49 protein-coding genes and 5 tRNA genes (1 of these 54 running past the window's edge) are annotated in these 57,671 nt (G+C 38.1%); 25 read left to right on the top strand and 29 right to left on the bottom strand.

Features of this window, described 5'->3' with window-relative positions; genetic code table 11:
• Window positions 1-30 precede the first annotated feature (30 nt).
• The 3 genes from QZU45_RS01290 to QZU45_RS01300 form a co-directional block, all read right to left on the bottom strand.
• Window positions 31-120: transfer RNA gene (locus QZU45_RS01290), tRNA-Leu, on the bottom strand.
• A 6-nt stretch (window positions 121-126) separates the two neighbouring features.
• Window positions 127-200, bottom strand: a tRNA-Cys gene (locus QZU45_RS01295).
• 8 nt (window positions 201-208) lie between these two features.
• Window positions 209-284, bottom strand: a tRNA-Gly gene (locus QZU45_RS01300).
• Window positions 285-560: 276 nt separating this feature from the next.
• Here QZU45_RS01300 and xseA point away from each other — a divergent pair.
• Both xseA and QZU45_RS01310 read left to right on the top strand, forming a co-directional pair.
• Window positions 561-2,141 (top strand): exodeoxyribonuclease VII large subunit, encoded by a 1,581-nt coding sequence (gene xseA, locus QZU45_RS01305; RefSeq protein ID WP_295350648.1) that lies wholly within the window; start codon window positions 561-563, stop codon window positions 2,139-2,141.
• Complete coding sequence (locus QZU45_RS01310) at window positions 2,142-2,948, top strand: hypothetical protein (protein WP_295350651.1); 807 nt, start codon at window positions 2,142-2,144, stop codon at window positions 2,946-2,948. It begins immediately after the preceding gene.
• A 198-nt stretch (window positions 2,949-3,146) separates the two neighbouring features.
• Here the strand turns inward: QZU45_RS01310 and QZU45_RS01315 are convergent, their stop codons facing one another.
• Entirely contained in the window at window positions 3,147-4,430 is a 1,284-nt protein-coding gene (locus QZU45_RS01315; protein ID WP_295350654.1) for a dicarboxylate/amino acid:cation symporter, read from the bottom strand.
• A gap of 3 nt (window positions 4,431-4,433) precedes the next feature.
• Complete coding sequence (cysK, locus tag QZU45_RS01320) at window positions 4,434-5,393, bottom strand: cysteine synthase A (protein WP_295350657.1); 960 nt, start codon at window positions 5,391-5,393, stop codon at window positions 4,434-4,436.
• A 293-nt stretch (window positions 5,394-5,686) separates the two neighbouring features.
• Here cysK and QZU45_RS01325 point away from each other — a divergent pair, with 293 nt between their 5' ends.
• From QZU45_RS01325 to nudC, 5 genes are all read left to right on the top strand, one after another.
• On the top strand, window positions 5,687-6,607 hold the full coding sequence (locus QZU45_RS01325) for a 3'-5' exonuclease (protein ID WP_295350659.1): 921 nt from the start codon (window positions 5,687-5,689) through the stop codon (window positions 6,605-6,607).
• 20 nt (window positions 6,608-6,627) lie between these two features.
• Window positions 6,628-7,068 (top strand): large-conductance mechanosensitive channel protein MscL, encoded by a 441-nt coding sequence (gene mscL / locus QZU45_RS01330; RefSeq protein WP_295350661.1) that lies wholly within the window; start codon window positions 6,628-6,630, stop codon window positions 7,066-7,068.
• A gap of 151 nt (window positions 7,069-7,219) precedes the next feature.
• The gene (locus QZU45_RS01335; RefSeq protein ID WP_295350665.1) at window positions 7,220-7,903 is read left to right on the top strand and encodes a M15 family metallopeptidase; all 684 of its coding nucleotides are present in this window, start codon (window positions 7,220-7,222) and stop codon (window positions 7,901-7,903) included.
• Window positions 7,900-8,832, top strand: a complete 933-nt coding sequence (trxB, locus tag QZU45_RS01340; RefSeq protein ID WP_295350668.1) for a thioredoxin-disulfide reductase — start codon at window positions 7,900-7,902, stop codon at window positions 8,830-8,832. The genes QZU45_RS01335 and trxB overlap by 4 nt, the downstream gene beginning before the upstream one ends.
• A 3-nt stretch (window positions 8,833-8,835) precedes the next feature.
• Window positions 8,836-9,678: an NAD(+) diphosphatase gene (gene nudC, locus QZU45_RS01345; RefSeq protein WP_295350671.1), complete on the top strand. Its 843-nt coding sequence runs from the start codon at window positions 8,836-8,838 to the stop codon at window positions 9,676-9,678.
• An 89-nt stretch (window positions 9,679-9,767) separates the two neighbouring features.
• On the opposite strand, the gene QZU45_RS01350 is transcribed toward nudC, so the two are convergent.
• A complete protein-coding gene (locus tag QZU45_RS01350) occupies window positions 9,768-10,415 on the bottom strand; it encodes a hypothetical protein (RefSeq protein ID WP_295350674.1) in 648 nt (215 codons plus the stop codon).
• 255 nt (window positions 10,416-10,670) lie between these two features.
• Between QZU45_RS01350 and proQ the strand changes: the two genes are divergently transcribed.
• The 6 genes from proQ to QZU45_RS01380 all read left to right on the top strand — a co-directional run bounded on the left by proQ (window position 10,671) and on the right by QZU45_RS01380 (window position 18,558).
• Window positions 10,671-11,354, top strand: coding sequence for an RNA chaperone ProQ (gene proQ, locus QZU45_RS01355; protein ID WP_295350677.1), 684 nt, complete (start codon window positions 10,671-10,673; stop codon window positions 11,352-11,354).
• Between the two features lie 14 nt (window positions 11,355-11,368).
• On the top strand, window positions 11,369-13,420 hold the full coding sequence (locus tag QZU45_RS01360) for a carboxy terminal-processing peptidase (RefSeq protein ID WP_295350680.1): 2,052 nt from the start codon (window positions 11,369-11,371) through the stop codon (window positions 13,418-13,420).
• A 56-nt stretch (window positions 13,421-13,476) separates the two neighbouring features.
• Entirely contained in the window at window positions 13,477-16,113 is a 2,637-nt protein-coding gene (gene pepN, locus QZU45_RS01365) for an aminopeptidase N (protein ID WP_295350683.1), read from the top strand.
• A gap of 4 nt (window positions 16,114-16,117) precedes the next feature.
• The gene (locus tag QZU45_RS01370; RefSeq protein WP_074841757.1) at window positions 16,118-16,348 is read left to right on the top strand and encodes a DUF2835 family protein; all 231 of its coding nucleotides are present in this window, start codon (window positions 16,118-16,120) and stop codon (window positions 16,346-16,348) included.
• A 13-nt stretch (window positions 16,349-16,361) separates the two neighbouring features.
• Window positions 16,362-17,393 carry a quinone-dependent dihydroorotate dehydrogenase gene (gene pyrD / locus QZU45_RS01375; RefSeq protein ID WP_295350688.1) on the top strand — a complete coding sequence of 344 codons (1,032 nt, stop codon included), beginning with the start codon at window positions 16,362-16,364 and terminating at the stop codon, window positions 17,391-17,393.
• Window positions 17,394-17,994: 601 nt separating this feature from the next.
• The gene (locus QZU45_RS01380) at window positions 17,995-18,558 is read left to right on the top strand and encodes a cell division protein ZapC domain-containing protein (protein ID WP_294999166.1); all 564 of its coding nucleotides are present in this window, start codon (window positions 17,995-17,997) and stop codon (window positions 18,556-18,558) included.
• 1,777 nt (window positions 18,559-20,335) lie between these two features.
• On the opposite strand, the gene QZU45_RS01385 is transcribed toward QZU45_RS01380, so the two are convergent.
• Window positions 20,336-20,412: transfer RNA gene (locus QZU45_RS01385), tRNA-Pro, on the bottom strand.
• Between the two features lie 484 nt (window positions 20,413-20,896).
• Window positions 20,897-20,973 (bottom strand) — tRNA-Pro (locus tag QZU45_RS01390).
• 611 nt (window positions 20,974-21,584) lie between these two features.
• Between QZU45_RS01390 and QZU45_RS01395 the strand changes: the two genes are divergently transcribed.
• The 8 genes from QZU45_RS01395 to QZU45_RS01430 all read left to right on the top strand — a co-directional run bounded on the left by QZU45_RS01395 (window position 21,585) and on the right by QZU45_RS01430 (window position 29,425).
• Window positions 21,585-22,412 (top strand): BON domain-containing protein, encoded by an 828-nt coding sequence (locus QZU45_RS01395; RefSeq protein WP_295350693.1) that lies wholly within the window; start codon window positions 21,585-21,587, stop codon window positions 22,410-22,412.
• A 19-nt stretch (window positions 22,413-22,431) separates the two neighbouring features.
• Window positions 22,432-24,069, top strand: coding sequence for a hypothetical protein (locus QZU45_RS01400; RefSeq protein ID WP_295350696.1), 1,638 nt, complete (start codon window positions 22,432-22,434; stop codon window positions 24,067-24,069).
• 58 nt (window positions 24,070-24,127) lie between these two features.
• Window positions 24,128-24,880, top strand: a complete 753-nt coding sequence (locus QZU45_RS01405) for a penicillin-insensitive murein endopeptidase (protein WP_295350699.1) — start codon at window positions 24,128-24,130, stop codon at window positions 24,878-24,880.
• Window positions 24,881-25,182: 302 nt separating this feature from the next.
• The gene (argC, locus tag QZU45_RS01410; protein ID WP_074840956.1) at window positions 25,183-26,187 is read left to right on the top strand and encodes an N-acetyl-gamma-glutamyl-phosphate reductase; all 1,005 of its coding nucleotides are present in this window, start codon (window positions 25,183-25,185) and stop codon (window positions 26,185-26,187) included.
• Between the two features lie 63 nt (window positions 26,188-26,250).
• Window positions 26,251-27,012, top strand: a complete 762-nt coding sequence (argB, locus tag QZU45_RS01415; protein WP_295350702.1) for an acetylglutamate kinase — start codon at window positions 26,251-26,253, stop codon at window positions 27,010-27,012.
• A gap of 49 nt (window positions 27,013-27,061) precedes the next feature.
• Window positions 27,062-27,718 carry a GNAT family N-acetyltransferase gene (locus QZU45_RS01420; protein WP_074840957.1) on the top strand — a complete coding sequence of 219 codons (657 nt, stop codon included), beginning with the start codon at window positions 27,062-27,064 and terminating at the stop codon, window positions 27,716-27,718.
• Window positions 27,718-28,923 carry an acetylornithine/succinyldiaminopimelate transaminase gene (locus QZU45_RS01425; protein ID WP_295350705.1) on the top strand — a complete coding sequence of 402 codons (1,206 nt, stop codon included), beginning with the start codon at window positions 27,718-27,720 and terminating at the stop codon, window positions 28,921-28,923. The genes QZU45_RS01420 and QZU45_RS01425 overlap by 1 nt, the downstream gene beginning before the upstream one ends.
• 97 nt (window positions 28,924-29,020) lie before the next feature.
• Entirely contained in the window at window positions 29,021-29,425 is a 405-nt protein-coding gene (locus QZU45_RS01430) for a GNAT family N-acetyltransferase (protein WP_295350708.1), read from the top strand.
• A 79-nt stretch (window positions 29,426-29,504) separates the two neighbouring features.
• Here the strand turns inward: QZU45_RS01430 and QZU45_RS01435 are convergent, their stop codons facing one another.
• From QZU45_RS01435 to QZU45_RS01450, 4 genes are all read right to left on the bottom strand, one after another.
• Window positions 29,505-30,935, bottom strand: coding sequence for an ATP-binding protein (locus tag QZU45_RS01435; RefSeq protein ID WP_295350711.1), 1,431 nt, complete (start codon window positions 30,933-30,935; stop codon window positions 29,505-29,507).
• Window positions 30,936-31,211: 276 nt separating this feature from the next.
• Window positions 31,212-31,982: an alpha/beta fold hydrolase gene (locus tag QZU45_RS01440; RefSeq protein WP_295350714.1), complete on the bottom strand. Its 771-nt coding sequence runs from the start codon at window positions 31,980-31,982 to the stop codon at window positions 31,212-31,214.
• 160 nt (window positions 31,983-32,142) lie between these two features.
• Window positions 32,143-33,309, bottom strand: a complete 1,167-nt coding sequence (dapE, locus tag QZU45_RS01445) for a succinyl-diaminopimelate desuccinylase (RefSeq protein ID WP_295350717.1) — start codon at window positions 33,307-33,309, stop codon at window positions 32,143-32,145.
• Window positions 33,310-33,318: 9 nt separating this feature from the next.
• Window positions 33,319-34,305 carry a bile acid:sodium symporter family protein gene (locus QZU45_RS01450; protein WP_295350720.1) on the bottom strand — a complete coding sequence of 329 codons (987 nt, stop codon included), beginning with the start codon at window positions 34,303-34,305 and terminating at the stop codon, window positions 33,319-33,321.
• A 328-nt stretch (window positions 34,306-34,633) separates the two neighbouring features.
• Here QZU45_RS01450 and QZU45_RS01455 point away from each other — a divergent pair, with 328 nt between their 5' ends.
• Both QZU45_RS01455 and QZU45_RS01460 read left to right on the top strand, forming a co-directional pair.
• Complete coding sequence (locus QZU45_RS01455) at window positions 34,634-35,719, top strand: DUF1189 family protein (RefSeq protein ID WP_295350723.1); 1,086 nt, start codon at window positions 34,634-34,636, stop codon at window positions 35,717-35,719.
• A gap of 9 nt (window positions 35,720-35,728) precedes the next feature.
• Complete coding sequence (locus QZU45_RS01460; protein ID WP_295350726.1) at window positions 35,729-36,124, top strand: DUF1036 domain-containing protein; 396 nt, start codon at window positions 35,729-35,731, stop codon at window positions 36,122-36,124.
• 57 nt (window positions 36,125-36,181) lie between these two features.
• On the opposite strand, the gene QZU45_RS01465 is transcribed toward QZU45_RS01460, so the two are convergent.
• On the bottom strand, window positions 36,182-37,162 hold the full coding sequence (locus QZU45_RS01465; RefSeq protein WP_295350728.1) for an MYG1 family protein: 981 nt from the start codon (window positions 37,160-37,162) through the stop codon (window positions 36,182-36,184).
• 122 nt (window positions 37,163-37,284) lie between these two features.
• Between QZU45_RS01465 and QZU45_RS01470 the strand changes: the two genes are divergently transcribed.
• Window positions 37,285-38,238 carry a tRNA-dihydrouridine synthase family protein gene (locus QZU45_RS01470; RefSeq protein ID WP_295350731.1) on the top strand — a complete coding sequence of 318 codons (954 nt, stop codon included), beginning with the start codon at window positions 37,285-37,287 and terminating at the stop codon, window positions 38,236-38,238.
• Window positions 38,228-38,713, top strand: coding sequence for a hypothetical protein (locus tag QZU45_RS01475; RefSeq protein ID WP_295350733.1), 486 nt, complete (start codon window positions 38,228-38,230; stop codon window positions 38,711-38,713). Before QZU45_RS01470 ends, QZU45_RS01475 begins: the two co-directional genes overlap by 11 nt.
• A 64-nt stretch (window positions 38,714-38,777) precedes the next feature.
• Here the strand turns inward: QZU45_RS01475 and QZU45_RS01480 are convergent, their stop codons facing one another.
• The 16 genes from QZU45_RS01480 to QZU45_RS01555 form a co-directional block, all read right to left on the bottom strand.
• Window positions 38,778-39,812: a TerC/Alx family metal homeostasis membrane protein gene (locus tag QZU45_RS01480; protein WP_295350736.1), complete on the bottom strand. Its 1,035-nt coding sequence runs from the start codon at window positions 39,810-39,812 to the stop codon at window positions 38,778-38,780.
• Between the two features lie 78 nt (window positions 39,813-39,890).
• A complete protein-coding gene (gene hisI, locus QZU45_RS01485) occupies window positions 39,891-40,295 on the bottom strand; it encodes a phosphoribosyl-AMP cyclohydrolase (RefSeq protein ID WP_295350739.1) in 405 nt (134 codons plus the stop codon).
• Window positions 40,288-41,061 carry an imidazole glycerol phosphate synthase subunit HisF gene (hisF, locus tag QZU45_RS01490; RefSeq protein WP_074840970.1) on the bottom strand — a complete coding sequence of 258 codons (774 nt, stop codon included), beginning with the start codon at window positions 41,059-41,061 and terminating at the stop codon, window positions 40,288-40,290. Before hisF ends, hisI begins: the two co-directional genes overlap by 8 nt.
• The gene (locus QZU45_RS01495; protein ID WP_295350745.1) at window positions 41,043-41,777 is read right to left on the bottom strand and encodes a 1-(5-phosphoribosyl)-5-[(5-phosphoribosylamino)methylideneamino] imidazole-4-carboxamide isomerase; all 735 of its coding nucleotides are present in this window, start codon (window positions 41,775-41,777) and stop codon (window positions 41,043-41,045) included. The genes hisF and QZU45_RS01495 overlap by 19 nt, the downstream gene beginning before the upstream one ends.
• Window positions 41,778-41,787: 10 nt before the next feature.
• Window positions 41,788-42,393, bottom strand: coding sequence for an imidazole glycerol phosphate synthase subunit HisH (gene hisH / locus QZU45_RS01500; protein ID WP_295350747.1), 606 nt, complete (start codon window positions 42,391-42,393; stop codon window positions 41,788-41,790).
• 2 nt (window positions 42,394-42,395) lie between these two features.
• Complete coding sequence (gene hisB / locus QZU45_RS01505; RefSeq protein ID WP_295350750.1) at window positions 42,396-43,499, bottom strand: bifunctional histidinol-phosphatase/imidazoleglycerol-phosphate dehydratase HisB; 1,104 nt, start codon at window positions 43,497-43,499, stop codon at window positions 42,396-42,398.
• Window position 43,500: 1 nt separating this feature from the next.
• Window positions 43,501-44,574, bottom strand: a complete 1,074-nt coding sequence (gene hisC / locus QZU45_RS01510) for a histidinol-phosphate transaminase (protein ID WP_295350753.1) — start codon at window positions 44,572-44,574, stop codon at window positions 43,501-43,503.
• A gap of 14 nt (window positions 44,575-44,588) precedes the next feature.
• Window positions 44,589-45,872 (bottom strand): histidinol dehydrogenase, encoded by a 1,284-nt coding sequence (hisD, locus tag QZU45_RS01515; protein ID WP_295350756.1) that lies wholly within the window; start codon window positions 45,870-45,872, stop codon window positions 44,589-44,591.
• A 12-nt stretch (window positions 45,873-45,884) separates the two neighbouring features.
• On the bottom strand, window positions 45,885-46,817 hold the full coding sequence (gene hisG, locus QZU45_RS01520; protein ID WP_295350759.1) for an ATP phosphoribosyltransferase: 933 nt from the start codon (window positions 46,815-46,817) through the stop codon (window positions 45,885-45,887).
• A 180-nt stretch (window positions 46,818-46,997) separates the two neighbouring features.
• Window positions 46,998-47,828 carry a transporter substrate-binding domain-containing protein gene (locus QZU45_RS01525; protein ID WP_295350762.1) on the bottom strand — a complete coding sequence of 277 codons (831 nt, stop codon included), beginning with the start codon at window positions 47,826-47,828 and terminating at the stop codon, window positions 46,998-47,000.
• A 268-nt stretch (window positions 47,829-48,096) separates the two neighbouring features.
• Window positions 48,097-48,642 carry a disulfide bond formation protein B gene (locus QZU45_RS01530; RefSeq protein WP_074840978.1) on the bottom strand — a complete coding sequence of 182 codons (546 nt, stop codon included), beginning with the start codon at window positions 48,640-48,642 and terminating at the stop codon, window positions 48,097-48,099.
• A 214-nt stretch (window positions 48,643-48,856) separates the two neighbouring features.
• Window positions 48,857-50,431 carry a sodium/proton antiporter NhaB gene (gene nhaB / locus QZU45_RS01535; protein ID WP_295350765.1) on the bottom strand — a complete coding sequence of 525 codons (1,575 nt, stop codon included), beginning with the start codon at window positions 50,429-50,431 and terminating at the stop codon, window positions 48,857-48,859.
• A 312-nt stretch (window positions 50,432-50,743) separates the two neighbouring features.
• On the bottom strand, window positions 50,744-51,517 hold the full coding sequence (locus tag QZU45_RS01540) for a hypothetical protein (RefSeq protein ID WP_295350768.1): 774 nt from the start codon (window positions 51,515-51,517) through the stop codon (window positions 50,744-50,746).
• A 5-nt stretch (window positions 51,518-51,522) separates the two neighbouring features.
• Window positions 51,523-53,262, bottom strand: a complete 1,740-nt coding sequence (locus tag QZU45_RS01545; protein WP_295350771.1) for a putative transporter — start codon at window positions 53,260-53,262, stop codon at window positions 51,523-51,525.
• A gap of 342 nt (window positions 53,263-53,604) precedes the next feature.
• Window positions 53,605-56,829, bottom strand: a complete 3,225-nt coding sequence (locus QZU45_RS01550; protein ID WP_295350773.1) for a tellurite resistance TerB C-terminal domain-containing protein — start codon at window positions 56,827-56,829, stop codon at window positions 53,605-53,607.
• 65 nt (window positions 56,830-56,894) lie between these two features.
• Window positions 56,895-57,671 carry the 3' portion of a beta-N-acetylglucosaminidase domain-containing protein gene (locus QZU45_RS01555; protein WP_295350775.1) on the bottom strand. The gene runs 288 nt beyond the window's last position, so the window shows 777 of its 1,065 coding nt (coding positions 289-1,065); its start codon lies beyond the right edge, outside the window; it ends in the stop codon at window positions 56,895-56,897.

A 57,671-nucleotide genomic window follows, 5' to 3' on the forward strand; every position in this document is an offset into this window, starting at 1 on the left:
TTGATTTACTAAAAGACATCACTTGGGAAGTGGTGCCCGGGGTCGGAGTCGAACCGACACGGAAGTATAAGTTCCGAGGGATTTTAAGTCCCTTGTGTCTACCAATTTCACCACCTGGGCATTTAGTGGAGGCGCGTTCCAGAGTCGAACTGGACTTCGCGGATTTGCAATCCGATGTATAACCGCTTTACTAACGCGCCATCAACATTGGAGCGGGAAACGAGGTTCGAACTCGCGACCCTAACCATGGCAAGGTTATGCTCTACCAACTGAGCTATTCCCGCATCCGATGTGTGCCATTATAAGGGATTATTTTTTTATGTCAACAAAATATTTCAATTTTTTTTGTCTTTTTTTATTTTTAACGTATTGTTATTAAACATTATTTGTATTTTTTAGCTTTATAAACGGCATAAAAATCAGCTGTGTATAATATGCTATTCTTTTACATGCAGATTAAAATATGTTTATTCTATTAGTCGACATACATAAACGTTTTTCCCTCTTTTTCTAGTCCCTGTTTTTTTCTTTTGGTACAATTCTTCTGTAAGGAGAATTCTATGCCACATTTCAATGATGAGTCTTTACTTGACAGTTATGATCAAAGACCATCTACATCAAACGTTTCTTTAAGCGATTCCTACTCAGAAGACAGACCTTCTGATGGTTCCTGGAGTGTTTCTGAGTTTCTAAAACAGACCGATTCCTTTTTTAAAACCTTAGGTCCCTTTGTTATATACGGAGAGATTTCTGAGATAAAAAACTACAATCACATTTACTTTAAGCTCAAGGATTCCACTGACGGGGCTACTCTAGACTGTGTTATGTGGCAAAGCTACAGTCATAGACTTAATTTTGAGCCTAAATCAGGAGATAAGGTCGAACTAAGCGGAAATATCAGTCTTTTTACCAAAAACGGTCAGTTTAAATTTATAGCTCATTCCATGAGAAAACTTGGAATTGGTTCGATTATGGAGAAATTAAATGAGCTTAAAAGAAAACTGGATTCTCAGGGGTATTTTTCAAGACAGAAAAAGACTATTCCTCAGTTTGTGAATACAGTCGGAATAGTTACATCTGCGGACGGAAGAGCAGTTGGAGATATTATCAAGACCATTGAACATAGAAATCCTCTGATTAACATTATTATCTATCCATCTCTGGTTCAGGGGGCAAATGCACCTCAGTCTCTGATAAGTGCTCTAAATCTTGCTATTGAACATAATAAATGCGATGTAATCATTATCGGCCGAGGAGGAGGCTCATTTGAAGATCTTCTGGCTTTTTTTGATGAGGAGCTGGTAAAGGCTGTTGCAGACTGTCCAATTCCTATTATCTCTGCAGTTGGCCATGAGGCGGATTATGCCTTTACCGATTTTGCCGCTGATATGAGAGCGGCAACTCCTACCAGAGCTGCTGAATTTGTTTCATCTGTTCTGAAATCTGATCTTTATTATGCGGTTGAACAGTATGTAAAAAGACTTACAGACGCAATCTACAGAATATATGATTATGAGAGTATGAATCTTGATCATCTGTGCAGCAGACTTAAGAACTCTTCTCCTGAACTATATGTTGAGAATATCTCAAAACAGGTTGATCTTCTTGTTAACAGAATGGAAGGATCTTGTTTAGACAGATTAACGGACTATGAACGTCGCTTAAATACTCTAAAAAACCGTATTTCAGTTTTTGAGCCTTTATTTTATATCGAGCAGGAAGTATCAAAGGTAAAAAACTGTATGTTCAGACTTAATTCTGCGCTTGATCGGGATTTAACTCTAGTTAGTGATCGTCTGAATTATGAGAACAGACTGTTTTCTTTGAACAATTTGATTGATAAGAGACTAGGAGCTTTAAATGATCGACTAAAGTCTCTTGTTAACAGGGCAAATCAGTCAAATACTGATGACAACCTTAACAATCTGAATCAGAACTTTATAAGAACGATTACAAAGCTGTCTTCTTTAAATCCTCTGTACATTCTAAACAGGGGATACTCAATAACTTTTGATGAAAATGAGCATGTGGTTAACACTGCGTCTTTAAAAAAAGGCGATGTTATTACTACAATGCTTTGTGACGGCAGAGTAAAATCAGAGGTAATTGATATTCAGAAAAAAGAAAAGGACTCTCAATAAATGAGTTTATTTGTTAAATTTTTCCTGCTGTTGAGCCTCTGTATTTCAGGAGTTCAGGCCAGTACACTTCCTCCAAAGCAGGATAGGCCTGATTCAAAGGATATCATTTTTGATACCTCTACTTATGAAGATGTAATTGATATGTCTTATACCACATCAACATTCCATCTTCCTGCTCTTTGCAAGGATGCTGCATATGCTAAAAGCTGCAGTTTCTTTGAAAATTATTATGTAAGTAAATTTGAGCACGATTATATTGGCTACATCACTGATAACCTGAATTTTGATGATGAAAGCGACGATTTGTTTATCCAGAGAGACATTGCCTATCAGGACGTAACCTTTGATTTTCGTGTGATAAAAGAACTAGGTTTTATGTGTGCAATTGTGCTTGTAAAACAGGAGTTTTTAGATCAGAAAGCAACTCTGACTGATGTATATAACTTTAATCTTGAGACTAAGAAGTTTGTTCATTTTGAGGATCTGTTTGAAGATCCTTCTCTTGCAGCTATGACCTGCTCCAATCTTGTATTCGATAAATTCAAGGAATACGGTTATAAGAACCTTTATCTGATTAAAGCTCAAATAGAAGTCGATCCAAGAAATTTTGTCCTGCTGCCAGACGGTATTGAATTTATCTTTACGAAGGGAACAGTTGCTCCTAACGAAGTAAACTCAAGACTGTTTATCTCTGTAGATGACCTAATTACAGCTAGACCAAAGAAAGAATGGTTCCCATCTATGAAAGGTGAGGTTTTAGGCAGAAAACACGTATCTCACGGTATCAAATCCAAGCTTTTGAATTAATTCCCTCATTGCATATTAGCCTTTTGTTTTTATACAAAAAATAATCCTAATCGAAAAAAAACAAAGTTTTTTGATTTTTTCGATTATCTAATGAAAACTGAGCTTCTATTGTAGGATTTTGTATATAGAAAACGGAGTACAAAAAAATGGCTAGAGCATTTAGCTTTAGCCATCTTTTTTTAGTTTAAACTCTGCTTTCTATGCTTCTTCAGGAAGCTTACCCTGCATTGTCTTGTTTACAATGTTTGCAACACATGAGTCAGACCATACATTCAGTGAGGTCTCAATCATATCAATTACAGCGTAAACCGGCAGAATGATTCCCATCAGAGTTACAGGAATGTTCATTGAAGAGACCAGTGACAGGGTTAGGAAATAGCATCCCATTGGTACACCTGCATTGCCAACTGCGGCAAAGGTAGCGATGAATACCCAGGCAAGCATGGTATCAAATCCAATTTCAATACCGGCATTCTGCATCAGATAAACAGAGGTTATCAGAATGAAGGCAGCACAGCCGTTCATATTAATGGTTGTGCAGATTGGCAGAACAAATCTTGAAACTCTTCTGTCTACATGCAGATTATCTTCAGCTGATGCCATGGTAACAGGCAGTGTACCTGCAGATGATTTGGAGAATAGCGCAACTGCAAGTGCAGGCAGCATTCCACGGGCAATCTTGATAGGATTAAGTCCTTTGATCAGAAGTATCAATGGCAGAATTACAAACATCTGAATCAGGTTTGAGCTGATAACAACTCCAAAGTAGGTTGCAAGACCGCCTAAGATTATTCCTGCCTCAAGCTGAGTAACCAGCTGAGCAGTGAAAGCCATGATGCCTAATGGCAGAATATTGATCAGCCAGTGGATCAGGATGAATAACAGTTCCTGAAATCCAGAGATTACAGAAATCAGAGCCTCCTTGTTTTTGCTCTCCTTCATTGTGGCAATTCCAAGACCAAAAGCCGCTGCAACCAGCAGAATTGAAAGTACATTACCGGCAACAAATGGCTGCAGAAGATTATTTGGAATAATGTTCTGGATGTGCTCTAGATATGACAGTGATTCATACTTGGTTACCACATCAGCAGCACTGGATGATAATGCTGCTGGTACGTTTGCAGGCTTTATAACCGCAAACAGCACAGCTCCTAAAAGGGCTGCCAGGATTGTAGTCAACAGTGTATAAAAGATGGTATGAGCAAATATGGAGCCACCTTTAGAATTCTTTGAAAGATTTGCTAAAGTTGAGATCAGTGATACAGCAATAATTGGCACTGCAATAAAGCTGAACAGTCTTGTAAATACTGTTGCAATAAAGTCCATTACTGCATTTATGTCTGTATTACCTGCAAAACCGATTAAGGATCCAACAATCAGTGCTCCTATGTATAAGGTTGCTGTGATTGCTCTGCCTTTTCCGCTAACTTTAGATAGGGCAGTAGCGGCTGCCGCATGAATTCTAGATGTTCTGAAAAGCATAGTTTAGTCCTGGTGATATAGAGCTGTTGATAGATATCTGTCGCCACTATCAGGAAGAATAACCACAATCAGCTTGTTTGCGTTTTCTTCCTTCTGTGCCAGCTTAATAGCTGCACTGATGGCTGCACCTGAGGATATACCAATGAAAAGACCTTCTGTCTGAGCAAGAATTCTACCGTTATCAAAGGCTTCATCATCAGTAATGTCTATTACTTCATCTACGACGGTTTTATCGTAGATCTTAGGAATAAAGCCTGCAGAAATACCCTGAATCTTATGTGGTCCGGCATTTCCTCCGTTTAACACTGGAGAAGAAGCTGCTTCTACACCATAGACCTTAATGGTGCTGTTTTTCTCTTTCAGGAATTTACCTGTGCCGCTTACCGTACCGCCAGAACCTACAGATGCAACAAATATGTCTACTTTACCGTCAGTATCATTCCAGATTTCAGGACCAGTTGTCTCATAATGGGCCTTAACATTAGCCTCGTTTTCAAACTGCTGAGGAATAAAGGTATTGTCAGAGGCTGCTGCAAGTTCAGTTGCCTTTTCAATCGCTCCTTTCATTCCCTTTGATCCTTCGGTTAGAACCAGTTTTGCACCGTAGGCTCTCAGAATATTACGTCTTTCAACTGACATGGTTTCAGGTAGAACCAGTGTAACATCCAGTCCAAGATTTGCACATACCAGTGCCAGACCGATACCTGTATTGCCTGATGTTGGTTCATAGATCTTTGTATCTTTGTTGATCTTGCCAGATGCCAGAGCTTCTTTAATCATGTAAAGTGCAGCTCTGTCCTTAACTGATCCTGATGGATTTAAGGCTTCAAATTTTGCAAAGATTCTGCCTTTAAGATTGAATTTCTTCTGCAGGTTGGACAGTTCAACCAGAGGAGTATTGCCAATTAGCTCAATGGCGGACTTGTAATACTTCATGTTACCTTCCTTGTTAAATCTATTCATTTATTTAATATGTAACCATATTGAGTAACATATTCAAATAGGGAATTTTTTTTACATTAATGTTTGCACTATAAAAGAGCAGAATACAGATAAATATCTTTGTAAATCAATAAGAAAAATATATCTTGGAAGAGAGCAATTTTATAAAAAAATAAATGTTTGCTTTTGGATCATATTCTTTGTAAAAAAACGTAACATAAAAGTAAAATTGGATATAATACAAATAATTACGTATGTTAAAATTTTTTTACAGTTAAGATTTCGGTGTTTAATCAGGTAGATAAAGAATACTCATGCAAGATAACAACTGCTTTCCTTTGAACATGATTGAAAGGATCACGTCACATCCTGAAAATTATCGTTTACTGGAAAAAATTCCTCTGACTATAACAGGTGTAGATACTCATTTCCCTGTAGTTCTCAATGAGCCTCATCCAAATGAAAAGGTTTATTCTGTTGTCTTTTTAGATACAGAAACCACCGGTATGGATCCTGTTAAGAATAAAATCATTGAGCTGGGGATGGTTAAAGCTACTTTTTCCTTAGACAGAAAACTACTTTTGACTGTCGACAGATATTATGATGAGTTTGAGGACCCAAACGAGCCTATTCCTCCAGAAATCACAGAACTTACCCATATCACAGATGATATGGTTGCAGGCCATCACTTTGATGATGAAATGGTGGCTAGATTTCTTACAGGAAGACCTCTTGTGGTTGCTCATAATGCTGCTTTTGACAGACCTTTCTTTGAAAAACGTTTCAAGTCTTTAACGACTCTGTCCTGGGCCTGTTCTCTTAAGGAGATCCCTTGGAAAAAACTTGGTTACTCAAGTGCCAAACTTGAATTTCTGAATATGGTTTTAGGGTATTTCTATGATGCACACAGAGCCTATGTGGATTGTCTTGCTCTTTTATGGATTATGTACAAGGTTCCTGCAGCATTCAGTGAGCTGGTAACTTCTGCCTTAAGCTGCAGCTATCGTGTGATCATTAGAGGAAACACCTTCAAATTCAAGGATAACCTAAAGGAGAAAGGCTTCAGGTTTGATGGCGGTACGGCCAAGACCTGGTCCCGTTACTATCAGGATGAAGATGAGGCGTCCCGCGTAAAGCAGATTATCGAGGATACCTATAAAGACGGTTCAGTGGATTTTGATATCAGAATCGTCGAATATAAAGCCAAGACTCGATACAAATTAGAAAATAACTGATGTTCAATTAAGGAGTATATATGAAAGACATTGTTTCAACCGGTAAGTCCTTTTTCAAGGAATTCAGAGAGTTCGCTGTAAAGGGAAATGTCATGGATATGGCAATCGGTGTGGTAATAGGTACTGCATTCGGTAAGATTGTTTCTTCACTGGTTGCTGATATTATCATGCCTCTGGTTGGTCTTTTTGTTGGAAATATTGATCTTAAGGATCTGTCTGTAACCTTGCAGGATAAAACAGAAACTTCATCTGAAATTGTTTTAACCTACGGTGTTTTTTTACAGAATGTTCTTGATTTCCTGATCGTAGCCTTTGCAATCTTCCTGACCATTAAGGTGATCATCAACCTTAAGAATCGCATCATCAAGGAAGAGGAAACTCCTGCTGAAGCTCCAGCAGATCCTGCTGATGTGCAGTTACTACGTGAAATCAGAGACCTTCTGAAAGACCAGAACAAATAATCTTAAAAACCAGAGGATTTTCTGATCCTCTGGCTCCTTTCTTTAAATTGTCGAATAATTTTTTTCAATTTACCGTTCTTTCACTGAAATATTTTTGTAATAGGAATATAGTTAGTTACAGGTTTTAATTTGTGTTAAGGATAGAGAATAAGTGATTACCAGAGATCAGTTCCTAGGTCTGGACGACAGCAAGCTTGTAAATTTCAAGGATGATCCGAAAAGAATGCTTGTCCTGTTAGGAGACAGAGATGCGGTAAAGGCTTTAGGGCCTTTATTCTCGGATGCTTATGATAATGGCTTTGAGATTAAAATTGCCTCTGCTTACAGAAGCTTTTATAAACAGTTTAAGATTTTTGATGACAAGTTTAACGGTAAACGACCTGTTTTAGACGAAAACGAAGAGCCAATGGATATATCTTCTCTGTCTGCAGAACAGAAGGTATTGGAAATTGTAAGATTTTCCGCAATTCCAGGCTTTTCCCGTCATCATTTTGGTACTGATTTTGACATTTATGCCTCAAACCTTCTGCCAGAGGGAAAACAGCTTGAACTTACTGCAAGAGAATATCAGAAGGGCAATTATTTCTACAAGTTTGATATTTATCTTAAGAATGCTCTGAATAAATTTGGTTTTGTGAGACCTTATACAGGAAAGAATTCAATGGGCTTTGAACCATGGCATATATCTTTTGAAAAGAGAGCCTGTGAATATCTGAACGTGTTCAAACTAGAAGATGCAGTAGAGTATCTTTCTTCATTTAATGAACCCTGGGTACCGTATGCAGTAGAGTATGCAAAGACCCATTATAAAGACCTCATAGGAGCTAAAAAATGACCCAAGATGTTTTAAATACTGTAATTATTGGTTCTGGGCCAGCCGGTTGGACTGCAGCTATTTATGCCTGTCGTTCAGGACTTTCTCCTGTTCTTGTAAGTGGTCCTGAACCTGGCGGACAGCTAACCACAACCCCTGAAATCGGAAACTGGCCAGGAAGAAAGGATGCACCTGATGGTTTTTCTCTTATGCAGTCTCTGCAGGAACATGCTGTATCTCTTGGTACAAAAATGCTATCAGATACTGTTGTAAAGGTTGATTTTAGTGGGGATATTAAAGAGTTAACCTTATCCTCAGGCGAAGTTCTAAAAAGTAAAACCGTGATAATTGCTACTGGCGCCAAAGCTAAGTATCTGGGAATTCCAAGTGAGGAAAACTATAAAGGCAGGGGAATTTCTGCCTGTGCTACCTGTGACGGTTTCTTCTTCCGAAATAAGGTTGTGGCAGTTGTTGGCGGTGGTTCTGCAGCTTTTGTTGAGGCTCTTTATCTTACCAATATGTGCAAAAAGGTTTATCTCATCCACAGGCGGGAAGGATTCAGATCTGAAAAGGTTATGGTTGATAAACTACGCTCTATGGTTGATTCTGGCAAGGTTGAGTTTATCCTCAATGCTCAGATTACTGAGTTTAAGGGAGATGGCTCGAAGCTTACCGGAGTAGAACTGGATGTAAAGGGTGAGAAGAAAGATCTGGCTTTAGACGGTGTGTTTGTTGCAATTGGTCATGCTCCTGCAACTTCTGTTTTCGAAGGTCAGATTGAACTTGAGGAAGGTTATATCAAGACTGGTTTCGGTACTGCAACCTCAACTTCTGCAAAAGGTGTTTTTGCTGCTGGTGACTGTACTGACAGAGTTTACAGACAGGCAATAACTTCTGCAGGTGAAGGCTGTAAGGCCGCGCTAGATGCTGAAAAATATCTATTAGGATAATATATGTTACAGGATATCGGGGATCATCTTTTTAAGAATGAGTTTTCTTTAAAAAGAGCCCCTAAAGATACAGATTTTGTTCTTGCCTTTAAAGACAGAGATGTTTATGTTAAGGGGGATGGAAAGAACACTCCTTTAAAGTTTCCTAGAGCTTATTCTTTTCCTAAGGACAAGCTTATTTATCTTTTCTCTATAGATGAGAATGCCTATTTTCTTTTCAACGATTCCTGTTCCTCTCTTAGTATTGAGGGCTTTGAATGGCATAAGAATACAGTTCTTCGTTCTGATAATCCACGTATAGAGTGTTTTGCCGGTTTTACTGCTTATCATCTTTACAACTGGTACATGAACAATCGTTACTGTGGCAGATGTGGAGCTCTTACCACTCATTCAAAATCAGAGCGAGCCCTGTGTTGTCCGAATTGCGGAAATATTATCTATCCTAAGATTGCTCCTGCTGTAATTGTTGGAATTACTGATGGCGATAAAATCGTGGTTACCAGATATAAGGACAGACCTTATAGAGGTGTAGCTTTAATTGCCGGTTTCTGTGAGATTGGTGAGACTCCTGAGCAGACTGCACATAGAGAGGCAATGGAAGAGGTTGGTCTTAAGATTAAGGATTTAACTTACTGCGGTTCACAGCCTTGGGGGTTGGATAGCAATATTCTATTTGGCTTTATGGCGAAGGTCGATGGTGATACTGCGATTACTCGTGATGAAGGTGAGCTTGCGGAAGCTTTCTGGATCAGCAGAGAGAATATTGATGAGATTCAATCTACCATATCATTAACCAAAACCATGATTAGCAATTTTAAAAAATATGGTTTTGCTCTGAAGAAATAAAATGATTTCAGAAAATTAGTTCTGCTTTGGAGTAAGGCTTTAAATAAAAAATAAAGCATAGGTCTGACCTATGCTTTTGGTGTAATATTCTAATCGTCTTCGGTTGGGTACTGCAGGAACAGTTTTCTTTCAAGACGCAGAAACTTGTAGGCTGTTTTACTTTCTTCTTCAACCTTCAGAGCATCAAATCTTCCGTATCTTACATCGGTCAGAAGCTTGATATCTGACTCTGTTAAATCTTTTAATGCCGCTGTGTACTGTCCTAGGAACTGATTTGCCAGAAGTTCATCCCAAGGATATACAGTAGAGATTGATCTTAGAATAAACATGGATAAGGTATCCAGGCAGATCAGACATTTCTTCTGCAGTAACTGTAGAAAATCCTTTGCAAGTTCTCTGTTTTCGGCGATGTTATAGAAATCCAGTGAAGGTCCGACTGCACCGTCTGTATAGGCAATTGATGCCTTTGACTGATCATCATGTATACGAATGAATTCAGGTTTGATTTCTGCCTGCTCTGAGTTCTTGAGAATAAGCTCCTTCATTTTTTCTGAACAGAGGATAAGAGGCTTTTTATTCATCATGGATAGAATGTCGGTAACATTATCCATGCCGTTTGCCTCCTCACTATCTGGTACATATACACATAAGGTTGCAAATACTTCCTTCTCTGGAGGTCTAATAACCTTGTGTGCATCTGGAGGACACTCTGGATGGTAGCGCTCTGGCATTGACATTTTCTGTATATCTCCTAATTTGTAATCGTATATCCTTGAAATTTTACCAAATTAATTGGTGTAGATTTTAATCTTTGTATATTTAAATTTTCACAGCGCAAATTTTTTTCAAAGTTTTGTGTGGTAGAGTAACGGAGTGTATAAAAAATTGTTGAATTAGCTCTATTTTATGTATTTTTCAATTCACAAATTCTATAATCTCAATTAAAATACAGTATTGCATTACATTTTAATAACTATAAAAAGGAGTTTCTTGTGGAAACCCAGGAAAACGCACTACAGCAGCCTGTAGAAAATGCTAACGAATCAGTCGTAGAGAAGAATACAGAGTCTGGTTCTCATTTTGAACATGTAAAAGAGTCATTGGAGCTTCTATATAAGTCTTTTCCAAAGGCATTTGTAAAGGAAGGTGACTGCAAGCCTTTAAAGATTGGTATCTTTGATGAACTTAAAGAAAGAATTTCCGGTATTGAAGGTCTTTCTGTATCAAAGGTGCGTGCAGCGCTACGCCTATATACTTCACGTCTTAAGTACCTTTATTCTGTAAAGGAAGGTGCTGCAAGAATTGATCTTGACGGTAACGAATGCGGTGATACCGTTAATGCTGAGCATGCTCAGTATGCTTCTGAAAAAATTAAGGAAATCAATCAGAAGCGCAAAGCCACAAAGCCTGCTAAGAAACAGAATTCACCAAAGAAGTTCTTCAAGAAGAATGGTCCTAAGGGAACTAAGAAAACATTTAAGGTTGAAGGTGATAAGGCCACAGCAGAGTCTTTAAAGAACGGAACTGAAGTTATTGTTTTAAGCTCTGAACAGCATTTTGTAAAGGGCGTTGTAGCTCAGGATGCAGTTAAGGATACTGTTTACGTTACCCTGAAATCAGGTCTTACCGTAAATCTTCCATTAGATAGGGTATTACTTCCAAAAAAGGCAAAGTAAGGCACTAACTTAAAGTGAATAAATTAGCAAAAATAGCACTGGCCTGTATGTTTGCCGGTGGTTTAGGTGTCTGTGAAGCAAAGCTTACCATTCCAACAGCAGATCAGATGCCGGTTCTATTGCCAGAACCAAGGCATGATACAGCCTGCTCAAGAATCTACAATTTCTTTACCAGAGCTCACTATAAGATTGTCAATGTGGATGACAAGTTTGCAACCAATGTGATTGACAGACTTATGTCATATCTGGATTATACTCATTCCTTGTATACTCAGGGTGAAGTAGATCTTATCTATGCTAATACCAAGGGTATAATAAACAGTCTGGATAAATGCTATCTGAATTATCCATATGATCTTTATAATAAAAATATAAAAAAGCGTTACGAGAAATACAGCTATTTAATTGGTCTTTTAGATTCTCCTCTTGATCTTAAAAAGGATGATTCTATTGAACTTGACCGAACCAAGGCTCCGTATGCCGCTACAGAAGAGGAACTTAAGAATCTGTGGCTTAAGGAGCTTAAGAATGAATACGAAATACAGCTGTTAAACGGCAAAACTCCTAAAGAAGCAACAAAACGTATTAGAAATCGTTACATAGCTTCTATGAGAAGATTATCTCAGATAACCTCAGAGGATGTTTTCTCTGTATTTGAGAATGCCTTTGCCACAGCAATTGATCCTCACACCAATTACTTCGGACCTGTAGAGTCAGAGAATTTTAATGATGATATGAATCTGTCCCTAGAGGGTATTGGTGCGGTTTTATCTCAGGAAGATGAATATACTGTTATTGAGTCGATTCTTCCTGGTTCTCCTGCAGAAAAGTCTAAGCAGTTAAAGCCAAAAGACAAGATTATCGGTGTTAAGCAGAAGAACGGTAAATTCGAGGATATTATCGGCTGGAGACTTACTGAAGTTGTAAAACAGATTAAAGGAAAGAAAGGCACTAAGGTTACTCTGGAAATAGAAAGAGGAGAAGGTGCAGCAACTAAGACCTTTAATGTTGATATTGTAAGAGACAAGATTAGACTTCAGGATAAGGAAGCTAAGTCTAAGGTTTACAATTCATACAGCGGCAAGAAAGTCGGTGTAATTACTATTTCTAGTTTCTACACAGATCTTCATCTGAATGTTAAACGAGAAATTGACAAGCTTAAAGCTCAGCATGTAGATTCTATTATTATCGATCTGAGAAACAATGGCGGTGGTTTGCTACCAGAGGCAGTATATACCACAGGTCAGTTTATCAAGTCAGGCCCAGTTGTTCTTGTTCGAGATGTAAACTCAAATGAGGTTCCATACGAGGATGATGATCAGAATATTGATTACGATGGACCTCTGGTTGTTCTGATTAATCGTCTATCAGCATCAAGCTCCGAAATTATGGCTGCAGCTCTTCAGGATTATGGAAGAGCTCTGATTGTAGGAGATACCTCATACGGAAAGGGCACAGTTCAGCAGAGTCGACCTCTGACCAGACTTTATGATCTAAGTGGCTCTGATCTTGGTTCTATTCACTATACAATTGCCAAGTTCTATAGAATCAACGGTGGTTCAACACAGCTTCGCGGTGTAACTCCGGATATAGTTCTCCCAACTATGATTGATGTAACTGAACTTGGAGAAAAGAATGAGCCAAATGCTCTGAAGTGGGACAAGATTTCAAAGGCTGATTATACCCGTTACTCTGATCCTGACAGATTTGTTGACAGATTAACAGAACAATATAAGTCAAGAATCGAGAAAGATCCTGTATTCAATGTAATCAAATCCGAGAGGGAACGTTATTTCAAGCTTAAGGAAGGAAAGGTTATTACCGTAAACTTCGATAAGCGCAAGAAGCTCTTTGATGAAGATGAGAAAACTGCTCTTAAGAATACAAATATCAGACTCAAGGCTATGGGAAAAGATCCTGTTAAATCTGTAAAGGATCTTCCAACAGATTTTGAATATGATGATCCGATTCTTCTTGAGACGGTTAACATCGCTTCAGACTATGCTGACATGATTACGAAAAAATCTGATGTCCATAGTATTGTGGCGCGTAAGGATGCAGAATAAATAATAAATAAAGCCCAGCTGAATGTTGGGCTTTTCCATATTTTAAAAGGTGATTTATGACAGCAGAAAAGCGTAATACCTACAAGGCACAGAAAAGAACAGATTACAAAGCTCCTAATTTTACAGCAACAGATATTGATCTTACTTTTACACTTGATGACACGAAAACCATTGTCAAGAACGTAACCAGATTTAAAAGATTAACATCTGATGCTAAAGCTCCTTTGATCTTAAATGGAGAAGAGCTTAAGTTAAACTATCTGAAGGTAGATGGTATTAACTATAAGTTTAAAGAGACAAAAAATGGTGTGGAGATACCTTCTGTTCCAGATGAATTCACAGTTGAACTGGAGAATGAAATTAATCCATCTGCCAATTCTTCCTTAATGGGCTTATATAAGTCAAACGGAACTTTCTGTACGCAGTGTGAGCCAGAAGGCTTCCGCAGGATCACTTATTCACTTGACAGATCTGATGTTCTTGCAAAATATCGTGTAACCATTATCGGTCCTGAATATGGCTGCGGAGTCCTACTTTCAAACGGAAATCTGATTGAAAGGGGAACTAAAAAGAACCGTCCTTATGCAATCTGGGAAGATCCATTCCCAAAGCCAAGCTATCTGTTTGCTCTTGTTGCTGGTACCTTTGATATCGTGTCTGACACTTTCACCACAATGTCTGGTAGAAAGGTTGCTCTTGAACTATACGTAGATAGAGGAGCGTACGAACGTGGTCTTTGGGCTATGCAGTCTATCAAGGATTCCATGAAGTGGGATGAGGACCGCTGGGGGCTTGAGTTTGATCTGGATAATTTCAAGGTGGTTGCTGTTGATTTCTTCAATTTCGGTGCCATGGAGAACAAAGGTCTTAATGTGTTCAACTCTGTTTATGTAATGGTTGATCCTACCTGTGCAACTGATACCGCTTTCTACAATGTTCAAAGTGTAATAGGGCATGAATATTTCCATAACTATACTGGTGATAGAGTTACTCTAAGAGACTGGTTCCAGCTTTCACTGAAGGAAAGTCTGACAGTTTTCCGTGATCAGGAATTTTCATCAGATGTTGCTAATCGAGCATTAACCAGACTGCATGCAATTAATGTAATCCGCGGACCTCAGTTTGCTGAAGATGCCTCTCCAATGGCTCATCCAGTAAGACCAGAAGAGGTTATGGAGATGAATAATTTCTATACAGTAACCATTTACGATAAGGGCGCTGAAATTATCCGCATGATCCATACCCTGATTGGCGAGAGCAGATTTAAAAAGGCTCTTAATGACTATCTGCATAAGTATGATGGACAGGCGGTAACCATTGAGGATTTCCTTTGCTGTTTTGAAGAAAGCGCAGGAGTTGATCTGTCTCAGTTCAGAAGATGGTACACTCAAGCTGGTACTCCTCACGTAAAGGCTTCCTGGACTTATGATGAAGAGAATAAGAATCTGGTACTGAAGCTTTCTCAACATACTAATCCAACTCGTGATCAGCAGGTTAAAGAGCCTTTTTATATGCCAATCAGAATGAGCTTCTTAGACAAGGAAGGTCATGATGTTCATCCGGCAGAGCTTTCATCAGACGGCTATATAATTCTGAATGAGAATGAGCAGGAATACCGTTTCACTCTGGATAGGGATACTTTACCTGTTATTCTTCGTGATTTCTCTGCACCAGTTAAGCTTGATGCTCCATATACAATGGAACAGCTGCAGCATATGTTGTCTTTCTGTGATGATGCTTTTATCAAGGTTGACTGTGCAACTACTATGCAGAACCGTTATATTCATGACAATCTTGAGAGTGCTGCTGCTCAGAGTGTTTTAAAAGAGCCTGCTGAACTGATTGCTTCCTACAAGGCTATTTTAGATAGTGTTGATTCTCAAAGTGATCTGATTCTGATAAATGAGACTCTAAAGATTCAGAGTATTGCTAATCTGATGGAAACATTTGATAAAATCAACATTGATGCAATTAAATATGCACATGATGCTCTTGAAACAAAGGTTGCAGTTTCACTTGTTAATGAGTTTGTTGAGCTTTATGGAAAAATCAGAGCTTCAAGCGCAAACTACAGCGTTGCAGACATGGGAAGAAGAGCCATCAACAACTCCGCTTTACATATGATTGCCGTAGCTAAATGTGCAATGGATAAGAAGAAAGAGGCTTCAGATATTGTTCTGAATCATTATAACAGCTCAAAGAACATGACTGATAAGCTTCAAGCCATGACAGATGCTGTTCATCTTGATCTCGAGTGTAAAACAGAGATTCTGAAGTCTTTTGAAAAAGACTGGTCAAAGGATGCTTTAGTATTTGATAATTTCTTCAGAGTTCAGGCAACAGTTCCTAACAAGAGTGCAATCGATAATGTTAAGAAACTTCTGTCACATCCTAGCTATGACGGTAGAAATCCTAACAGAGTAAGAGCTCTGGCTGGTGCGTTGGCTTTATCTAATCCTGTGGCTTTAAACGATATTTCAGGTGAAGGTTATGATCTTCTGTGCAAGCAGATTAGTGTTTTAAACGATATTAATCCTAGTGTTGCAGCTCGTATTCTGACTCCGCTGTTAAGCTTCAGAAGACTTGATGAAAAACGTCAGGGAATGATTTTAAATAACCTTAATTCTCTGATGCAGATGCCTAAGTTGTCACGTTCTATTTATGAGAAAGTAAGCACTGCCTTAAAGGAGTAGAGCTATGTTTGGAGAAAATCGCTATCGTTTCTCTCTATCCATGAGTAAACAGACTTTGCTATCACTTTACAAAGGTGCCTTTCAGAGGGTTAGAGTCCGTACTTTTGAGGGGCTGGTAATCGATATTGATGCCAATCATCTTAAGAAATTTACAACCGAGGACGGTATTCACGGCATTTTTGAATTGGTTACCACCAGCTCAAACAAGTTTGTTAAGCTGATTCAGATCGAATAATTAAGGAATTTTTATGCAGTTTATTCCATACAGTCTCTATCCGACTTTGGTCCGTCCATTTCTGTTTATGCTCGAGCCTGAGACTGCTCATGATTTAATTATAAAAGGAGCTAAGGCCTGTTCTAGTAAGACACTGCTACCTTTATTTTCTCAGAATATCGAGTTTCGTCCTGTCAAGGCAATGGGACTAGAGTTTAAAAATCCTTTAGGACTTGCCGCCGGTCTTGATAAAAATGCCGAGGCTGTGGATTTCTTTGGAGCCTTAGGCTTTGGTCATATTGAGGTTGGAACAGTCACTCCTAAGGCTCAGGACGGTAATCCAAAGCCAAGAATGTTCAGAATCCCAAGTGCTCAGGGCATAATCAACCGTATGGGCTTTAACAATAAGGGCGTTGATAATCTTGTAGAGAACCTAAAAAAACGCACCTATGAGGGTATCTTAGGTATCAGTATAGGTAAGAACGAGACAACTCCCCTTGATAATGCTGTTGATGATTATCTTTTCTGTCTTCGTAAGGTTTATCCTTTTGCAGATTACATTGCTGTTAATGTTTCCTGTCCAAATACCCCAGGACTTACAAAGCTTCAGGCTAAAGAGCCTCTCTACAATCTGTTAAAGCCAATCAAGGCAGAGCAGAAAAATATAAGTGCAACTTCTGGGCGATATGTTCCTTTGGTAGTCAAGTTTTCTCCTGATTTATCTGATGAGGCTTTAGAGAATCTTTGCTCTGTTTGTCTTGATCTTGAGATTGATGGTTTAACCTGTACCAACACAACTACAAGACGAGATATTATCAGTGGCATGGAGCATGCTCAGGAATGGGGAGGTCTTTCCGGAGAACCTCTGAGAAATATAAGTTCAGAGACTCTAAAAAGAGCAGCTAAAATCATTGATAAGAAGATCCCTATTATCGGAGTAGGTGGTATCTCAAATGCAGTCAATGCAAGAGAGCGTTTAAGCGATGGGGCAACATTGATTCAGATATATTCTTCTCTGATTTATAGAGGTCCTGCTGTTATTAAAAATATCGTTAATAACATTTAATTATCTCAACATTGAGATTCTCTTCTGACCCTGCCTTTTATTTTTGTGCAGGGTTATTTGATCTCTTCTCAAAAAAATAGTTTTCCCATAGTCATAACACTCTCTTTTGTATCTTTATTTATATTTTCAAAAATAAGAGGAACGTGGGCAGCCTTATACGTATTGTTATATGTTCTGAATAATTTTGAAAACAATATAAATAGGAAAGGGGAGAGATGTGAAAAAAGAAGTAATTATTTAAGCCAATCTAATTTTACCAATCTATACTAAAACTATTATCTGTCTGTTAATCTAATTCTAAGAAAAATAATTATCAAATAAATAATCTAAATGATAAAAAAATAATCTAAATTTAATTTATATAAAGTAAAAAAATAAGACTAATATAATTTTATTCAAGTAATATTGTCTCAAAAGAAAAAAAATAATAAAAAATAGTTGACATTTACAAATAAAAATAGCTAAAAAGTGTGATGCACAGATCAGTTATTAACAAATAAAAGAATTTTTATTTTTCATTTAGTTTATTTTCTTCAGTTTATAAGCTAAAATGAAAATGAATTACAAATTACAAAAAACTGAATAAGGACAGCAAAAACAGATGGTTATTAGCCCTCAGAATGATTGTACATGGACTTATCACGATGGTAAGTTAAGTATTAATCTGACAACAGATGAAGGTAAGTCCTATCTTTTCAAGACTAGGTATAACATCGAAGATTTGTTTGTTCGTCCAGACAGTAACAGTCAGTTCTGTATAGAAGATGCAAATTTATTGACTGACTACCAAGATGGTTTGTATGAAATTTTAAAGAATGAAAGTTTTGCCCTTGATCTTGGACTTAATGCAGTAGCCTGTGAGAAGTTTACAAGACCAGCAGCTCCAACCAGCAGGTACTTTTTAGCTCTTGACCGTCCTGCTTTTGAGTTTGCAAGGGGAGATGTTGTAATACTTTATTCAAAAGCCGGTACAGCAGGATATTGCCTGGTTCTTGAGGAAAGAGATGCTGACGGTATGGTTAGACTGATGCTTCTTTCAGAGGAGCTGATCTTAGACAAGGAACAGAATAGAGGATATCAGATTGGAATGATGATCAGAGTTTGTCCAGAGTGCATTGGTGATATTTATACTGGAACAAATGATCGTCGTGTTAGATACGCTTAAAGAATTTTTCTCCTAATTTGCTGTAGTTCTTAACGTTAGTTAAGACCATTCTCTCCCTCAGGGACGCTCCATCCTTGAGGGATTTTTTTTTGATCCTATTCCTGTTAGAGTCTCTCAGATATTGATCCTGTGTTAGATTATCTTTGATCTTATATTCTGATCAAAGCTTATTCCTATAGGGTAATGAGAGTATATATTCAGTATTATGTTCGATAAGACATCGATTGCAGCCTAGATTGATTATGTGGGGTTAAAGTTCTAATGATTTTATAACGGAATTTTTTATTTTCTTTGATCCTGTCTCTTTAATATAAATTGGTCAAAAGAGGTTTGATTGATCTATCTTGTGTTTCCGCAAAAAAAAGAAATGGAATTATCTAGGCTTTTAAATTAGCACCGATAGCTACCAGTTCTTTTGAAGTGAATGCTTTCTTCTTTATGAAGAAGTAAGTTATCTGAATGTGCTTCTGATATCAATGTAAAATGAAAGGGGAGATCTGTGAAGGCAAATGAGGTTATAACAGACCTAAAAAGACCAGAGGCTACATGTTTTATGTAGCCTCTGGTCTTTCTTTGCTGTAGTAGTTTCCTACCATTCTCAGTCCAGTTTTACTGAACTTTTTTTATTTAAAATCTGTCGAATACTGATTCTATTTTTTTGAAAAAATCTGATAGTTGATCCTGTTTTGCTGTAATAAATAAGCAAATTCCAAAAGTTATTATTAACTGATCTTTCTGTATTATCTTCTGACAAACTAAGTATACATTATTTAAGTTTTCTTTATAACCTAAAAGTGTGAATAACTATATATTTTTAGATAAAAAAGTTACTTGTAATTGTTTGAACTTAACAGCGGTAAATATAGCTTTAATCATTGTAAACGTAAATTCTGAAAATTCTAAAATAAAAAAATGAGAAAAGTGGTAAATAAACTTTGAAATTACATCGAATTATGAAAGTAAAATGACTTTATGAAAATGTGGTAATTGTTAAAATATATTTGTATCTAACTTATCTTGTAAATGTATATAACATTCTGAAATATAAATAAAATCTCTATATATTATGCGATTTCATAACCATGATTTAGGTATATATTATTATTAAATAAATTGATATATTTCATAAAATAAAACAATGTAATTAAATTTACAAAAATGAAAATATTGAAAAGAAATTTAATTACATAAATATGGTCGTTAAACCGGTTTGTGAAAATCTTATGTATTATGCCCAAGATTTATGTTTAAGATAGAGTAACGTAAAATAATATAATACATTACAAATGTAATATAGGTTTATACATTATCAATATGCTATTTACTATAAAAACAAGTAATAATATATTTACTTATAAATTATAAAATGTAATATATATTGAATGCTTTGAAATAATGTTAATTAGATTTAATAGATCCTAACGAGAATGCTCTAGAATCGATTTCTTTTGAGTTTTGGTAGTAATGTATATATAAATCTTTTGGAGTTAATACTGGAGTATATTTGATTATTTTTTGAGTGTTTATTTAAGTATATTTTTTTGTTTTATGTTTTGCTTTCAGGGATGGGAATTCTCTCCCCTACCGTTCTGTTCAGAGGAGCTAATCTGTCTTTTGGGGATTGTTTTATCTTTTGATCGGATAAATTATGTTGGAGACATTTTAGAGTGGATCTTTTTTAATTAGAATATCTAAGGAATAGACTTTGGAAACAAGTGTAAACGGAGTTAATTAGCTAATTAATTTATTGCGAAGTCTTATTTGAGCTACTTAGGAGTGGTCGGTAATGCAGGGTTCGAACCTGCGACCCTCTGGTCCCAAACCAGATGCGCTACCAGGCTGCGCTAATTACCGACTGAGGCACATTATAGGGATGTCACCCTTAGGTGTCAACTCTTTTTTTTGTTTTAATTTAAATTGAATAATATATAGTTCAACTGAATATCTTATCTGACTTTTGGTGCTTATATCTTCTTATTATTGTTTTATGTCTCTTTCTTTTGTTTAAGTCTATACACCATGTATATATGTAGTATGTTTTGTTTTGATTTTGGGCGAAAACATCACTTAACTTAACTTTGAATACATCTTGTCGAGATTTCTTGAATATAACCGGTGCATTAAAGTTTGCTTATCTTTTGTAACTGATTCTCTAAGCTAATATAAATGAACTATTTTCTGGCGTTTCTAGACTCAGCCTTAATGAATATATTGTATTAAAATTATCGCGGTCCACTGATAAGAGGAACAACAAGTACAAATAGAGCTATTTTCTGATCTTAGTTTTTTAATAAGGAGAAATATGAGAAGGAGAAATGAGTTAGTGTGGTTACTTGAATGGTCGGTAATGCAGGGTTCGAACCTGCGACCCTCTGGTCCCAAACCAGATGCGCTACCAGGCTGCGCTAATTACCGACTGAGACACATTATAGGGATCCGCCTCCTTTGTGTCAACTTTTTTTTTATGAATTTTGTTTTAAATTTATCTTTGAATTCAATTAAATAGCATATATATCCCATTTAAGACGTTCTGCTGTTTATTAAAAAAATAAAAAATAATCAATAGATCTTTTTTTACTTTTCCTACTTTTATTCTTTCTTTTTCTGAAAATTTGATTCATCTCTTAATTTAGTATGAAATTTCTTCCTATATTTAATATACAGTCACCTAAAATCGTAAGTGATAAAAATTATCAAAAAGTAATTTTTTTTAACTAATTGTTTTATCGAAAAATTGTTAAAAAGTTAAAAAAAAAATTTTGAGAAATTGATCACAATTGATTTTTTGTGATATAGTTCACGTACTCCTTATGTTTGTTTGATTGTTGTCCCCTGATAAATTCTTATTCAGGGGATTTTTCTTTCTGGCCTCTTATTTTATTTTCTCCTCTTAATCTCACTTTTATTGTTAACCTTTTGACTATATTGTGTCTTTTGCTAAACTACTCTTAGTTTTGATCGTGAATATATTTTGCATAAGTTTTCGGTAGGTATAATGCTGAAAAATTGTATGGAGTCATAAGGTTATGCAAATTTCTAACATAAAGAACTTAAAGAAGATTTCTCTTGTTGCAGCTTTCGCTATTTCCTCTGCATTTGTATTCAATGGATGTGCTGCTGTAATGGTAGGCGGTGCTGCTGCAGGTGCTGGCGCCTATATTGGTTCTGATAGTCGCACTGTTGATAAACAGGTTGATGATCAGAAGATTTCAAAGAATGTATTAAGTATTCTGAGAAATGATGCAACCAGATCTGACTATAAGGTTTTCCGTGTTGACTGTGTTGTCTTGAATGGTAATGTACTTCTTGTTGGTGAAACTCAGGATAGAGAATATCTTTCTGAATGTCTTGAAAAGATCAAGCATGTTAAGAATGTTAGAAGAATCTTTAACTGTGTAGAAAATATTCCTCCTGTATCTTCAGGTACAGTTGCTTCTGATGCCTATATAACCTCCAAGGTTAAGAGTCTGCTGCTGTTTGGTTCAAAGATCAGTTCAGGCAGATTTAAGGTATATACAGAAAATTCTGTTGTATATATGATGGGTTATGTAACTCGCAATGAGGCTCAGAGAGCAATCAATCAGGCTCGTAAGGTTGACGGTGTAAAGAAGATTCATCCTATTTTTGATTACATGGATGAGACAGGAACTCCTAATTCATCAGACGGTGCTCCTGTTGTTGGAGGAGAATCAGCAGGAACTTCATCTGCAGCCTCTCTGAGTTCATCAAACGAATATCCTCAAAGCTCATCTTCAATGGCTGCAGAGGTTCAGGGAAATGTTGATAATGGCGGAGCTGTGCTTGAAGAGGATGAGAATCTGTTAGCTCCAAGTGCTCCTGCTCAAGGCTTCTAAGGAAGTATGTATTTGAATCATGTCTTCTAAGAATTCAACTTTATTTTTTGTTGATGCCTACTCACCTAATGAAGGAGATAGTAATCTTGTTTTAGAGTATGGCATTCTTCGCTGGTCTGAAAACAAATCTGAAAGACCAGAGGTATATGTTCATACTTATCTTAAGCCTCAGGTAAACTATAACCGGATTCACTGGTCTGAGGCGTCAAAGATGAAGATCTCCCGAGATTTTATTGAAAGCAAGGGTGATCTTCCTGCTATTGAAGACATGATTGATGCTGATTATCTTAAACGGAAGAATGTTGTATGTTTTGATGTTTCAGCAGAACCTTTTTCATCTCTAACCTGCAACAGTGAGCATGTTTTCTCTATTGTCGATGTGTTCGCTGATATTTACGCTGATGATGAGAAAGCCCAGTCCTGTGACACACTGGCAAAGATGTGCGATTATGTTGGACTGATTCCAGACGATAACCGCAATACCAATTACACTCCACTGCTAAAGCGTCTTCATCAGATGGCTGCTCTATGGTCATTTCTTGAGGAGCTTCTCCTGAATCCTAAACGCCGTAAGTCAATTTCTGCCGGCGGTATCCAGCCAAGTTTTATCTGGCCTCTGCCTGAGTCCAAGGATGTCTGGTTTGAAAATGATCCTAAATCCTTTAATGATCTCTCTGACCGGGAAATTACAGATTTCTTCAGTTCAAATCTTGCCGATCGGCTTGACTGGTTTGAAATGAATATGTATGCCTGCGACTGGCTTTTTAACCGTCAGCAGCGACCTTTTGCAAGAGAACTCGCTGGACAGAGAGAACTTGCTGAGTTTATTTTTCAGAAGATCCTGTCATTTAGAATGCAGATTTGGATTCTGATTTTTTATTCTCAGTTTTTCCATAAAAAAGAGGATTCTCTGACCATTGCAAAAAACAGAGGAGATTTCTCTGTTTTAAGACCAGCTGGTATAGAAAGTTTTACCAATTTTATTATTGATAATCTTGATCTGTTTTTATCTGCAGATCAGAAAGCAAGTTTGATTGCCTCATTAATTAATCAGTCTCTTCACGAGAATGATTCTGTTCCTTTTGAGCATTATGATTATGATGCCTTAAGAAAGAAGGATCATCGTGCTCCTGAAGGCCCAAGACTGTATTTTACCAGTTCCCCTTCACACGGAAGTGCTGCAGAATGCTATAAGGAAATACGTGATGCTACCGGCAGAACAATTTATATGCGTTTTGAAATCAAGGGAAGAGGTAAAGAGAGGGCTACTCATATCGATACCGTTCTACACCATGTAAACGAGCTTATCAGAGAGGCCTCAAATCCATTTTCTGATATCTGGATGACTCCTGCATTAAAACTGTGGATTCAGTACATTACAGGAATCAATTTTACTGATATAGTAAGACCTCAGAAAATGAATGATTCTGAACTTTTGAATTCTGCAAGAATCACTCTAAGAAAGATAATTGAAAGAGAAGCGAATCCTTATCTTCAGAAGCTTTATGCGAATCTGAATGACTGTGGAAAGCTTATCAAACAGGAAAACATCGATGTTCCTTCAAAAGGATTCAACTTCCAGGGAATATCTGTTGAGGTTATGATTGTTCCATCCTCAAAGATGGGCTTTATTAAGAGATTATTTTCTTTTGAATAATATCAGATTATTTATCGCTGTATTTCTGTCTCTATTTTTGAGTTTTAGCTCATATGCTATGTCACCTGAAACATCAGCAGAGTCTATTGGTGAATACGCAAATGGATGTATCAAGGGTGCAGTGGAGCTTAAAGACGGCAAGAATTATCAGGTTCAGCGCTGGGGAAATTCCCGCAATTTTGGTCATCCTGAGCTAATTGACTATATCAACAAGTTAGTAGCTAAAGCAAAGAAAGCAGGTCTGCCGGATCTTCTTGTCGGTGATCTGTCTAGACCTTTGGGCGGCTCATTCGGTTCAGCATCAAATCATGGCTCTCATCAGATTGGTCTAGATGTTGATATTTCCTTTGATTTTTCCTCACCTCGCAAGAGCCAGTATGAACTTACCCATCCTGAGGATGTTTATATTGTTGATACCAAGAACAGACCAACCAAGTTCTTTGATAACAACCGAGTTGCCTTGCTTTACATGGCGGCTCAGGATCCTCGTGTTGAAAGGATCTTTGTAGCTCCTGGCATTAAAAGAACTCTGTGTCAGATTTATGAAGGCCATGACAAATCCTGGCTACAGAAAATCAGACCCTGGTTCGGTCATAGAGGTCATATGCATGTAAGACTCGGATGTCCTGTAGACAGTCCTGCATGTGTAAGGCAGGCAAAGGCACCTAGAGGAGATGGCTGTGGTGCAGAACTTGCCTCATGGTTTGTTCCACCTCCTCCTTCAACAAAACCGGCCAAGCCTAAGGTAAAACCTAAGAAGATTCCTCCTGCAAGGTGTCAGGCTATGTTTAAAGAGAATAACTATAATTAGTTCATATGGAGCGGATAATCTTCGCTCTATATTGAGGTCTTTTTTTCAATATATCTTTTAAAAAGCCAGAAATTGGATTCTATGCTCTTTGAGTCCTGATATGCCCTCATACATCAAGAAATCTGTTTCGCCTGTAAAATAATTCCTGTTTCTTCTCTAACATTCCTTTTTGGTGCCTATAGTTTGAGGTAATGAAGTTATCCAAAAGTCCTAAAACTGTGCAAAAGTAACATTATTTCTCTTTGCTAAAGAATATCTTGTAAACTCAACACTATATTTTACAGATGTATTTTGGAGTTTTAATGTTAAGTGTTGCTGTTGTAGGCGCGAGTGGATATGCAGGTGCAGAATTATGCCGCATTTTCAGTGCACATAATGAGGTTTGTTTAAAACACCTGTATGTATCAGAAAATTCACTTGATAAGAATAAGAAGATTTCAGATTTGTACGGTTCTTTAAGAGGTCGCTGTGATCTTGTTCTAGAGCCAATGAGTGATCCAAAGTCTTTAATTGGAGAGGTCGATGCCGTCTTTCTGGCAACTGACCACAAGGTAAGTCACGATGTAGCTCCTGTACTGACAGCATCAGGAATCGCTGTGTTTGATTTATCTGGAGCCTTCAGAATTTCAGATCTTAATGTTTTTGCTGAAGCTTATGGTTTTGAACATGAGTATCCAGAGCTTTTGGCTTCCGCAGTTTATGCTCTGCCTGAGTTTGTTGATCTCAAGGCATTACGTGCCACTAAGATGATTTCTCTTCCTGGCTGTTATCCTACTGCTTCTCAGTTGGCGCTTCGTCCTCTGATTGACTCCGGGCTTTTGGATCTGAACTATCGTCCATCAATCAATGCGGTGTCTGGCGTATCAGGAGCAGGAAGAAAAGCAAAACTCACCAATTCCTTCTGTGAGGTCAGCTTAAATGCCTATGGAGTGTTTACTCATCGTCATCAACCTGAAATAGCAGAACACCTTGGAACTGAGGTTATATTCACTCCTCATTTGGGTGATTTTAAACGCGGTATTCATGCAACAATAAATGCAAAACTCAAGGACAATGTAACCGCCGAGCAGGTTAAGAAGGCTTTCGCTGTATATGACAACAAGCCTCTTGTAAGAGTAAAGGAAGGTATGCCAAAACTTATGGATGTTCAGTATCTTCCATACTGTGATATTGGTTATGCCATGAAAGATGGCTATATTGTAGTATGTTCATGTATAGACAACCTGTTAAAAGGGGCTTCAGCTCAGGCCGTGCAAGTTTTCAATCTATACTATGGATTTGATGAGCTAAAGGGACTCTTTGGTTAATCTGAAGAGATTTTAGTGGTATTTTTGGTAGATCATAAAAGATCTTCAGTTGAGTATCGTGTAATGACTGAAAATACTGTTGTTATAAAGCTAAGTGGCAAGGCTCTGGATGGACAGAAAGAGCTGGGCGAGCTTTTTGCAGCTGCTCACTCTTCACGTGTAGTGATTGTCCATGGTGGCGGTGTTGAGGTTGATTCCCTGTTTAAAGATCTGAATCTTAAGGTAGAAAAGAAGAATGGTCTTAGAGTCAGCCCAAAGGAACATATGCCATTTATCAGTGCCGCCCTTTGCGGAATGTGTAATAAGAAGCTACAGGCTTTAGCTGTAAAGAATGGTCTCAAAGCGATCGGTATGATAGCAAGTGACGGCAATTCTTTAGGTGTAGAGCAGCTTTCTGCCGATCTTGGTATGGTCGGAAAAGTTTCCCCTGTATCTGCTGATTACATAAATATGCTTCTGGACGGTGGCTATACACCTGTAATCGCATCTGTTGCATTCGATTCTGAAGGACAGATGTATAACGTCAATGCAGATGATGTAGCCTCAGCTATCGGACTTCTACTGTCTGCTCCTGTCTATTTTATTTCTGATGTGCCTGGGGTTCTGGATAAGGAAGGCAAGCTTATACCTTCATTAAATGAAGCGCAGCTGGAAAGCCTTATTGCAGATGGTACCATCAGTGGCGGTATGCAGGTAAAGGTAAAGAGTGCTGTTGAAACAGCCAGATTCATCGGTAAGCCTGTTTATATCGCATCCTTTAAAGATCCTTTACTAAAAGAGATCGTATCTTCACGGCATCGGCTTGGAACTGCTATTGAACTCTAATGAGAGTTATGGAATTTCAGGTTTAATTTTTTTTCGTGGAGAATAATATATGCCACCTATCACTCAGGAATCATCCTTCTACATACTGGATGAATTAAAGAACAATACCTTGGAAGAGATTTACGATAAGATTGCAGATCTTCGTGCTGAGCACAAGATCAGCGATGAAGAGCTTATTGCAATTAAAGATTCTCTTGTTAATCTCAATCAGATTTTCCTAAAACAGGAACATGCAAGTTTTACTGTAAGACAGGCAACACTGGCTGATGTAGATGCCCTGATGGATATGATTGAATACTGGGCTAAACAGGGACAGAATCTGCCTCGTAAGCGTAACGACATAATTAGAGGCATTCAGACCTTTGCTGTTTGTGTTAAAGACTCTCAGGTTATGGGCTGCGCCTGTCTTTATGTGTATGATTCTGGTCTTGCGGAAATCCGTTCTTTAGGTGTTTCTCCTGTGGTTCAGAGACAGGGACAGGGCAGAGCTATTGTTAATTATCTTTTAAAGAGAGCTGCAAAGATGTTTATCAAGAGAGTCTTTGTTTTAACACGCTCTCCTGAATTTTTCTCAAAGGTTGGTTTCCAGAAAACTGTAATTGAAGCTTTGCCTGAGAAGATTCTAAAAGATTGTGAAAACTGCCCTAAACGTGCCACCTGTGATGAAGTTGCATACATTTACGATGTTAATAAGGAGAATGCATAATGAAGATTACAAGAAAGACCTTTGATGAGGTAATGTTCCCTTGCTACAACCCTATGAACATGGTTATCAAGAAGGCTCATGGGGCATACATCTATGATAACAAGGGCAATAAATACACTGATCTTACCTCTGGAATTGCAGTTAATCTTCTTGGTCATACTCCTAAAGGTGTAGTCGATGTTATCAAAAAGGCCTCTGCCAACCTGATTCATGTAAGTAATATCTTCTGCAATGAATATACTCTGACCTTAGCTTCAAAACTTGTAAAGAAAACCGGTTATGAGAAGGTATTCTTTGTAAATTCTGGTGCAGAATCAAATGAGACTGCCCTAAAGCTGGCCCGTAGAGTTGCATTTGATCTCTATGGCGAGGATAAGAATGAGATTATCTCCTTTAACAACAGCTTTCATGGCAGAACTTTCTTCTCGGTAACAGTTGGTGGTCAGGAGAGTTATTCTGACGGTTTCGGTCCAAAGCCTGCAGCTATTACTCATATTCCCTACAATGATACCAAGACCTTTGAGAATACTATCTCTGATAAGACCTGTGCTGTGATCCTGGAGCCTATTCAGGGAGAAGGCGGTATTATCACTGCAGATAATGATTTCTTAATTAAGGTTAGAGAGCTTTGTGACAAATATAATGCAGCGCTGATCTTCGATGAGGTTCAGACTGGTGTTGCAAGATGCGGAACTCTGTATGCCTATGAGCAGACTCCTGTAAAGCCTGATATTCTGACTTCAGCCAAGGGCCTGGCTTCAGGTCTTCCTATAGGTGCAGTTTTAACCTACGATAAGTTTGCTTCTCACTTTGTTCCAGGAACCCATGGTTCAACCTTTGGCGGTAATCCTCTGGCATGTGCCGTTGGTGCATATATTATCGACAAGGTAAGTGAAAAGTCATTCCTTAATAAGGTAAATAAGACTCATGATTATATTGTTGAGAAAGTCTCCAAACTTAATGAGAAGTATCATGTATTCAAGGAAGTAAGAGGTAAGGGCTTATTATTAGGTCTGGTACTAGATGATCAGTATGCAGGTAAATCATCAGAACTTCAGAAACTCTGCTTTAAACACAAGCTGTTAACACTTACTGCTCATGCCGATGTTCTTCGCCTCGCTCCTGCTCTGAATATCAGTCATAAGGTTGTAGATGAAGCTATTTCTTTACTGGATAAGGCTGTAAAGGACTTTGTTGCGGAATAATTTTTAATTACCGTTTTTTGAATTTTGTTTTTTCGTTAATCACCAGTAATGTTTTTTATTGGTGATTTTTTTCACGATTATTTTTGAGACCTTAACTATGTCTGTTTCCTACAAAGATACTCATGATTTTACCAGCCAGGAGCTTGAAGAGCTTTTTTTGTCTGTAGAATGGTCTTCCGGTCATTTTCCTGACAAACTGGTTGTAGCCATGAGGAATTTCTCCACTGTCTTTTCTGCCTGGGATGGCGATAGGCTCGTTGGAATGGTTTGTGCCATGGATGATGGAATTATGAATGCGTATGTGCATTATCTCCTGGTTAATCCTGCGTATCAGCAGCAGAAAATAGGCAGGACTCTAGTATCCATGATCAAGGAAAAGTATAAGGACTACCTTCGAATTGCAGTCATTGCTTACAATGATGAACTGCATTTCTACAGTGATTGCGGGTTTGTAAAATCAAAAGATGCTTCTCCAATGTTTATCACATCTCTTTGGACTTAATAATTTTTGATCTGAAAACGTGTGTAGGTATTCTTCCTCCAAATCTTAAAAAAAAATGAGATTTGGCGGAAAAATAATTCTAAGAGATAAATAAGTCATCCAAAACAATCTGATTCTGAATCAGACTACTGTATTGGTTTTTCTTAAGCCCGAAGGTTGTAATTATTACAAGTTGTATTGTCCCTTTGTAATTAGTGTCTCTCCTAAATGCTTCAACCTTGTTGCGTAGTTTTAAATCATAATCTTTGTCTATTGAGTATTCTCCGGTTGAGAATTTGATTTCACAGAGATTAGTTACGTGGTCTCTTCTTGATATAAGAAGATCGATCTGCGCTCCTTGTATCTCTGTATCACCTCTTACATACCATGAAGATTCTTCTGAAAGAACCCCTGAAATACCTAGCTTCTTCTTGATTGAAGTGACGTGATCTCGGCAGATTTGTTCAAATACAAGTCCTTCCCATGTTCTTTTAGCAGGATTATCAACTGCATTACTCCAATAATGCTCGTCTTTACCGTAATTGTCTTTTATGAATTTAAAGTAGAATGAGGTATAGTAATCACATAGCTGGTACAGGGCATTTTTTTTCTTTTTATTAAAGAAGTTAGATATTCTGATAAATCCAGAGAGTTCAAGATTTTTAAGAATGACTGATAGTTCTCCTCCAGTTTGTCGACCCGTTGATTTAAGTAGTTCCTCTCTTGTTAATCCACCTTTTTTCTTACTTAAAGATTCAACAACTTTTATATAGCTGGCACTGTTTGTAAATAGAGTTCTGTATAGATGCTCAAATTCATCACTTAATTCTCCTCTATCTGTGAAGAACAATGCATCGACATTCTGTGATAGGGATAATTTACTGTTCAGAAGGCTCAGATAGTATGGGATTCCTCCCATAATCATGTAGCATTGAACTATATCGTATCGAGACCATTCTATATTTTTTGACTGAAGGTATTCTTCAACCTCATTTAAGGAAAATGGTTTTAGGAACAGTTTACAGGTCTGACGATTAAATAAACCACCCTTATTATTTGCTATTTTTTCATCCATCCATGAGGTTGCAGAGCCGCAGACAATAAATATAAGATTTCTTCTTGTTGAAGCCCAGTCATTCCAGAACCACTCAAATGCTGCAAGAAAACTGGATTTTTGAGTGTCCAACCACGGCATTTCGTCAAAGAAAATAACCTGCTTTTCATTTGTGTCTAGCGTTTCAAGATAATCTCTCAGACTATTAAAAGCTTCAAACCAGTCCTTTGAATTCAGTTTATTAACTCCATTCTGTCGAGACAGAGAGGTATCAAAAATTTTGAGTTGAACCTCTTTCGGCTGACCGTAGGATCCTGTTATCTTAAAGGCAAATCTGTTTTCAAAATATTCATTGATAAGATAGGTTTTACCAACACGTCTTCTTCCGTAGACAATAACTAACTGAGCCTGATCTGCATTCATGCATTCGTCAAGCCTTTCACATTCTTTTTTTCTTCCAATTATTTTTCTGTTCATATGATTAAGCATAGCTTTAATAGCTTATGATTTCAATTATTATTCCTCCAAATCTTAAAAAAAAATGAGATTTGGCGGAAAAATAATTCTATGTGATTAAAGAAAGAATGCAATCAACGCTATTATCATCTGCTGTGAAAGGTGGAATCTTGCTTTTTCACACAAAAAAAGAGAGGAGTCTTGAGAATAGCGAATTGAAGAATCTGGTAGGCAGTCTTAAGTGAAGTGTTGCTTATTTTTGTACTGCAACCAGATTTTTTTTTGAGAATTATGCGGTTAATTGTTATGTGGTGCAAAGAAATCGATTATTTTCTGAATCGCAAAATCCATACGTTTGGGATCTGAAAAACGGTGATCTGCCTTTTCAACCTCTACAAGTTCAATAATATTCTTTTCTGAAAATTCTTTTGCATTCTCAATTGGCACGCTGTCATCAAGTGTTCCGTGAATCATTAGAATGCTTTCTGCATAATCAATGTAGTCAAAGGCTGCAATTTCATCATCAATTATCTTTAGAGATTCAAGGAATTCATTGCTGATCTTCATCTTGCGATCACGTCCTGCCAATACTTCTTTTCCTTTTGAAAGCTTTTTATGATCATCTTCAGAAATGGTTGAAGACATGATGTCGTACAGTTTAACTGAAGTACTTCTCAGCGCTATTCTTTCAAAAGGATTGCCATGATCTTCTATGTACTTTAGGGTATTAAAACCACCAAAGCTTACTGAATAATTGTATAGAGCCTGTGCCTTTAAATGTTCTCGTGCGTAGTCAATAACCAGCTGCAGGTAGGTCTGACATTCACTTATAAGGAGTTTTTTTCTTGCATCCTGACCGTGACATGGCCAGTCAAAGGTAATTACACCAAATCCTTTATATTTTGTATCAATTCTTTCTGCGAATTTTTCGACGGATTTATTGTCCTTAAAGCCACCAAATCCGTGAGTTGCAATTACTACTTTATCAATTGAATGTATATCTTTGTCGTAGAATAATTTGCAGCGAACGCTGTAGCCCTTTTCGTTTATATCAAATAGCTTTTCCATATTCGTCCTTAAAAAAATACATGAACGATTATATTGCAAATTCCTCAGAAATACATATACGAATGGTGGTTGAGGCAATTTGGAGCTTAAAGACAGAAATGGCCTCAAATCATATCAAATCATAGGATGTGAGGCCATTGATAATGCTTTACAGATTTTTCTATTCTTCTGTTATTGGTTTATGTGTCAGCAGCTGATATATGACTCTGAGGTAGATTTCATGCAGCATATCAAGCTGTTTTACACTGACTCTTTCATTAACCTTATGGATTAAATCTGAGACTGGGCCAAATTCGACTGTCTGTGTCCCCAGTGGTCTTACAAATCTACCGTCTGAGGTTCCTCCTGATGTTCCCAGATCAGGGGTAACCTTGGTAACAGCTCTTATTGAATTATAAAGAGCGTCAATAAGCTCACCGTCTTTGGTTAGAAATGGCTTTCCTTCTTCACGGAATTCCATTTCACAGTCAATCTTAAGTTCCTCTGCAACCCCTCGGACGTGTTTTTCAATCAGAGATGGTGTCTGAGAGTCATTCCATCTGAAATTACAGCGAAGAGTACAGGACCCGGGAATAACGTTATCTGCTCCGGTTCCCGCTTTTATATTTGATACCTGGAATGAGGTAGGAGGGAAGAATGGCGTTCCGTTGTCTATCGGATTATCCAGCATTCCCTGAATGAAACGTGATGCTTCAAACACCGCATTTTTAGCATGCTGCTCTAAAGCAGCATGTCCCTGAATACCATGTACGGTGATTGTTGCATTCATATCACCTCTGCGTCCATTTTTAATGGAGTCGCCGAAGATCTTGTCGCATGAGCACTCACCGATAAGACAGTATGTCGGAATCATATGATGCTGTTTCATATAGTCAATTACGTATGGAGTTCCTCCAACAGCATCTCCTTCCTCGTTTGAAGTCAGAAGCAGTCCTATTGTGCCGATATGACTCTGATTCTGTTTTACATATTCGCACATGGCAGTGATCATTGCTGCATCACCGCCTTTCATATCAGAACTGCCTCTGCCGTACAGATAAGGCTCTCCATCATAATCGAATATTTCACCACAGAAAGGTGGATGATCCCATTCTGCGGCATCTCCTGTTGGAACCACATCGGTGTGGCCCAGGAAAAGCAGGAAAGGGGAGCCCCGTCCGTGAGTCGCAAGAAGATTGGTTACACCTTTCTCTTCGATGGTATAACAGGTGAAGCCCAATGGCTTTAGGATCTCCTTTATCAGATCCTGACACCCATTATCATCAGGTGTTACTGATTCAATTCTGATCAGCTTCTGTGCCAGCTCAACGGTACGGGATAGCTCCATTTTTCTTCCTTACTGTTCTGTTGATGTCTGAAGCTGCTCGTTTGCTTCAGCCTTTTTCTTGTCATAGGTTGCAAAAATATTAGCCAGGATGGTTCCTGAGATTGAGTGCCATACGCAGGATACTGCTGATGCAATGGCCGCCTCTGCAGAGGTTGGGAAGAACTTACCGCAAAGACCAGTTGCAAGACCTGCATTCTGAACTCCAACCTCGATGGCGAGAGTTCTCTTCTTGGCTGTTGACATCTTGAAGGAACGGCCTGCAAAGAAACCTAGCAGATAACCTAGAGCATTATGACAGAAAATGCACAGGAAGATTACAAGTCCTGACTCAAGGAATTTCTGTCCGTGGTAGGCAATTACGCCACCAACAATTAGTGCAAAACCGATTACAGCAACGCCAGGCATGATCTGACGAACCTTTTTGAAGAAGTCAAATTTGCCGAAAATGATGTTACACATAGAGCCGATGCCTACAGGAACAATAGTTACCATCAGCATAAACTGGAACATGCTCCAGCCGTCAATATCAATACGCTGACCTACCAGATAGTTAACTAGAAGAGGTGTTGCAACAGGAGCAACAATTGTTGATACGGTGGTCATGCCAACTGAGAATGCAACATCACCCTTACACAGGAAGGTCATAATATTTGAGGAAACACCACCAGGGCAGCAGCCAACAAGAACCAGACCTAAAGTTAAACCGTCAGAGAGATTGAAGGTGGTTGCAAGTGCAATTGCAATCAGAGGCATAATTGTAAACTGTGCAATTGTTCCAATCAGAATATCAAATGGTCTCTGGGCCAGAATTCTGTAATCCTGTCTGCCAAGAGTCATACCCATTGAGAGCATAATGATGCCAAGAATAATAATCTGGGTATTGCCTTTTACAAAAGTACATGAGGATGGTACAAAATAGGCGAACACACCTGTGCCGATTACGAACAGTGCTGTGTATTTAGCAAGTATTCTGCTAAGTGTTATTAGAAGTGACATTTTTTTTCCTAAAGTTAGTTTGTCGTTGTCCAAGTGTTTTTTTACACTAACTTCATATTCTACGTATCGAAATTTAAAAGCAATAAGCCCCACTTTTTTTGAATAAAATGCATTAAAACGGAGCAAATTAAAGGTATTGAATGATCTATTTTGGAAATACTATCAGATAATATGTTTTATTTTGGTGCTTTTTCAGAAAAAATAGAATAGTGATAGTAGTTTCATTTTTTGATCTTTTGAGAGAATTTGTTCTTAAGATAAGGATAATTGTTGCGGGTTGTGTGTTATTCTTAGAGTATGTGTATATATTTGTTAGAGATTATCCGATTTGATTACAAAAGAACAATTTTTAAATTACTGCTCCTATCCTATTAAGGCCTTATCCTCTAAAAATTTTTATTTTGATGTTTTATTCAGAATGAAAGGCTTTGGGCTTTTATATCTTCTGGCTTTATGTGTAATTCTTACTATTCCTGCTAGTGTAAAGATCAATCGTGTTCTCGAGATTTTTCGCGGTATTGAGCTTCCTAGAATAGTTGCTATGATTCCTCCTAGCTATGTTGCTCAGGACGGCTCTTTCAGACCTCTTTCCGAGGATAATAGCTACAAGGAAATTTTTACCACCGATGGTACTCTTGCTGTTGTCTACAATGTAAAGGATCAGCCTTTATCAGAAAATGCCCAGAAGGCGATTGTAGAGCTTAACTCAAAGACTATTTCTGTAAAAGCACCAACCCAGAAAACAGTAGTAAAGTATACTGATCTTGTAACCACCGGTACAAATTTTGACCCGCTTGAAACCTCAAACGTTGTAGATGCCATATTTGGTCTGGCAGTACCTTTTGTCTTTGTATTTCTTTTATGCTGGTTTTTCTGCATTCTTGTGTTTAATTCACTCGTAATGGCTGTTTTATCAAAGTTTCTTTTTGTTTTTGTTGGAAAAATAAAGACGTCATTCGGCAATACCCTAAGACTATGCTCATTTGCCAATACTATAGTAGGCATACTGTTATTAGTAGAACTCATTCTGAATGTTAAGCTTCCATTCAATCTGATCATGCTTCTGCCTATGGTGTACATGATTCTTTTTGTTAGGAACTTCAGGTCTGAACTTGAAAAGAATGGTGTGGAAGAGTTTGTCAGAAAATACACACCTCAGGGGACAACAATCAAAAATTATGATAGCGAGTCCACACAGACATCACGAAGAGACATTTCCGACTTTACAGATGGACTTGATTCAACTACAAATAAAGGTAGGACCACTGTAGAAGATTCTATTGAAAATCATTCTGATACAGAACAGAGGCAGGAGGAGAAAAACTCAGAGACCTCTGAAGGTTCTACTAATGCCAAGACCAACTCTAAGTCTTCGGATAATTCTGGTGATGGACCTGGATATTTTGCTCCATAAGGATTTTATATGCGAAAGGTTTTACTTTCTTTGGCTTCTGTTTTATGTGCGTTTTATGCCAATGCGCTTGAGATTACGATAGAGAATCAGACTGATGCTACAGTGGTGATGGCCTTTTCATATCTTGATAACAAGGAAAACGACTGGGTCGTTGATGGCTGGTATAACGTTATGCCAAAGCAGAAGGCAAAGGTTGAGCTGGACAGCAAGAACGATATCTACTATCTTTATTCCGAGTTTTCCAATGGCAAGAAACTTGAGGGTGGAAAAGGAGCTGTTGATCTGAAGGTTAAGGATCGTTCATTTTTCTATAAGCAGAAACAGATCCCTGATGATGTAGACAGAAAGGTAAGTTTTCTGCGTGCAAGAGGCAATGACGGTCACGCTCTAATCCGAATTAAGTAATTTCAAGAATATCATGAATGAAAAAGGACCTGGTAAGGTCCTTTTTAAATCATAAAACTAGTCTTTTTCTCCAAGCTTCAGCCAGAGTTTTGCAAGTTCCAGGTTGTCCTCAAAGGTCTGAGCTCCGCCTGTAAAGCCTGATTTGTGGATAAAGGTCATATTCTTAAGTCCGGTTGCTTTATCAAGCTCGCTATCGTTAAGCCCACGCCAGGAGGCTGGTGCGGATAGTCTGTTTTTAAAGCGCTGTGCCTTTGATTGAGGTAGAGACTGTACTCTCCATCTCTGGTTCCTGTCAGGATAAACAGCAATCAGACAGTCTTTGAAGATCTCCGGATTGTTTAGGACTGCACTGGTCCAAGGCAGTCTCTCATGCATAATCAGGATTTCTCCTCCTGCATAAGCCTCTATAACCTTGGCCACACCACTTTCAGTGTGCAGTGCGTTGATCGATGCATTAAGGAGTATGGTCTTTAGCATCTTTACAGTCTGGTTAAATGATTTGTCCTGATCACTTCCAACTTTGTTAGGCAGATTCATCATAGCAACAATGAATGGAATATCAGCTGTAGCCTGATAAAGTACATTTAATTTGTTGACTATATTTCTTTCGCTTTCTGTTTTCGGATCTGCTATCTGATCGACGTAGCCTGTCAGCTGACCATTGTCATTTAAATCAATCATTGTCATGATGTCTTCATCTATTCTGATAAAGGCATTGTCGATAACTTTTGCTGAAGGGCGGAATTCAAGCTCCTGCTGGGCTACTTTTTTAAGGTAATCGTGTCCGAATTTATCCCACATCAGACCTGCGGTGGCATATTTGACACCATTGCTTCTGCACAGTTTAAAATCCTTAGAATGGTGGTCAAAATGTTTATCGTCATTGATATTAGATACATCAATAACAATATCTGCCTTTTCAAGCTCAGATGGGTCACGTGATCTTATGATTGAGGAAGTCTCAAAAAGATATGTAAGAATGGCGCATGCAGTAGTTTCATCTGCATGGAAGGTTCCGTCATGGGTAGCTATTATCATTTCAACTCCTTAGCTGCGAAAAATTCTATCACAAAAAAGGATGACAAATCGGTAAAAATTGCTATTATGGGCGCACTGTTCACTATTTATATCGAATTATGTTAAAAGATAGCAAAGTTTATTTGGCTCCCCTTGAGGGACTCGCTGATGGTCCAATGCGCGAGGTTTTATGTGCTCATGGTGGTTATGATCTGTGTTTCTCTGAATTTATTCGTATTACAGATCTGTGTGTTTCTGAGAAAACTCTGATACGTGAGATTCCTGAGTTTTTAAATGACTGCAAGACTCCTGACGGTACAGATCTGCGCGTGCAGTTTCTTGGCGATAACCCTAAAACTTTAGCTCTGTCTGCCGTTAAAGCTCATAAACTTGGAGCAAAATCCATCGATATCAATTTCGGCTGTCCTTCAAGATTTGTTCATCACTCTGGCGCTATGCTCTTAAAGGAGCCTGAACTGATGCATGAGATTATGTGTACTGTTCGTGAGGCTCTTCCTCCAGAATGTGAACTGTCTGCAAAGGTCAGACTTGGTTTTGCGGATAAGTCAGAAGCTCCTGAGGTGATTAAATCTGTTGCAGTGGATGGTGTTAAGGAAATTACAGTTCACTGCAGAACAAGAAAGGATTTGTACAAGGAAGAAGCTTTAGACTGGGCCTCCTTACGTAATCTTCACGAATTAGCTCCTAATGCAACTCTGATTGCAAATGGAAATATCAATTCTCTTGAGGATGCTATAAAGTGTAAGGATATTACTCTTTGTAATGATTTTATGTGTGGAAGAGGGGCTTTTGCTATTCCTAATCTTGGACATGTAATTAAGGATGGTGCAGAGCCATTCTCAATTGTTGATATTCTTAAAACTGATGTTGAGGTTATCGAGGTATTTGCCAAGTCAAGACCAACAGAAAAGATGGTTATGGATAGAGCCAAGCAGTTTTTAGGTTATGCAAGAGTTCACAGAAGAAAATTAAATCCATTTTTTAAAGTTTTCTGCAAGTGCGTAACTGTAAACGATGGACTAAAATTATTATATGACGAGATAAAACGTGAGGAGCTAAATTCTAATGATAACTAAATCTAAACTCGTTTTGTTTTCTGCCATTCTTTTAGGCAGTGCTGCTTATGCTGATACACAGATGGCTTATTTCCCTCCTGTGCCTGAATCATGGAATGTTAAGGTAGAAGGAACCTCAATTGAGTATTCTTCACCTGTTAATAAGAAAACCCAGCCCCAACCTAAAACCAAGATTCGTTTTCAGTACACCAAGACTACTCAGGACAAGGATGCAACTACCCTTGCTGAAGAGTATGCAAAGGATAATGAATGTGGTGCTCCAAGAGAACAGGGGAAGGCTTTCTTTACTATTTCATGCCCAAATATAGCAAGAAATGCTGTTATTGTCGGTGAACCTAACAATATGTATTTTATTGAACTGTCCGGAGAAGTAACTGCAGAGGCCAAGAATCTCATCAATACTTATGTAACTTCAATTGTTAACGGAAAGAGGACTTTTGAAGACAGAGAGATTGGAGAAAAGATATCTCGATAATTTTTTGAGAGTTTCTTTTTTTATAAAGGCCTGGCGGTTCATACTGAAATCCTCCAGGTCTTTTTTATTGCTTACCAGAGGTGCTGTTATTTTTTTGTGGAAAAAACAGGCTTGAAAGAATTCCAAATGTTAAAGCCACTCCGATCACAATCAATGAGGTGTATACGTCAATATCAATACCTACTCCGAAAAGATGCAGAGATGCGGCTGCAGCAAGTTTGAATGAAACAAAGAACAGCAGAAAGATAACCGCTTTTTCCAGATGCACAAGGGCGTTTTTCAATGCATCAAGAATAAAGAACATTGAACGTAGTCCAAGCATTGCAAAGATCATACATGAGTAAACTATGAACGGATCCTTTGAAACAGCGATAATTGCGGGAACAGAATCGAAGGCAAACATGACATCAGATGTTTCAACAATTGCAAGACAAAGAAACAAAGGCGTTGCGTAGAACAAGCCTTTTCTTTTTAACACAATGTCTCTGTTCTCTTCTTTTTTCAGCTCTTCTTCAACATGTTCTTTTGAGATAAAGAAATTGTGTCCGTAGAGTTTTGGATAAAGTGGAAGGAACAGCTTTACAAATCTAAATGCGGGATGTGCCGAGAAATCTGATATTTCAGAACCATCCTTTTTCTTTAGCATCAAAACTGCAGTGATGGCAACTATAATTGCGAATACAATTTCCACGTACGGTCCAAGAGCAAACAGGCTTGTACCTATCAGTACGAAAATCAGCCTGAATACAACCGCTCCAATAACGCCCCAATACAATACTCGGTGAGTATAGCCTGATTTGATTCCAAACCAGGAGAATATGGCCATGATAGCGAACAGATTATCTACTGATAGTGCCATTTCAAAGGCGTAACCTGCAAAATACAGTGAAGCCGCCTCAGCAGAGAAATGGAAGTAAAGGAAGATACCAAAAGCTACACCTATAGCAATCCAGAATAATGTCCATAAAGCTGCAGCCTTAATTAAAATCGGTTTGTCTGCTCTGTGAGCAAAAAGATCAATAATCAGACCTGAAATTGCCAGAAATGTGAAGATTATAATTGTTTCAGTTTCAAATCCAATGTGAACAGAATTCTGCATATTTCTTCGTTACTCAAAAAAAATGGTATGTGTTTTTTTTCACATACCATTATCTTCGTTTATCCTGGTAAAACAAGATTATTTAACAAAATTATAGTTCTGTAATGGATTTCCTGAGAGGTATCTTGAGGTGGCATCTGCAAGTGGTGAGGCATCAAAGCAGCTGGTGGTTCCTAAATGACAGGTTGGACCATCTGGTCTTGCCAGAACAAGCAGAGTGTCCTTGTCACAGTCACAGGTAATTGATCTCATATGCAGAAAATTACCAGACTCCTCTCCCTTAGTCCATAGCTTCTGTCTTGCTCTTGAGTAGAATGTTACATAATGGGTATCAATGGTTTTCTGGATAGATTCCTTGTTCATGTAGCCCATCATTAAAACCTGACCAGTCTGGCAGTCCTGAACAATTGCAGGGATTAGACCATTATTCTTTTCAAAATCCAAATCGTCAATATTTTCAAAACCATGGAAATATCTAATCACGGATACAAACTCCTTTTCCTTTTAAATAATCCTTTAGTTCAGGAATATGAATTGTTCCCTTATGAAATACTGAAGCGGCAAGAGCTCCATCTGTATTTGCAACTTCAAAGGCTTCATAGAAGTGTTCCATTGTGCCGGCACCACCGGATGCAATAAGAGGAACACTGCAGATTTCACGAACTTTTTTTAGCTGCTCTAAATCATAACCATTGCGCATACCATCCTGATTCATCATGTTCAGAACAATCTCACCTGCGCCTCTCTTCTGAACTTCTTTTACCCACTCAAGAGTTGTCCAGGCAGTAGTGGTTGTCTTACTAACATCTCCGGTATATTGTTTTACCTGATAGTTATTAAGGTCCTTATTATAGTATGTATCGATTCCTACAACTACACACTGAACTCCGAACTTGTCAGCAAGTCTTGTAATCAGAGTAGGATCTGCAAGAGCAGGAGAGTTGATGGAAATCTTATCTGCACCATACTGCAGAATGGTTCTGGCATCCTCAACTGATTTGATTCCTCCTGCAACTGCAAAAGGAATGTTTATAACCTCTGCAACCTTTGCAACCCAGGATTTATCCACACGACGGTTATCTGATGAGGCGGTAATATCGTAGAAAACCAGTTCATCCGCACCTTCATCTGCGTATCTCTTTGCAAGGTCAATAATTGATCCCATAACCTCATGGTTTCGGAACTGTACGCCTTTAACAACTACTCCGTCTCGAACATCCAGGCAGGGAATTATGCGTTTTGCCAGCATTTAATTGCCTCCTCAACAGTAAATTTACCTTCTAAAAGAGAGCGGCCTAGAACGACTGATTTAGCTCCTGCTCTGGCAACATTTCTTATATCTTCAAGAGAGGAAATGCCTCCTGAGGCAATGATGTCCAGATCTGGGTATTTTGCATATAAGGATGCATACAGGGAGTTGTTTGCCCCCTTCATCATTCCGTCTTTGCTGATGTCAGTTACCAGTACATGTTTGATATGATATGGTAGATAATGACGCAGAATCTGATCCAGTGTGGTATCAGAAGTTTTCAGCCAGCCGTGAGTTGCAACATAAGGAACATCGTCTGTAAGTCTTACATCCAGTGCAAGAGTAAAGTGTTCCGCGCCAAACAGCTTTAACCATCCTCTGACTAGATGTGGCTGTTTAACTGCAACTGAACCTACAACTACGCGTTCTACGCCAAGATCCAGAAGATTTCTGATATCAAATTCTGATCTTATACCGCCTCCCGTCTGAATTGGAACAGGGGAAGCTTTAACAATTTTGCTGATTAGGGCTCTCTGTCTTAAAACAGGATCTTTGGCACCATCAAGATCAACAATATGAATAAGTTCGGCTCCCTGATTGGCTGCATCGTAAATTCTCTTTATAGGATCTACATCAAATATTGTTTTCTGAGCAAAATCGCCTTGTTTAAGACGAACGACGTGACCGCCGGATAAATCAAGTGCAGGGATAATCAATTTTTTGCTCCTAGAAATTCTTAATAAAGTTTGTCAGTAACTGTTCACCTGCTGCGGATGACTTTTCTGGGTGGAATTGAACTCCCATAAAGTTATCCTTTGCAATTGCTGAAGAAAATTCTGTTCCATAGGTGGTTTTACCAATGGTGTAATCTCCGGTCTGCATTGCAAATGAGTGATCAAAATAGAAAAATGCATCCTGTTTTATATCAGAAAACAGAGGATGATCTGTGTGATTAACTGTATTCCAACCCATATGAGGGAGTCTCAGACCGTCACATTTAAGTTTTACACACCTGGCCTTTACAATATCAAGACATTCAATAACACTGTCCTGACCTAAAGGAACTTCCTCTGAATCTGTCGCCTGAATCTGCATTCCAAGACAGATTCCTAAAAGAGGTTTTTGGGTTTCAAGAATAAAGTCTCTGAGTTTATATTTGTTGATGCCGTCCATTACAGCGGCTGCAGTACCAACACCAGGTAGAACCAGTCTGTCTGCATTCTGTAGCTCAGAAATCTCAGATGAAACTATGGCTTCATATCCGATTCTTTTAAATGCCTGAACTACTGAATTTAGATTGGCAGATCCTGTGTCAATGATTGAAATCTTCATGTTTAAAGTTTTCCTTTTGAAGATGGCAGTTCATTTCCTGATCTTGCAAGAGCAACTCTAAGTGCTCTACCGAAGGCTTTGAACAGTGCTTCTATCTGATGGTGAGCGTTGCCTTCGCTTACATACATGTGAAGGCTTAATCCCATGGCTACAGCCAGTGCGTGGAAGAAGTGAGGCACCATCTGGGCAGACATCTGACCAACCTTATCTCTTGTGAAATCTGCGCAGAAGTCAAATTTAACGTGAGGACGTCCTGAAATATCCAGTGCAACAGTGACATTATCCTCATCAAGACAGTCTGCAAATACTTTTGCATAGACTTCATCCATAGGCAGCACAAATCCGAATCTACCGATACCTCTTTTATCGCCTAAGGCCTTCAGTAAAGCTTCACCTAAGGCTATACCGGTATCCTCTATGGTATGATGGTCGTCAACTTCCAGATCACCTTCAACTTTGGCATCAATGCTGATTCCACCATGAGTGGCAATCTGATCGAGCATATGGTCGAAGAAGCCGATTCCAGTGTCAAAGTGAGAGCGTCCGCTATGATCCAAATCAACAGTGATTTTAATCTTTGTTTCACGCGTATTTCTTTCAACAGTTGCTACTCTTGGAAGAGAACAAAGCTCGTCTGCAATTTTGTCCCAGCCCATGTTTACAGGATCATACTTTATAGGTGTGATCCCCATGTTCTGTCCCATCTTTACATCGGATTCTCTGTCTCCAATGAAATAGGATTTTGTTCGATCCCAAGAGGTGTCTTTTAGATAGTTCATTACAAGACCAAGCTCAGGTTTTCTGCAGCTGCAGTGATCTTCAGGCTTGTGAGGACAGATTAGCACCTGTTCAAAATCAATACCCTGACTCTCCAGGGTATTTAAAATAAGTTCATGAGCAGGAGTAAAGGTATTAAGAGGGAAAGACTCTGTTCCCAGTCCATCCTGATTTGACACCATAACAAAGGTATATCCTGCAGCCTGAAGCTTAAGCAGGGCTGGAATCACGTTTTTTTCAAACTTAACCTTAGATAGGGCATCAACCTGATAATCCTCTGGTTCGGTTACCAGGGTTCCGTCTCTGTCGATAAAAAGGTATTTTTTCACACTAAATCTCCAGACTCTTCAGGTAACGCATCAGCTCTTCAAGCTCGGCATCAGAACCAATGGAGATGCGGACACAGTTCTTTAAGCCAGGTTTTGTTTCAAAGGAACGTAGAATAACCCCCTTTTGAACCATTGCATCGAAAACCTTTGGCCCATCCCTGAATTCAACCAGAATGAAGTTGCCAACAGACTCAAATGTCTTAACAACAAAAGGCAGAGTATTCAGAGCTTCTTTGAGTTTTAGTCTTCTTTCATTGCACTTGGCTACTCTGTCACGTGTCATTTCCACACCGTGATCAGACAGGGCCTGAACCGCAATCTGAGCCACAGGATCTGCAATTGGGTAAGGATCTATTACCTTTAGCATTGCCTTAATAATGTTTTCATTGGCAATAGCAAAGCCACAGCGAATACCTGCCAGAGCAAATGCTTTTGAAAGAGTTCTTGTTACAATCAGATTCTCGTAATCTTTTACCATTGAGGTGTAATCGTCAGACTCAGATGCAAACTCAATGTAGGCTTCGTCCATTACAATCAGTGTATCTGGCAGTGCTTTTAGCAGTTTTTCAAGTTCTGACTTTTCAAAGATATTTCCTAATGGATTGGCAGGAGAGTCGATAAACACAGCTTTGATTTTGAATGAACTGCTGTTTACTGCATCAATCAGTGCCTGAGCCTTTAGAGAAAAATCAGCTTCTCTTTTTGCAGTTGCAACCAGTACGTTATTAGTATTAGCCGCAACTTCATACATACCATAGGTTGGCGGAGCAATAAGAATTCCCTCTGTACCAGCTTCGCAGAAGGTTCTGATTATAAGTCCTATAACTTCATCTGAACCTCTGGCTGCAAGTACCATTGATTTGTGAACACCTGCATAATCTGCATATCTTTCTATTAAATCTTCAGGCTGACAGTCTGGATATCTGTTGAGAGTTGATGAATTTAAAAAGTAGCCTTCTGATTTAGGAGATTCGTTTGCATTGAGGAAGTTATGACCATGACCACCAATACGACGAGCTGATAAATATGGGACAAGCTTCTGTACGTGTTTGGTAATTATTTTTTCAAAGTTCATATCATTATCCTCAGTTAAATGTCTTTTACTCTTACAACTACTGCGTTTCTGTGGGCATCAAGTCCCTCTGCAGAAGCCATAGAGGTGACAGTTTTTGCGATTTCCTTTAATCCTTCCTGTGAAGCTCTCTGAATGGTATAGCGTCGTCTGTAGTCATCAGTTCCTAATGCACTGAAGGTTTTTGCATAACCATAGGTTGGAAGGGTATGATTTGTGCCTGATGCATAGTCTCCTAATGATTCAGGAGTATATGCTCCCACAAATATAGATCCTGCGTTTCTCAGTTTATCAATCAGCTCATCCGGATTATCAATCTGTAGAATCAGATGTTCTGGAGCATATCTGTTTGATAATTCTGCTGCCTCATCAAGAGTATCAACCACAAGGGCGGTACTCTTTGATAATGCTTTTTCAGCAATTTCTTTACGAGGTAGCTTTTCAAGCTGTTCCTCTACTTTAAGCATTACCTTCTGCGCAAACTCTTTGCTTAAAGCAATAAGAATTACCTGAGAGTCTGGACCATGTTCAGCCTGAGATAGCAGATCTGCGGCAATGTATTCAGGATTTGCGCTGTCAGATGCAATTACCAGAACTTCTGATGGACCTGCAGGCATATCAATTGAAGCTCCCAGAGCATCGTTAGAAACGAGTCTTTTTGCCATGGTAACAAACTGATTACCTGGGCCAAAGATTTTTAGCACTTTTGGTACACTCTCTGTGCCGTATGCCATAGCAGCAATAGCCTGTGCGCCGCCAAGATTAAAGATTCTCTTTACTCCAGACTTGGAAGCTGCATATATGATTGCATCAGAGATAGGAGGTGGTGAACATAGAATTACCTCCGGACACTGAGCAATTTTTGCTGGCACAGCAAGCATTAGCGCTGTTGAAACCAATGGTGCGGAACCGCCGGGTACATACAGGCCCACAGAATCAATTGGGTGTGTATGTGTCTCACAAACAATACCAGGGAAGGTTTCAATCTTTATATGATGAGGTTTCTGCTCAGAGTGAAACTTAGCAATATTTTCATAGGCTGTATCAATTGCCTTTTTCAGGTCTGAATCAACTCTTTGACAGGCAGCTCTGATTTCCTCTGCTGTCCATTCAATATGTTCTCCCTCGAATTTATCAAGGGTCTTTGAATACTCAAAAAGGGCGGTATCGCCCTCTTTGCGTATTCTGGAAATAATTGATGTTACAATTTCTCTGATCTTGTCAGATGAGGCCTGAGCTGGTCTCATCAGAGCTTCTGTCTGCTCCTTGGCGCTCAGGTCTTTCCAAATCTTAACTTCCATTTCTATCCCTTACTAGCCAAGCATCTTCTCAATTGGAACAACCAGAATAGAGGTAGCTCCAAGAGCCTTTAACTGCTCTAGAGTTTCCCAGAATACCTTTTCTCTGGATACAGCGTGAAGCGCTACTCTGTCAGTGCTTCCTTCGAGCTCGATAATTGAAGGATTCTCTGCACCAGGAAGAATTGCTCTAATCTGCTCTAGCTTTGCTTTAGGCGCATTCATCATGATGTATCTGCTTTCAACTGCAGACATAACACCTTTGAATCGCTCTATGATAGTGTTGGCTATAGCCTGTTTCTCTGGGAATAAAGGCTGATCTCTTCCAATCAGCACTGCCTTTGAAGTGTAAATGGTTTCAACTTCCTTCAGACCATTTGACTGAAGGGTTGCTCCTGTACATACAAGATCACAGATCGCATCAGCAAGTCCGGCACGAGGTGCTACCTCTACAGAACCTGTCAGAAGAACAGATCTGAAATTAACTCCTGCTTCCTTCATAACACGGCGGAGCAGGTGAGGGTATGTGGTTGCAATCTTTTTGCCCTCAAGATCTGCAAGACCATGCCATTCATCTTCTGTTGGAACAGCAATTGACAGTCTGCAGTCTCCAAAATTCAGTTTCAGAACTTCATTGAAGCCTGTGTACATTCCGTCTAACTCACGTTGCATGGTGGTTTCTTCAAGAACATTCTGTCCTACAATACCCCAGTCAACAACATGATCCATTACAAGACCAGGAATGTCGTCATCTCGTACTCGCAGAATGTCTATAGGCAGATTCTCAGCATGTGCAAGCAGATGATCTTTGTTAGAGGAAATCTTAATTCCACTGTCTTTGAATAACTTTAATGTTTCATCTGTTAGTCGCCCGGACTTCTGAATTGCAATACGCAGGCGCTTCTTTTCGCTGCCATTATTTTCGCAACATGCTTTGCAAGTACTCATATATATCTCTTTAAATTTAAATGAAAAACAATAAGAAAAAGTGAATTAAATCACTTTGAACTCTAATAGTGTAACATAATTACAAATAAAGCAAATATATTGAAAGACTAAAGAAAGGGAGCTCCAAAACTGATCAGTTTTGGATCTCTGATTATTTTTTTGATCTGATATTGAGAAATATTATCTTAAGTTTTCGGCTGTGATTCTGTCTAAGGTTCCATCTGCCTTCCATTTCTTTATGAGCTTATCTATAAACTGTGAAAGATCGGAGCCTTTTGGAGTGACTATTCCATAAGATTGAGGAGCAAACTCCTCCTTTAGGATTTTTTTATTAACATCCTGATGAGTTAAAAGAACAATTTTGTCGTTACAGAATCCCTGAACTTCCTCTGAATCCATAGCATTGATTATTGATTCATCTGTATCATAGATGATGAAACTAATCTTATTGTTCCAGGTTTCTGCGCTGAAATTTTTCTCATCAAAACTGTTTTTTTCAATAATCCCCTTAGAGACCATGTATTTTACAAGCTCAAGAGGAGCAGTTGCGTTTTGAATTACACCAACTTTTTTTCCAACTAAATCCTTAATTGAATTTATGTTGTCATTTTTGTTTACCAACACAGAAATATTGGTAGAAAAATATGGTGAAGAAATATCATATTTCTGTTTTCTCTCATCTGTGATGGTGTAGGTACCGATCATGCAGTCTGCATAATCGATTTCTAACATGTTATCTCGATTTGTAGGTGTTGTTGTGATAAATGTAACCGCAACCTTGTCCCCAATTTCCTTTGCAATCATTTTTGCAATAGTTGGTTCCAGTCCAATATATTCTCCTGTTCTACTGTCCTGCATAGACAGAATTTCAAGATTATTGTTTACAGACACTCTAAGTTCTTCGTTATCCTTGATTCTTTGTAGTCTACTTTCATCTGCATAGGATGAACTGCATAAAGATAAAGCTATAACACAAGCAGAAAGAGTTAAAGATAATTTTTTTAACTGCATATTTTTGTCCACCAAACAGACTATACACTAGGTTAAGTGTATGTATATAAAAAACAATCGTAAAATATATTTAACAGATTATGTGATGTAGTGCAATAGAATAATGGACAATTACCGAAAGGTTGAACAGACTGCAGGCTAAAACCTGTCTGTTAAATTAAAGGCTATATAGAGAGGCAAGAAAATGTCCGTTGGTTCAGAACGTTAGCCTACCACAAGGATATTCGATAATAATACTGTGGTAGAACAAAGATGAATCTATGTTTTCTTATTTATAGAAATCTGAATGGCTTTTGTTTCTTTTCTTAACAAAGATAGAAAGAAACAGTAACAGGGCAACCAGAGTAGATACTGAGAAAATAATGAGAATCCAGAATGGCATGCTCTGACCTAGAAATTCCCAGTTCAGCTTATCTGAACATATACCTACAGCTTTAAACATGAAAGGTGCAATTTGATCTAATGGAAGAAAATCAGGAAATTCTGTTTTTAACTTACAGGTTGATCCGAAAAGAGAGGATGAATTGTATGCCTGATAATGTTCAAAGGTAACAATTAAACCTCCGATAGAAGAGGCCAGAAAAGCAGCAGAACAAAGAAATCTAACAACCAGAAAATTAGCAGCAATAGCTCCAATGAATCCAGCAACTATAAATCCAAGAAAATAAGCTCTTTCATATACGCAGTTTACGCATGGATCTAAGTGAAGATTATATTGAAAATATAAACCACAACCTTCAAAAGCAATGCCTGCCACTAACAGTAAGAACCAAAAGAACCTAGAGGCGCAGATTAACTTAACTATCTGGAACACATTAACTCCTAAATTGTGTGGAAATTATCCTTACCTGCCAATAATATCACTTTCTACTACTTATAGATTAGAAGATCATTTTTTTATTACAAATTAAAGAGTTGTAAATTTCAACAAAAACTTGATACAGATTACAAATTTTGGATAGAAAAAACCCGTTATCAATCAGGTAATCAATAACGGGCTCCATACTGAGTTAGTATGAGGAATTTAATTATTTGCCTAGGATTAGTTCAACTGTAGGCATATGCAGTATTCCATTTGACACGAACCACTCTGATGCGATTGGCATTAGGAACCAGGTAGTTAAAAGACCTACAACAGTTAGAACAATAGTATAAGGGAGAGCCATATACATCATCTTAAAGTAAGGCAGTTTGATTAGTGCTGCAATTGGAGATGTAAGCAGGAACAGGAATGCAGCCTGTCCATTTGGTGTTGCAACTGATGGCAGGTTGGTACCGGCGTTAATTGCAATGGCCAGCTCATCAAAGTGTTCTGGAGTGATAACTCCATCAACAAGAGCATCTCTTACCTGTTCAATATAGATTGTTGCAACGAATACGTTATCTGATACGGAAGAGATAATTCCGTTTGCCATATAGAAGATTGGGATATGCAATTCTCTTGGTGCTGAGAATACCCAGTCAATAATAGGAGTGAACAGTCCCTGCTCAGCAATAACAGTTACAACTGTGAAGAATACACATAATAAAGCACAGAATGGCATTGATTCTGTAAATGCTTTACCGATAGGTCCTTCAGAGGTTACACCGCATAAAGAGGTAGCTAATACGATAACACTCAGACCGATTAGACCAACTGATGCTAAATGGAAGCCTAATGCAAAGATCAGCCATACTACGCACAGACCCTGAATAACCAGATTCAGTTTATCGCGCTTGGTTAATTCTCTTGTCTGATCTTCATCTCTTTTTACCATGATTTCGTAAATAGGCTGAGGCATTACATGACCGTATCCGAATAATTTGAATTTCTCAAGCATTACACATGTTAAAAGACCACAGGCTAAAACTGGTAGAGAAATTGAACACATACGGAATGCATAATCCATGAAGCTCCATTTGCAGACACTACCGATAATTAGGTTCTGAGGCTCACCAACAAGGGTACATACACCACCTAATGTTGTACCTACAGCAGCGTGCATTAAAAGACTTCTCAGGAAAGCTCTGAATTCTGTCAGGTTCTGTTTATGTTCATCTGGAACAATATCGTCGTTGGTACTTACAAGAGCCAGTGCGTTATTATTGGTAATAGTCTTCATGTAAAGCTGGTACAGACCAACACAGGTGGAGATGATAATTGCAAGCACTGTTAAAGCATCAGCGAATGCAGATAAAAAAGCACTCATGAAACAGAACATGAATGCTAGTTTAATGTTTGATCTTACTTTTACCAGAAGCTTGGTGAAGAAGAATAGAAGGAAGTCACGAACGAAGTGAATACCTGCGACCATGAACATCAGAAGCATGATTACTTCTAGGTTTGCTTCAATTTCATGAGTAACGTTATGAACATCGCACATGCCGATAAAGCAGGCTTCAATGACCAGAAGACCGCCCGCTTCAAGAGGGTAGCAGTCAAGAGCCATTGCAAGTGTGAAAATAAATTCCAGCACTAAAAGCCAACCAGCCACAAACATTGAATAGTGTGCAACGATTGGATTTAATACCAAAAAAGCTATTATTACGTTTTTATACCAGGCAGGAGCATTACCTAAGAAGTTAAGCACTCCGGCCTTAGCATAGCTTATTGAAGTGTTCATATAGCCTCATGTTTTTCTAAATATGTATTTGATTGAATATAAAATCTTTCTGTATCGTAAAAAATAACATTTCTTTAAGGAAAGTTTTATTGTTAGTTTTTTAAGAAACAATATAAAAGACCACCACGATTATATTACGAAAGCATTGATTTTTTAATAGGTTAAAAGGGCATTTGTCATGCATTTTGAAAATTAATTTAATTTTTTATTTTCTCTGTCCGTAGGAGATGTTTTTTTGCACAAAAAAAGTATGACGGGTATTATCCTCTGAGAAAAACACATCGCCTAAAGGAAGGCGATGTCAAAGAAAGATTATTTGTTTAAATTGTTTTCTGCATCTTTGCCGCTTACAGATCTTAGTGATAGTAAATTAAGTATGTAGTAGAGAATGTATAGGATATATATTCTTATAAAAAGATAAACATAAACAGGATCAAATGCTCCATCTTTTTTAAGAATTACAGACTCAAGATACATGATCTTGTAGTAAGCGAATCTGTTTTCAATAATCATTGCCAACACATAGAAAAGAACAAATATCAGTATGTAAAGGTGAAAATTTTTCATAAAAGCTTCTAATGTCAGCTTCAACTTACTGATGTTATTCAGCGGATCTATATGTTTTGCCGTACATATAAAGGAAAATGTTGCAATTAGTACTGTTAGAACAAAAATGCAAATTGCACTTATACCAAAAAGGTAAGACATGTTTCTTGCGTACTCTATCTGTTCCGGAGTGGCAATTTGCAGTACCTGATTATTAAGCGCTTTCTCCTTATAAATCTCCAGATATAGTTCTGCTTTACTGGAAATGCATTTGTACATTACATACAGGAAGGAAAAATACACCAACTGCGTAATTAAAAATATTCTGATACTGAAGATTTCTCTGAATTTTTTTAATGTTGCGTAGTTCTGTTTTGAGAACTCCGTGTAGTACAGATTTGCTGCAATGTTAGGAAAGAAAACAGCCAAAGGCAGTAGAAGAAGTCCTATTAGAGGATGTTTTACAGCATTGACAACAGCTGAAAAAATGCCGCCCACAGCGACAGCATGTGGGCGGATAGATTTAATATTTTCTGTCATATTTTTTAGATGAAGGCAGAAGATACAATAATCAGCATTACCTGAGGAGATAGAATTCTCAGGAACATAACAAATGGATATACAGTAGCGTAACCTATTGATGAAGCTTCGGCATCCTTGTACATACCATTTGCGTAAGCAAGTGCTGGAGGATCTGTATATGAACCTGCTAATACACCGCATAGAACCAGATAATTAACTTTGAATACTTTTGCTCCAACGAATCCGACAATCAGCAGAGGAATGATGGAAATCAGAGTAGCCCAGGCCATCCAGTGAAGACCTAGACCATTGGTTAAAGTCTCCCAGAATCCATTTGCACCGGCTCTTATACCAACAATTGTCAGGAATAGGGTAATACCGATTTCCTTGAATGCAGATAGAGCTGAAATAGGAAGTCTCCAGTGCATTACGTTTTTGGTCCAGAAATCACCAAATCTTGCAAGCATAATTGCACAAACCAGAGTTCCACCGATTACACCTAGCTTCATAGGAGCAGGGACACCTGGAATAGGAATTGGCACAGAACCTAGAAGCATACCCAGGAACAGACCGATGAAAATAGGCATCATTGGTACGTGGTTCATGGTGGTTGATGAGTTACCTACAACTTTACCAGCCTTACGGATGTTCTCCATGGTACCAACAACATTGATTTCGTCACCTAAAGCCAGACGTAAATCAGGAGTTGGCATGAACTGAATACCAGATCTGAATACACGTGAAATTACTAAGCCGAACTGATTTTCAAGATCAAGTTCTGCAAGTGTTCTACCCATTACATGGTTGTTGGTAATAATCAGATGACGAACTGATATTGTTGAACCGTGAGTGGTTAAAACATCCTTTGTCTCAGTTCCGATTGCCTGTGAAGCCTTTTGAACATACTTGGCACCGCCGACCAGATGAACAATGTCACCCTTCTTTAAAATCAGATCTTTTGTTGGAACTGACAGCTCTCCATCTCTCTTGATACGTGAGCAGATTACAGTACCGTCTGAAACACATGGAATATCGCTAATGGTTTTTCCAAAGTAATCTGAGTTTTCAATTTCAACGTTTGAAACGATTGGAGTGTCAACTCCACGACCTTTGCTTTCAGCGTAAGCGCTTCCTTCACCTTCGATGCTGATGTGGAAAATTGCTCTAATAAGGATCATGGTGATCAGAATGGAGCTAACACCGAATGGATATGCTACTGCGTAAGCCTGAGGAACAGTCTTGGTGTCAAAACCTAAAGCAAGTGCATCTCTTCCTGAAGCCTGAATCTGGGCGGACAGATCATTAACCATGGCAATTGCAGCTGATAGAGCTGGTGTATTAGTGATACCACCTGAATACATACCAACCATAGCATCTGGAGTTACGATACCGCAGTAGAATAATGTTAATGAAATTGCGCAACCAAGAACAATAATTGAAACTGCAAGGGTGATTAACTTCAGACCACTGCCTCTTAGGGCTGCAAAGAAGCTAGGACCAACCTGAATACCGATTGCATATACGAACAGCATCAATCCGAATTCCTGAAGGAAGTGAAGAATGGTTTCTTCAGAAGTTGCAGCTCCGGTTGCTGAAATTAAATCAAATCCGAAATAAGCGTGTGCCATATGACCGACAAAAATACCAGAGAACAGCACGCCACCAATTCCGACACCGACACCTTTATATTTAAGCTGGCCAAGGGCTATACCTAAAACAGCGCCGACTGAAACGTAAATAATTAACAGGGCAAGAGATGACATTTATAAATCCTAATTGGATAAACTGACATATTATCACTTTGCTTTAAAGTGAAGCTTCTTGTTTAACGGATCTTTCGATCCTGTTTCATGCGGACTAACTATCGTATATCTAACGGATTAGTTGGCACAAAACAACAAAGATACCTTTCGTAATCTCAATGTTTTTCTTTAATCTTCAAAAAAAAACAAGAAAAACATTGTAATTATGAGAGGTAAAATAAAATTGACAATTATATTAGCCAATTTTATTCCGCGTGTATTGTATCACAGTAGATTTGAGAATTTTTAACCATTTCACATTTTTTCTGAAATGTATTTTTTTGGTTACTTTGGTAGGAATTTCTAGAGCAGATCTATTGATATGTAAATGCAGTTTTCCTCTGGAGCATAGTCCAATAGAGGCTCGTCAAAAACTTCATAGCTCCAGTCATTGATTTCTTCAATAGCCGCATCAGATGACATGAATTTAAGACTCATGCAGAGACCTTTGAATTCATTGATATCAATAACATCTGTTTCAAGACTCTTGATTGCTTCAATAAGTTTTCTTGCATTCTCTGAAGAATAATTTCTCTCATTGTTTGTTTCATCAGAAATTTCAGTTTTGGGGTCTTCTGTAATTGGTTGAACTTCAGCTTCAAGTGTTCCTTCATCAATACGGATCTGATTTATTACATCCTGAATCTGGGCACTTTCCCTGAGTTTAGAATCGATCAGAGATGAATCAAGATTCTTTGTATCAAATGTATTGGCCTTAAAGAAACTGTGTTCTGAACTTCTATAAAGAGAGGATTGCATTTCCTTGTGAACTGTATGCTTCTTATCTGTATTTTCCTCATTATCAGATTTGATCTCCTTTACAGATGACTTTACATTCATCAGAGCAAAAATCAGGCTGAATTTCTCGGACAGATAATTCTTTAGAGGAGATGTTCTGATCTCGTCCATAACAATCTTTTTCAGATAGTTAATGCAGAGTTTAAAATTAGGATTGTTTTTCTGCTCTGCATAAAGATTACTGTAGTAATTCTTTTCAAAAGGTTTTGTTCCGTGCATCAGAAGTCTTAGATTATTGAAGAATTTGATGGCAAAAACATTCTGCTTCGGAGTCAGTTCCATATATCTGGACAGTCTGATTTCAACTGTATTAACCGGTACCACGTAATTGAATATGATAAATGCCATCTGAGCTGCACAGAGTTTATCCATAAAGTCCTCTGTCATCTCATCTGCAGGCAGTGATGTTGTAATAATCTTGTGCTGCTTTAGTTTTGCTCTGGCTTCCTTTGGCAGAGACATATCAATAGGCACAACCATAAGACCAAGCTTTGGCAGATGATCTTCAATACATTCTGTAGCTAGGAAAGAGTACTCAATTTTAAATATATCGCAAAGCTGAGAATATTTATTGAAGATAACCTCGTTAAGATTTCTCTTGATACTCTGTGCTTCAAGTCTTCCGAGTTCCCCTGTGATTAGTCTTGCCAGAGTATGATCTGATTGTGTCTTTACAGTTGAGAGATATCGGATGATATTGTCTGCAACAGAAAATTCCTGTCTGATTTCATCGAGAATTGAATCATCTGGCTGTTTTTCAAAGCCTGTAATAATATTTATAGAGTTATCTCCACAGATTGGTGCCATCAAATTTGCAAATACAGGGTGATGAATCAGAGTCTGTAGATTCTTGTGAGCGTGAGTGTTCATCTGTCTTAATGATTCATCAAATATCAGATAATTGTTGAAGTCTTTTTCCTGCTCACTGTACCTGGCGACGGAGGCTCTAATCTCATCAAGATTTAGGCCATTAAAAATTCTATTTAAAAAATCTTCACTGATGAATGGTCTGATTTTTCCGATTATTACTTTTATAAAATAATCTGTTGTACCCTTGAGATCATGTAGCCATTTGTATTTATTATCATTGGTACTGCCGGTTGCAAGATGATATACGTAAAGCTCGAAAAGCTCCCGGTTTTCCGAATATAAATCAGCAATACTGTCTTTTCCTTTTGAACATAAAAGAGAGAATAGAGACAGTTTAGCAAGCTCAGGGTAATAAAACAGAGCAATAAGAATAGAGCTTTTATCTCTGATTTTATCGACAGCTCTATCTGTTGCTTCAAATAGTGCGAAGTAAAGTCCCCTTAAAAACAGCAGCTCTATTATCTGTGTACTCTGATATTCTTCATTAAGCTTATCAATCGCATCTTCCAGATCCTTACTGTCGTACGAAATAAACAGTGGTTTTAGGATAAGCCTTATGTAGAAATTGAATAGAAGAATCTGAATAACGGTTTTCTCTTCTGAATTTATTCTGCTGTTCTTCTGAGAGCTTCCACTACTGTTTGTTATAAAGGATAAGAACTCCCCAAAATTTTCACATTTGTATGGCTCAAGTATTTTATCCTGAGTGTAGTAAATGTTTGGAAAGACTATAGAGGTCTGTTTGTCTGCTGTAGTATAGATGAAATTGGCTGCCCTATGTTCAGAAAGGCTGATTTCCTGAAGACATAGAAATTCCTTTTGAGGAATAAGCTTTTCAATATGAGGGGTTACATGTGAACTTATATAGTTATAAAGATTCTTGACCAGCTCATTTTTTAAAACAGGGGAGCCTTCTGTAATTAAACTGCACAGAGAAACTTTTTCACTGTCATGAGCAACAAAGGAATTAATATAGTTGTAGCAGTTGTTCTTCAGATCAAGAAACATTCTTTCGACAAAGCCGGCAGTAATTTCCTCTCTTACAAATTCAGAGTTTATCCTCTTTAATTGTTTTATCTGCAGATCATTTTTATCTGGTCTGTTAGCAACAAGCTGCCGGTACGCATTTTCAAGATCATTTATATAAGGATAATCAAGATTAAATGGTTCTTTGTATGTTGATGCTGCAGAAATTGCTGCCAGATACTGACTTACCTTGAGTTGGTTGTCCTTATCAAGAGGTTTAAAACAGAAAGCGGCATTCTTGTAATCACAGTGGCGGTTTCGGTATTCGCTTGAATAGGTATAACAGGTTCTGATATAGGCAAGTCCTTCTTTAGGAAGTTCCATCTTGCTTATAATGTTGTTAAGGGCTACTCTCTGATGAGGATCAAGCTTGGCTGAACTGACCACAAAAAGACCTTCAAAAACTCTCAGCATGATGTTGTAGTTTGAAAGCTTAACATTCATCATGTTGATATGTTTCAGGTCTTTGACTGTTGGTGTTTTTTTTGCTGCCACCAGCGCTTTAACTGCCGCACAGTCTTCATCGTTGTTAAGATCCGGCTTTGTTGTTATGAAAATCTTGTCATAGAATGACAGATCAACCGGAACGGAACAAGGAACCAGTTTTAGATTAATTCTTTCAAGATATGAGTTGATATCTATATATATCTGTTGAGCCGATTTATCGAATTCAGTATGGTTATATTCGAGTTTCAGAGTGCTGCAAAGCTCTGATAGCGACATGCAGATAAAACGGTGGGATGATGCCTCTGTATACAAGTCTCTTATTGTCTCTAAGAGATCTGAAGGCAGATCTCCGATTCTCTGTTTATAGTATGCAGCATCTTTTTTCATTACGAACGAAATCTATCCTTTATTATTTGCACAAAGAGGTCAGCTTCATAAGTTTACCACTTAATTTAGGAAGTGAGGCAGGCCGGGTCAAATTTATATACTCCATTGATAAAATCAATGAGTTCCCTGGATGCTGCGTTTTTCTGCTTTTTACAGATGTTCAAAAGCTCTTTTTTTTGAGGGTCATTAAGACAGTCTATGCCCTCGTCATTTAATTTATCGAGATAATCTATCAGCTTTGAACTATCAGATTTAAAAAGATTTTTTATCTCTTTAAGTCTATGTTCCCTGATTTCTGTTTCAGATTTCTCCTGATAGCATAATGGCAGAGTGGAAAGAGAGATTTTGGTAAGATTTGCCTCCAGCATTGGATTTACTGCGTGGGATAGAACTACACCGTCAAGTTTTTCTCTGGAGCAAAATTCTCGGGTGTAGATTTTTTTGCTGATAAATTTGCCATCATTTACAGGATAGTTGTCCCAAATGGTAACTTTTCTTTTGAATCTTTTATTGATATTTTCTATGTCTTCTCTGGTAATTGATTTTGACAGGACCTTGTTTCCTGTCCAGAATATTTCAATGTCATGAGGCAGATTATCTGTTATCTGTTCAAAATAATCTGAAGGTCTTTCTCCGAATACCTTGTCTAGAATCGGATCAAAACTGTAGTAGGTAGGACAGAAAATAAGTCTTTTTCCCGTTCCTTTTAGGCGATTGAAAATATCCTTTACAATCTGCTTTTGTTTTATTCCCTCATCTTTTGTATAAAGTTTTATGTCATCAAATAGAATTGCAATGATATCGGCATTAAATTCGTTTATTGCTGTATCAATTTTCTTATA

Origin of the sequence: uncultured Succinivibrio sp. (assembly GCF_902756765.1) — a bacterium.
Lineage (GTDB): Bacteria > Pseudomonadota > Gammaproteobacteria > Enterobacterales > Succinivibrionaceae > Succinivibrio.

What these genes read in the sequence shown, in the direction of transcription:
- QZU45_RS01420 (WP_074840957.1), top strand. Translation starts at nt 27,062, where the DNA reads ATGCCACCTATCACTCAGGAATCATCCTTCTACATACTGGATGAATTA.
- hisD (WP_295350756.1), bottom strand. Translation starts at nt 45,872, where the DNA reads ATGGAAGTTAAGATTTGGAAAGACCTGAGCGCCAAGGAGCAGACAGAA.
- QZU45_RS01465 (WP_295350728.1), bottom strand. Translation starts at nt 37,162, where the DNA reads ATGATAATAGCTACCCATGACGGAACCTTCCATGCAGATGAAACTACT.
- QZU45_RS01425 (WP_295350705.1), top strand. Translation starts at nt 27,718, where the DNA reads ATGAAGATTACAAGAAAGACCTTTGATGAGGTAATGTTCCCTTGCTAC.
- QZU45_RS01525 (WP_295350762.1), bottom strand. Translation starts at nt 47,828, where the DNA reads ATGCAGTTAAAAAAATTATCTTTAACTCTTTCTGCTTGTGTTATAGCT.
- QZU45_RS01325 (WP_295350659.1), top strand. Translation starts at nt 5,687, where the DNA reads ATGCAAGATAACAACTGCTTTCCTTTGAACATGATTGAAAGGATCACG.
- QZU45_RS01435 (WP_295350711.1), bottom strand. Translation starts at nt 30,935, where the DNA reads ATGAACAGAAAAATAATTGGAAGAAAAAAAGAATGTGAAAGGCTTGAC.
- QZU45_RS01480 (WP_295350736.1), bottom strand. Translation starts at nt 39,812, where the DNA reads ATGCAGAATTCTGTTCACATTGGATTTGAAACTGAAACAATTATAATC.
- QZU45_RS01460 (WP_295350726.1), top strand. Translation starts at nt 35,729, where the DNA reads ATGCGAAAGGTTTTACTTTCTTTGGCTTCTGTTTTATGTGCGTTTTAT.
- dapE (WP_295350717.1), bottom strand. Translation starts at nt 33,309, where the DNA reads ATGGAGCTATCCCGTACCGTTGAGCTGGCACAGAAGCTGATCAGAATT.
- trxB (WP_295350668.1), top strand. Translation starts at nt 7,900, where the DNA reads ATGACCCAAGATGTTTTAAATACTGTAATTATTGGTTCTGGGCCAGCC.
- cysK (WP_295350657.1), bottom strand. Translation starts at nt 5,393, where the DNA reads ATGAATAGATTTAACAAGGAAGGTAACATGAAGTATTACAAGTCCGCC.
- QZU45_RS01545 (WP_295350771.1), bottom strand. Translation starts at nt 53,262, where the DNA reads ATGTCATCTCTTGCCCTGTTAATTATTTACGTTTCAGTCGGCGCTGTT.
- QZU45_RS01400 (WP_295350696.1), top strand. Translation starts at nt 22,432, where the DNA reads ATGTCTTCTAAGAATTCAACTTTATTTTTTGTTGATGCCTACTCACCT.
- hisG (WP_295350759.1), bottom strand. Translation starts at nt 46,817, where the DNA reads ATGAGTACTTGCAAAGCATGTTGCGAAAATAATGGCAGCGAAAAGAAG.
- hisC (WP_295350753.1), bottom strand. Translation starts at nt 44,574, where the DNA reads ATGAACTTTGAAAAAATAATTACCAAACACGTACAGAAGCTTGTCCCA.
- QZU45_RS01475 (WP_295350733.1), top strand. Translation starts at nt 38,228, where the DNA reads ATGATAACTAAATCTAAACTCGTTTTGTTTTCTGCCATTCTTTTAGGC.
- argC (WP_074840956.1), top strand. Translation starts at nt 25,183, where the DNA reads ATGTTAAGTGTTGCTGTTGTAGGCGCGAGTGGATATGCAGGTGCAGAA.
- QZU45_RS01395 (WP_295350693.1), top strand. Translation starts at nt 21,585, where the DNA reads ATGCAAATTTCTAACATAAAGAACTTAAAGAAGATTTCTCTTGTTGCA.
- QZU45_RS01540 (WP_295350768.1), bottom strand. Translation starts at nt 51,517, where the DNA reads ATGACAGAAAATATTAAATCTATCCGCCCACATGCTGTCGCTGTGGGC.
- pyrD (WP_295350688.1), top strand. Translation starts at nt 16,362, where the DNA reads ATGCAGTTTATTCCATACAGTCTCTATCCGACTTTGGTCCGTCCATTT.
- nhaB (WP_295350765.1), bottom strand. Translation starts at nt 50,431, where the DNA reads ATGAACACTTCAATAAGCTATGCTAAGGCCGGAGTGCTTAACTTCTTA.
- QZU45_RS01370 (WP_074841757.1), top strand. Translation starts at nt 16,118, where the DNA reads ATGTTTGGAGAAAATCGCTATCGTTTCTCTCTATCCATGAGTAAACAG.
- pepN (WP_295350683.1), top strand. Translation starts at nt 13,477, where the DNA reads ATGACAGCAGAAAAGCGTAATACCTACAAGGCACAGAAAAGAACAGAT.
- argB (WP_295350702.1), top strand. Translation starts at nt 26,251, where the DNA reads ATGACTGAAAATACTGTTGTTATAAAGCTAAGTGGCAAGGCTCTGGAT.
- QZU45_RS01310 (WP_295350651.1), top strand. Translation starts at nt 2,142, where the DNA reads ATGAGTTTATTTGTTAAATTTTTCCTGCTGTTGAGCCTCTGTATTTCA.
- mscL (WP_295350661.1), top strand. Translation starts at nt 6,628, where the DNA reads ATGAAAGACATTGTTTCAACCGGTAAGTCCTTTTTCAAGGAATTCAGA.
- QZU45_RS01550 (WP_295350773.1), bottom strand. Translation starts at nt 56,829, where the DNA reads ATGAAAAAAGATGCTGCATACTATAAACAGAGAATCGGAGATCTGCCT.
- QZU45_RS01440 (WP_295350714.1), bottom strand. Translation starts at nt 31,982, where the DNA reads ATGGAAAAGCTATTTGATATAAACGAAAAGGGCTACAGCGTTCGCTGC.
- QZU45_RS01380 (WP_294999166.1), top strand. Translation starts at nt 17,995, where the DNA reads ATGGTTATTAGCCCTCAGAATGATTGTACATGGACTTATCACGATGGT.
- nudC (WP_295350671.1), top strand. Translation starts at nt 8,836, where the DNA reads ATGTTACAGGATATCGGGGATCATCTTTTTAAGAATGAGTTTTCTTTA.
- QZU45_RS01350 (WP_295350674.1), bottom strand. Translation starts at nt 10,415, where the DNA reads ATGTCAATGCCAGAGCGCTACCATCCAGAGTGTCCTCCAGATGCACAC.
- hisH (WP_295350747.1), bottom strand. Translation starts at nt 42,393, where the DNA reads ATGAAGATTTCAATCATTGACACAGGATCTGCCAATCTAAATTCAGTA.
- hisF (WP_074840970.1), bottom strand. Translation starts at nt 41,061, where the DNA reads ATGCTGGCAAAACGCATAATTCCCTGCCTGGATGTTCGAGACGGAGTA.
- QZU45_RS01430 (WP_295350708.1), top strand. Translation starts at nt 29,021, where the DNA reads ATGTCTGTTTCCTACAAAGATACTCATGATTTTACCAGCCAGGAGCTT.
- QZU45_RS01450 (WP_295350720.1), bottom strand. Translation starts at nt 34,305, where the DNA reads ATGTCACTTCTAATAACACTTAGCAGAATACTTGCTAAATACACAGCA.
- xseA (WP_295350648.1), top strand. Translation starts at nt 561, where the DNA reads ATGCCACATTTCAATGATGAGTCTTTACTTGACAGTTATGATCAAAGA.
- QZU45_RS01405 (WP_295350699.1), top strand. Translation starts at nt 24,128, where the DNA reads ATGTCACCTGAAACATCAGCAGAGTCTATTGGTGAATACGCAAATGGA.
- QZU45_RS01315 (WP_295350654.1), bottom strand. Translation starts at nt 4,430, where the DNA reads ATGCTTTTCAGAACATCTAGAATTCATGCGGCAGCCGCTACTGCCCTA.